The sequence below is a fragment of the Brevibacterium sp. UMB1308A genome (assembly GCF_030230605.1).
In the GTDB taxonomy this organism is placed as follows: domain Bacteria; phylum Actinomycetota; class Actinomycetes; order Actinomycetales; family Brevibacteriaceae; genus Brevibacterium.
Genome location: NZ_JASPDO010000020.1, coordinates 1 through 51,735, shown reverse-complemented (window position 1 = coordinate 51,735; position 51,735 = coordinate 1). Strand labels below are relative to the sequence as shown.

The 51,735-nt window shown below is 59.5% G+C and carries 51 protein-coding genes, 2 tRNA genes and 2 pseudogenes; 28 read left to right on the top strand and 27 right to left on the bottom strand.

From position 1 onward, the window contains the following. Both QP868_RS09195 and QP868_RS09190 read left to right on the top strand, forming a co-directional pair. Positions 1-1,392 (top strand): annotated as a pseudogene (locus QP868_RS09195) (hypothetical protein); the annotation flags it as partial. A gap of 59 nt (positions 1,393-1,451) precedes the next feature. After that, positions 1,452-2,108, top strand: a complete 657-nt coding sequence (locus QP868_RS09190; RefSeq protein ID WP_284926266.1) for a biliverdin-producing heme oxygenase — start codon at positions 1,452-1,454, stop codon at positions 2,106-2,108. A gap of 67 nt (positions 2,109-2,175) precedes the next feature. Here the strand turns inward: QP868_RS09190 and QP868_RS09185 are convergent. From QP868_RS09185 to QP868_RS09170, 4 genes are all read right to left on the bottom strand, one after another. Then, positions 2,176-2,249: transfer RNA gene (locus QP868_RS09185), tRNA-Val, on the bottom strand. A 67-nt stretch (positions 2,250-2,316) separates the two neighbouring features. Next, positions 2,317-2,706, bottom strand: a complete 390-nt coding sequence (locus QP868_RS09180) for an HIT family protein (protein WP_284926265.1) — start codon at positions 2,704-2,706, stop codon at positions 2,317-2,319. 85 nt (positions 2,707-2,791) lie between these two features. After that, complete coding sequence (locus QP868_RS09175) at positions 2,792-3,283, bottom strand: redoxin domain-containing protein (protein ID WP_284926264.1); 492 nt, start codon at positions 3,281-3,283, stop codon at positions 2,792-2,794. Beyond that, positions 3,283-3,711 (bottom strand): DUF3052 domain-containing protein, encoded by a 429-nt coding sequence (locus QP868_RS09170; protein ID WP_284926263.1) that lies wholly within the window; start codon positions 3,709-3,711, stop codon positions 3,283-3,285. Before QP868_RS09170 ends, QP868_RS09175 begins: the two co-directional genes overlap by 1 nt. Before the next feature lie 245 nt (positions 3,712-3,956). Here QP868_RS09170 and aceE point away from each other — a divergent pair, with 245 nt between their 5' ends. From aceE to QP868_RS09130, 8 genes are all read left to right on the top strand, one after another. Beyond that, positions 3,957-6,716 carry a pyruvate dehydrogenase (acetyl-transferring), homodimeric type gene (gene aceE / locus QP868_RS09165; protein WP_284926262.1) on the top strand — a complete coding sequence of 920 codons (2,760 nt, stop codon included), beginning with the start codon at positions 3,957-3,959 and terminating at the stop codon, positions 6,714-6,716. A 134-nt stretch (positions 6,717-6,850) separates the two neighbouring features. Continuing rightward, a complete protein-coding gene (locus QP868_RS09160; RefSeq protein ID WP_284926261.1) occupies positions 6,851-8,044 on the top strand; it encodes a PucR family transcriptional regulator in 1,194 nt (397 codons plus the stop codon). Positions 8,045-8,145: 101 nt separating this feature from the next. Then, positions 8,146-9,060, top strand: a complete 915-nt coding sequence (locus QP868_RS09155) for an ACP S-malonyltransferase (protein WP_284926260.1) — start codon at positions 8,146-8,148, stop codon at positions 9,058-9,060. Positions 9,061-9,080: 20 nt separating this feature from the next. Further along, positions 9,081-10,082, top strand: a complete 1,002-nt coding sequence (locus tag QP868_RS09150) for a beta-ketoacyl-ACP synthase III (RefSeq protein ID WP_284926259.1) — start codon at positions 9,081-9,083, stop codon at positions 10,080-10,082. A 163-nt stretch (positions 10,083-10,245) separates the two neighbouring features. Next, positions 10,246-10,497, top strand: a complete 252-nt coding sequence (locus QP868_RS09145; RefSeq protein WP_005884889.1) for an acyl carrier protein — start codon at positions 10,246-10,248, stop codon at positions 10,495-10,497. A gap of 68 nt (positions 10,498-10,565) precedes the next feature. Further along, positions 10,566-11,807, top strand: coding sequence for a beta-ketoacyl-[acyl-carrier-protein] synthase family protein (locus tag QP868_RS09140; protein WP_284926258.1), 1,242 nt, complete (start codon positions 10,566-10,568; stop codon positions 11,805-11,807). Positions 11,808-12,015: 208 nt separating this feature from the next. Further along, positions 12,016-12,630, top strand: coding sequence for a hypothetical protein (locus QP868_RS09135; protein WP_284926257.1), 615 nt, complete (start codon positions 12,016-12,018; stop codon positions 12,628-12,630). Further along, on the top strand, positions 12,617-13,447 hold the full coding sequence (locus QP868_RS09130) for a hypothetical protein (RefSeq protein ID WP_284926256.1): 831 nt from the start codon (positions 12,617-12,619) through the stop codon (positions 13,445-13,447). The genes QP868_RS09135 and QP868_RS09130 overlap by 14 nt, the downstream gene beginning before the upstream one ends. Before the next feature lie 23 nt (positions 13,448-13,470). On the opposite strand, the gene QP868_RS09125 is transcribed toward QP868_RS09130, so the two are convergent. The 7 genes from QP868_RS09125 to QP868_RS09095 form a co-directional block, all read right to left on the bottom strand. Next, positions 13,471-14,379: a LysR substrate-binding domain-containing protein gene (locus QP868_RS09125; RefSeq protein ID WP_284926255.1), complete on the bottom strand. Its 909-nt coding sequence runs from the start codon at positions 14,377-14,379 to the stop codon at positions 13,471-13,473. A 72-nt stretch (positions 14,380-14,451) separates the two neighbouring features. Beyond that, positions 14,452-16,026 (bottom strand): alkyl hydroperoxide reductase subunit F, encoded by a 1,575-nt coding sequence (ahpF, locus tag QP868_RS09120; protein WP_284926254.1) that lies wholly within the window; start codon positions 16,024-16,026, stop codon positions 14,452-14,454. 57 nt (positions 16,027-16,083) lie between these two features. After that, entirely contained in the window at positions 16,084-16,647 is a 564-nt protein-coding gene (gene ahpC / locus QP868_RS09115) for an alkyl hydroperoxide reductase subunit C (protein ID WP_284926253.1), read from the bottom strand. A 188-nt stretch (positions 16,648-16,835) separates the two neighbouring features. Further along, a tRNA-Leu gene (locus QP868_RS09110) sits at positions 16,836-16,923 on the bottom strand. 88 nt (positions 16,924-17,011) lie between these two features. Beyond that, a complete protein-coding gene (locus QP868_RS09105) occupies positions 17,012-17,839 on the bottom strand; it encodes a MaoC/PaaZ C-terminal domain-containing protein (protein WP_284926252.1) in 828 nt (275 codons plus the stop codon). Then, positions 17,839-19,191: a 3-oxoacyl-ACP reductase gene (locus QP868_RS09100; RefSeq protein WP_284926251.1), complete on the bottom strand. Its 1,353-nt coding sequence runs from the start codon at positions 19,189-19,191 to the stop codon at positions 17,839-17,841. The genes QP868_RS09105 and QP868_RS09100 overlap by 1 nt, the downstream gene beginning before the upstream one ends. Positions 19,192-19,200: 9 nt before the next feature. Beyond that, complete coding sequence (locus tag QP868_RS09095) at positions 19,201-20,481, bottom strand: acetyl-CoA C-acetyltransferase (RefSeq protein WP_284926250.1); 1,281 nt, start codon at positions 20,479-20,481, stop codon at positions 19,201-19,203. 60 nt (positions 20,482-20,541) lie between these two features. Between QP868_RS09095 and QP868_RS09090 the strand changes: the two genes are divergently transcribed. After that, a complete protein-coding gene (locus QP868_RS09090) occupies positions 20,542-21,141 on the top strand; it encodes a TetR/AcrR family transcriptional regulator (protein WP_284926249.1) in 600 nt (199 codons plus the stop codon). Further along, the gene (locus QP868_RS09085) at positions 21,138-23,180 is read left to right on the top strand and encodes an acyl-CoA dehydrogenase family protein (protein WP_284926248.1); all 2,043 of its coding nucleotides are present in this window, start codon (positions 21,138-21,140) and stop codon (positions 23,178-23,180) included. Before QP868_RS09090 ends, QP868_RS09085 begins: the two co-directional genes overlap by 4 nt. A gap of 7 nt (positions 23,181-23,187) precedes the next feature. On the opposite strand, the gene metX is transcribed toward QP868_RS09085, so the two are convergent. The 5 genes from metX to QP868_RS09060 all read right to left on the bottom strand — a co-directional run bounded on the left by metX (position 23,188) and on the right by QP868_RS09060 (position 30,945). Next, positions 23,188-24,255 carry a homoserine O-acetyltransferase MetX gene (metX, locus tag QP868_RS09080; RefSeq protein ID WP_284926247.1) on the bottom strand — a complete coding sequence of 356 codons (1,068 nt, stop codon included), beginning with the start codon at positions 24,253-24,255 and terminating at the stop codon, positions 23,188-23,190. Beyond that, positions 24,236-25,540, bottom strand: coding sequence for a bifunctional o-acetylhomoserine/o-acetylserine sulfhydrylase (locus tag QP868_RS09075; RefSeq protein WP_284926246.1), 1,305 nt, complete (start codon positions 25,538-25,540; stop codon positions 24,236-24,238). Before QP868_RS09075 ends, metX begins: the two co-directional genes overlap by 20 nt. A gap of 104 nt (positions 25,541-25,644) precedes the next feature. Continuing rightward, complete coding sequence (locus QP868_RS09070; RefSeq protein WP_284926245.1) at positions 25,645-28,743, bottom strand: error-prone DNA polymerase; 3,099 nt, start codon at positions 28,741-28,743, stop codon at positions 25,645-25,647. Then, entirely contained in the window at positions 28,743-30,317 is a 1,575-nt protein-coding gene (locus QP868_RS09065; protein WP_284926244.1) for a DNA polymerase Y family protein, read from the bottom strand. The genes QP868_RS09070 and QP868_RS09065 overlap by 1 nt, the downstream gene beginning before the upstream one ends. Then, entirely contained in the window at positions 30,310-30,945 is a 636-nt protein-coding gene (locus QP868_RS09060) for a hypothetical protein (protein WP_284926243.1), read from the bottom strand. Before QP868_RS09060 ends, QP868_RS09065 begins: the two co-directional genes overlap by 8 nt. A 66-nt stretch (positions 30,946-31,011) precedes the next feature. Between QP868_RS09060 and QP868_RS09055 the strand changes: the two genes are divergently transcribed. Further along, on the top strand, positions 31,012-31,479 hold the full coding sequence (locus QP868_RS09055) for a tRNA (cytidine(34)-2'-O)-methyltransferase (protein WP_284926242.1): 468 nt from the start codon (positions 31,012-31,014) through the stop codon (positions 31,477-31,479). 102 nt (positions 31,480-31,581) lie between these two features. Then, positions 31,582-32,412, top strand: coding sequence for a bifunctional hydroxymethylpyrimidine kinase/phosphomethylpyrimidine kinase (gene thiD / locus QP868_RS09050; RefSeq protein ID WP_284926241.1), 831 nt, complete (start codon positions 31,582-31,584; stop codon positions 32,410-32,412). A gap of 68 nt (positions 32,413-32,480) precedes the next feature. Here thiD and QP868_RS09045 read toward each other — a convergent pair whose 3' ends face one another. Together QP868_RS09045 and QP868_RS09040 are read right to left on the bottom strand one after the other, a co-directional pair. Beyond that, complete coding sequence (locus tag QP868_RS09045) at positions 32,481-32,738, bottom strand: type B 50S ribosomal protein L31 (RefSeq protein WP_005884373.1); 258 nt, start codon at positions 32,736-32,738, stop codon at positions 32,481-32,483. A 142-nt stretch (positions 32,739-32,880) separates the two neighbouring features. After that, a complete protein-coding gene (locus QP868_RS09040; protein WP_284926240.1) occupies positions 32,881-33,615 on the bottom strand; it encodes a phosphatase in 735 nt (244 codons plus the stop codon). 162 nt (positions 33,616-33,777) lie between these two features. On the opposite strand from QP868_RS09040, the gene QP868_RS12115 reads away from it, so the two are divergent. Together QP868_RS12115 and QP868_RS09030 are read left to right on the top strand one after the other, a co-directional pair. Further along, positions 33,778-34,293, top strand: coding sequence for a TetR/AcrR family transcriptional regulator C-terminal domain-containing protein (locus QP868_RS12115; protein WP_350309991.1), 516 nt, complete (start codon positions 33,778-33,780; stop codon positions 34,291-34,293). A gap of 23 nt (positions 34,294-34,316) precedes the next feature. Further along, the gene (locus QP868_RS09030; protein WP_204516017.1) at positions 34,317-34,466 is read left to right on the top strand and encodes a TetR family transcriptional regulator; all 150 of its coding nucleotides are present in this window, start codon (positions 34,317-34,319) and stop codon (positions 34,464-34,466) included. A gap of 1 nt (position 34,467) precedes the next feature. On the opposite strand, the gene QP868_RS09025 is transcribed toward QP868_RS09030, so the two are convergent. Next, positions 34,468-34,620, bottom strand: coding sequence for a DUF6463 family protein (locus QP868_RS09025; RefSeq protein WP_284926238.1), 153 nt, complete (start codon positions 34,618-34,620; stop codon positions 34,468-34,470). A gap of 181 nt (positions 34,621-34,801) precedes the next feature. Then, the gene (locus QP868_RS09020) at positions 34,802-35,671 is read right to left on the bottom strand and encodes a DUF998 domain-containing protein (protein ID WP_284926268.1); all 870 of its coding nucleotides are present in this window, start codon (positions 35,669-35,671) and stop codon (positions 34,802-34,804) included. 645 nt (positions 35,672-36,316) lie between these two features. On the opposite strand from QP868_RS09020, the gene QP868_RS09015 reads away from it, so the two are divergent. From QP868_RS09015 to QP868_RS08985, 7 genes are all read left to right on the top strand, one after another. Next, entirely contained in the window at positions 36,317-36,526 is a 210-nt protein-coding gene (locus tag QP868_RS09015) for a heavy-metal-associated domain-containing protein (protein WP_284926237.1), read from the top strand. Between the two features lie 70 nt (positions 36,527-36,596). Beyond that, on the top strand, positions 36,597-38,867 hold the full coding sequence (locus QP868_RS09010) for a heavy metal translocating P-type ATPase (RefSeq protein WP_284926236.1): 2,271 nt from the start codon (positions 36,597-36,599) through the stop codon (positions 38,865-38,867). Between the two features lie 49 nt (positions 38,868-38,916). Continuing rightward, entirely contained in the window at positions 38,917-39,258 is a 342-nt protein-coding gene (locus QP868_RS09005; RefSeq protein ID WP_284926235.1) for a hypothetical protein, read from the top strand. A 151-nt stretch (positions 39,259-39,409) separates the two neighbouring features. Then, positions 39,410-40,003 carry a YdhK family protein gene (locus QP868_RS09000; RefSeq protein ID WP_284926234.1) on the top strand — a complete coding sequence of 198 codons (594 nt, stop codon included), beginning with the start codon at positions 39,410-39,412 and terminating at the stop codon, positions 40,001-40,003. 89 nt (positions 40,004-40,092) lie between these two features. Beyond that, entirely contained in the window at positions 40,093-42,243 is a 2,151-nt protein-coding gene (locus QP868_RS08995; protein WP_473964643.1) for a heavy metal translocating P-type ATPase, read from the top strand. 11 nt (positions 42,244-42,254) lie between these two features. Then, positions 42,255-42,590 carry a metal-sensitive transcriptional regulator gene (locus tag QP868_RS08990; protein WP_284926233.1) on the top strand — a complete coding sequence of 112 codons (336 nt, stop codon included), beginning with the start codon at positions 42,255-42,257 and terminating at the stop codon, positions 42,588-42,590. 339 nt (positions 42,591-42,929) lie between these two features. After that, positions 42,930-43,400: a CueP family metal-binding protein gene (locus QP868_RS08985; protein WP_284926232.1), complete on the top strand. Its 471-nt coding sequence runs from the start codon at positions 42,930-42,932 to the stop codon at positions 43,398-43,400. A 158-nt stretch (positions 43,401-43,558) separates the two neighbouring features. Here the strand turns inward: QP868_RS08985 and QP868_RS08980 are convergent, their stop codons facing one another. Genes QP868_RS08980 through QP868_RS08970 form a run of 3 tightly spaced genes read right to left on the bottom strand, consistent with a single transcriptional unit; the run spans position 43,559 to position 45,989 of the window. Then, a complete protein-coding gene (locus tag QP868_RS08980) occupies positions 43,559-44,440 on the bottom strand; it encodes a TrmH family RNA methyltransferase (RefSeq protein ID WP_284926231.1) in 882 nt (293 codons plus the stop codon). Further along, positions 44,437-45,210, bottom strand: a complete 774-nt coding sequence (locus QP868_RS08975; RefSeq protein WP_284926230.1) for a sulfite exporter TauE/SafE family protein — start codon at positions 45,208-45,210, stop codon at positions 44,437-44,439. Before QP868_RS08975 ends, QP868_RS08980 begins: the two co-directional genes overlap by 4 nt. Then, positions 45,207-45,989: an ABC transporter ATP-binding protein gene (locus QP868_RS08970; protein ID WP_284926229.1), complete on the bottom strand. Its 783-nt coding sequence runs from the start codon at positions 45,987-45,989 to the stop codon at positions 45,207-45,209. The genes QP868_RS08975 and QP868_RS08970 overlap by 4 nt, the downstream gene beginning before the upstream one ends. A gap of 34 nt (positions 45,990-46,023) precedes the next feature. Here QP868_RS08970 and QP868_RS08965 point away from each other — a divergent pair, with 34 nt between their 5' ends. Further along, positions 46,024-46,773, top strand: coding sequence for a hypothetical protein (locus QP868_RS08965; protein WP_284926228.1), 750 nt, complete (start codon positions 46,024-46,026; stop codon positions 46,771-46,773). Positions 46,774-46,777: 4 nt separating this feature from the next. After that, entirely contained in the window at positions 46,778-47,551 is a 774-nt protein-coding gene (gene serB, locus QP868_RS08960; protein ID WP_284926227.1) for a phosphoserine phosphatase SerB, read from the top strand. 58 nt (positions 47,552-47,609) lie between these two features. Here the strand turns inward: serB and QP868_RS08955 are convergent, their stop codons facing one another. The 3 genes from QP868_RS08955 to fabG all read right to left on the bottom strand — a co-directional run bounded on the left by QP868_RS08955 (position 47,610) and on the right by fabG (position 49,648). Continuing rightward, positions 47,610-48,095 (bottom strand): SixA phosphatase family protein, encoded by a 486-nt coding sequence (locus tag QP868_RS08955; protein ID WP_284926226.1) that lies wholly within the window; start codon positions 48,093-48,095, stop codon positions 47,610-47,612. 68 nt (positions 48,096-48,163) lie between these two features. Then, positions 48,164-48,922 carry an enoyl-ACP reductase FabI gene (fabI, locus tag QP868_RS08950; protein ID WP_284926225.1) on the bottom strand — a complete coding sequence of 253 codons (759 nt, stop codon included), beginning with the start codon at positions 48,920-48,922 and terminating at the stop codon, positions 48,164-48,166. 21 nt (positions 48,923-48,943) lie between these two features. Next, on the bottom strand, positions 48,944-49,648 hold the full coding sequence (gene fabG / locus QP868_RS08945; protein ID WP_005882291.1) for a 3-oxoacyl-ACP reductase FabG: 705 nt from the start codon (positions 49,646-49,648) through the stop codon (positions 48,944-48,946). A gap of 130 nt (positions 49,649-49,778) precedes the next feature. Here fabG and QP868_RS08940 point away from each other — a divergent pair, with 130 nt between their 5' ends. From QP868_RS08940 to QP868_RS08930, 3 genes are read left to right on the top strand one after another with little or no spacing between them, the layout of a single operon-like run. Then, positions 49,779-50,171, top strand: coding sequence for a DUF3099 domain-containing protein (locus tag QP868_RS08940; protein WP_284926224.1), 393 nt, complete (start codon positions 49,779-49,781; stop codon positions 50,169-50,171). After that, on the top strand, positions 50,168-50,377 hold the full coding sequence (locus tag QP868_RS08935; RefSeq protein WP_284926223.1) for a hypothetical protein: 210 nt from the start codon (positions 50,168-50,170) through the stop codon (positions 50,375-50,377). The genes QP868_RS08940 and QP868_RS08935 overlap by 4 nt, the downstream gene beginning before the upstream one ends. Beyond that, positions 50,377-51,297, top strand: coding sequence for an SURF1 family cytochrome oxidase biogenesis protein (locus QP868_RS08930; RefSeq protein ID WP_284926222.1), 921 nt, complete (start codon positions 50,377-50,379; stop codon positions 51,295-51,297). The genes QP868_RS08935 and QP868_RS08930 overlap by 1 nt, the downstream gene beginning before the upstream one ends. Positions 51,298-51,420: 123 nt before the next feature. On the opposite strand, the pseudogene QP868_RS08925 reads toward QP868_RS08930, so the two are convergent. Continuing rightward, positions 51,421-51,735: pseudogene (locus QP868_RS08925) on the bottom strand (HNH endonuclease signature motif containing protein); the annotation flags it as partial.

Sequence of the window (51,735 nt, the reverse complement as noted above, 5' to 3'; positions counted from 1 at the left end):
CCCAAGAGCTGGGTGGACTTCAACGTACAGACAGGCCAGACCCAATACTGGTACACGTCTGGTGGCGCCGCGGATGCGCGCAAAAGTCCCAGCCCACTGAGTGTGTCGTTCACGGGCACGCCGATCATGCCGGAACAGCCTCCGGCAACACCGCAGCCACCGGCACCCAGCCCGAAACCTGACACCGGGGAAAACGACACGGAAAAGCCGGGCGACACCTCGGAAGAGGAGAAGACGCCATCCGAAAACCCGACGGTATCAGACGCCACCCTGTTCTGGGCGATCAACAAGGAAACCAGTGCGGGCGGGTTCGCGCCGGGCACCTGTAACTTCCTATCCGCAGGCGTGTCCCCGGACAACGGCGGGGCTGTTGTGTGGGACGCACCCGGAAAGCTGTACAAGCCAACAGACGGCAACGTGAAGATCGAAAAGCCGGATGCCTCCGGCAAGTTCCGCACGGCAACGTGGCAGAACAAGTGCGATGACCGCTACGGCGGGCGAGTCGTGGCAGCGGACAAGAATTCGCACCACGAATCGCGGCTGAACATGAGTGCTGGAAGCATCGACTTCGACGACGGCGGAATCACCGCCAGCTGGGACGGCGGTTTCACAATCGTCTTCTACTCCGGAATGACCTACTGGTCGGTCTCCGATCCGAAGCTGACCGTCACAGAGGACGGCAAGGGCAAGCTGACGGGAACCGCATCCGGCTACGGCGCGGACATGGACGACCTGTCGAAATGGGAGAAGCTGAAGTCCGAAACCATCACACTGGCCACATTCTCCGGCCTCGATGTGGACAAGGCCGTCAAGGACGGCGGATTCACCGTGACCCCGGACTACCTGGGTGTTGAATACAACGCCGGCGATGGCATCACACCGCAGGACCGAACCGAAGCCGAATGGGGTTCGTTCCCTAAGAGCTGGGTCGACTTCAACATCAAAACCGGGCAGAGCTCCTACTGGTATTCCTCCGGTGGAATTGCGGACGCCCGCAAACCCGCGCTGCCGCTGACGGTTGCCTTCGACAACAGCTTCCAGGTGCCAGCTACAGAACCGGCAAAACCCGGTGAAAGCGTAGCTGGGGCAGGCGGACCAGGTTCAACTGTGCCCGGCGGAAGAACTGTTGGCGGACCAAGCGTTGGTGGCCCCGGCGCTGTAGGGCCCGGCGGCGGGACGCAGAGCTCCAGCGCCCAGCCGGCAGACGTTGAAGACACAACAGCGTTCGCTGCAACCGCATCTGAGGCTCGCCGATCCGAAGGAATGGGCACTATCAATGCAAAAACCTGGTGGCTTGGCGGAGCAACCGCAGCCACAGGCATCGCGGCAACCGTCGGAATCGGCTGGTTGCTACGTAGAAACATCGGGCTCGATCCCAGTACCTGGACCTAAACCATCCAATGTCAAAAAGAAAGAAACCCCATAACCGAACAACACCTCGTGGAGGAAACATGACTATCACAACCCCAACCGCAGAAACCCTGTCGTTCTCACAGCGACTGCGGAAGGAAACGCAACGGGAACACAGTGAAGCCGAATCCGAAAGGTTCATTGTTGATCTCATGGCGGGAAGACTCGACCGCAATGCATACATTGCGTTGCTGGAACAGTACGCAGTGCTGTACCCCGCACTGGAATCGGCTGTGCAGGCCGCATCGGCAGGTTCAGTGCTCGCTATGTTCGACCACCCTGGGCTTGCACGCACGCAGGCAATCAACGACGACCTCGACCAGCTGCTCGGCTCCGACCGTCAGCCTCCAGTAGCTCTAGAAGCAACACGCTTCTTAGCTGAACACTTCCAGTCTGAGCTGAGCCCAGAGCAGTTACTAGCGCATCACTACCTGCGTTACCTAGGCGACCTCTCAGGCGGTCTGGCGATCGGAAGGCTGGTCAAGAGGCACTACAGCATCGAAGATGAAGCACTTAACATGTGGCGCTTCCCGGGTATCGACAAGCCGAAGCTGTTCAAGGACGACTATAGGGCCAAGCTCGATGCGGTAACGCTGAGCGGGGACCAGCAGGAGGCGGTTATCGCCGAGGCAGACCTGGGCTTCCGCCTAAACAAGGCGATTTTCCGTCAGCTCGGAGAGATGCTGCGCTTGCAGTAACGGAAAGGCCCGGAAACACAAACGGTCTCGGGACATCAAGTGAACGATGTCCCGAGACTTCACAGGGTGGGCCCAGAGGGACTCGAACCCCCGACCCTCTCGGTGTAAACGAGATGCTCTAGCCAACTGAGCTATAGGCCCCCTGGTCAGTGATAACTCACTGACCACTGAAAGATTATGGCACAGATATTTCAGAACGCAAAACTCGTTACAGCGCTTCCTTGATCTTCGACGCAGCTTCTTCACGAGCTTCTGCCGTGGTGTCGTGCTTATTGGCCAGATCAAAGTCAGAGATCTGGTTCGTTGGGAACACGTGGATGTGTACGTGTGGAACTTCAAATCCTTGCACGATCAGACCGACACGCTCACAGCCGAACGCCTTCTTCTGCGCTTGACCAAGCTTCTTCGCCACCATAAACAAGTGAGAAACCAGATCGTCATCAAGGTCAAGCCAGTGATCTACTTCTTCGCGCGGAACAACCAAAAGGTGACCGTCGGTCAGAGGCTGAATGTCCATGAACGCGACACAGCGATCATCCTCGTACACAAACGTTGCAGGGATTTCACCGTCAATGATCTTGGTAAACAGAGTGGCCAAAACATGTCCTTCCTCGTGATGTGTCTCTCACCATCATGGAGGAAGAAAACGAAGAATGCGAAGAGTGACCGCTATGCGGTGTCAGCTATGCAGAGAGCGCGTCAATCCATCGCGCCAGGCCACGCTCGGTGAAATCGCGCTTCTGGCCAGGCTGCAGAACCTGGGAGTCAACGACCTGCCCATCCATGTTCAGAGCGAAGGTTCCGCGCACTGCCATTCCAGATTGCTCATCGAACACTCCAAAGTCACGGCTCAACGCACCGTGTGGCCAGAAGTCAGACATGAGAGGCCAGCCAGATCCTGCCGTTTCCACCCAGGCTGCTTGTGTGAACTTGGAATCGCACGAAATGACCGTGCAGACGATCCCTGCTTCCTCCAAAACTGCACGCGACGCGGTAAGTTCTCCCACCTCGGCGTGACACGTGGGCGTGAACGCAAACGGAACAAACACGGCAAGCACACCACGTTGATCAACCTCAGGCGCAACGACCTCACCCACTGTCGACAGGGATACAACCGGCCCTAGATGGGTAGGGCACTCACGCGTCCAACCGGGGTGCGCGTCAGTGCTGACCATTATCCGTACGACTTTTTACCAACCAGGCGCACTGCTGACCAGTCGTCACACACGCTGACAGTTTTAGTCACGTGCATGCCAGCTGTTGGTGCCGCCGCGTTGATATCAAAGGGAGCGATGTGGCCTTCCCGTCCTGCCTTGGGAGTAAGAAGCCACACAACACCACCTTCTGCCAAAGTGGTCTGGGCGTCTACGATTGCATCGGTAAGGTCGGGATCATCTGATCGCCACCACATGACGATCGCGTCAAAGACGTCATCGACATCCTCATCGGCCATTTCTTCGCCTGTGACCTTCTCGATGGCCTCGCGCAAGGCGAAGTCAACGTCGTCGTCATAGCCGATTTCCTGAATATATGTACCCTTTTCCAATCCAAGAGGATTAGTGCGAGTACAGTCGAGCGTCCTTCCTGACGGGGTGTTACTCATACCCTCTATTCTTCCCGTAACTTCGCTCTTGGGCAAACCTAAAGTTCATTTTGAAACATCTCGATCCCGCTACTAACCGGTTGGCAACACCGAGACTGTGTTAATAACACCACACTGGACCGTTTTGTCTGTATGAACAACGCAACTGAGCGCGTATTCGGTTTAGGCTAGAAAACAGCCAGCAGATCGGCTGTCGCGGTGAATGTGTCACCGGGCCGACACCTTTTGTTCAGGAGGAAAACTAAGTGGACAGTAAGAGGCATGGACCAATTCTTAACGGTCTCCCCAGCCAGGTGCCCGACACAGATCCTCAAGAAACTCAGGAATGGGTTGAGTCACTTGACGCCCTCATTGACGAAGCAGGGCAGTCGCGTGCCCGCTATGTCATGCTCAGCTTGCTTAACCGTGCGCGCCAGAAGCGCATCGGCGTGCCCAGCCTGACGGCCACTGACTTCATTAACACGATCGGCCCAGAAGACGAACCATGGTTCCCCGGAGACGAAGAAGTCGAACGCCGGTACCGCCGCTGGTTGCGTTGGAACGCAGCCGTCATGGTTCACCGCGCACAGCGCCCAGGCATCGAAGTCGGTGGACACATCTCCACGTACGCTTCAGCTGCCACTTTGTATGAAGTGGGTCTCAACCACTTCTTCCGCGGAAAAGACCACCCAGGTGGCGGTGACCACGTCTTCTACCAGGGTCACGCCTCCCCCGGCATGTACGCACGCGCGTTCCTTGAGGGCCGTCTGAGCGCTGACCAGCTCGACGGCTTCCGACAGATGAAGTCCCACTACGTTGACGGAAAACCATTCGGACTTCCCTCATACCCGCACCCGCGCCACATGCAGGACTTCTGGGAGTTCCCAACCGTGTCCATGGGTCTGGGACCCATGAACGCAATCACGCAGGCGATGTTCGACAAGTACCTGCTCAACCGAGGAATCAAGGACACCTCTCAACAGCGCGTGTTCGCGTTCCTGGGTGACGGTGAACTTGACGAGCCGGAAAGCCGCGGAATGCTGCAGTACGCAGCATTCGAAGAACTCGACAACCTGAACTTCATCATCAACTGCAACCTGCAACGCCTCGACGGGCCGGTGCGCGGTAACGGAAAGATCATTCAGGAACTCGAAGCGTTCTTCCGAGGTGCCGGGTGGAATGTCATTAAGGTCATCTGGGGCCGTGAATGGGACGCACTGTTGGCAAAGGACCGTGACGGCGCGCTCGTTAACTTGATGAACGCAACGCCGGACGGCGACTACCAGACCTACAAGGGTGAGTCCGGTGGGTTTGTGCGCGACAACTTCTTTGGTCGTGACCCACGCACCAAGGCCATGGTCGCCGACATGACCGATGAAGAGATCTGGAACCTTAAGCGCGGTGGCCACGACTACCGCAAGGTGTATGCGGCTTACAAGGCAGCAGTTGAGCACACCGGACAGCCCACGGCGATTCTTGTGATGACGGTCAAGGGTTACTCTTTGGGACCAACGTTCGAAGCACGTAACGCAACGCACCAGATGAAGAAGATGACCGTTGAGGACCTCAAGTTGGCCCGCGATCACTTCTCAATTCCGATCTCTGATGAAGAACTGGAGAAGAACCCCAAACTTCCTCCGTACTACCACCCGGGTGAAGACGCGCCTGAAATCCAGTACATGCTGGAACGTCGACGCGAACTGGGTGGCTTCTCCCCCGAACGTCGCTCTAAGTACACGCAGATCTCTTTGCCAGACGACAAGGCCTACGCCATGGCAAAGAAGGGCTCGGGAACTCAGGCCATCGCTTCGACCATGGGCTTTGTGCGCATTCTGAAAGACATCATGCGTGACAAGGAGTTTGGCAAGCGTGTGGTTCCGATCATCCCGGACGAAGCGCGTACATTCGGAATGGACTCGTTCTTCCCAACCGCGAAGATCTACAACCCGCACGGGCAGAACTACGTTTCGGTTGACCGTGACCTGTTCCTCGCGTACAAGGAAGCGACTGACGGCCAGATCCTACACATGGGTATTAACGAAGATGGTTCGGTCGCCGCATTCAACGCGGTGGGTACCAGCTACGCCACGCACGGCGAGCCCATGATCCCGTTCTACATCTTCTACTCGATGTTCGGGTTCCAGCGTTCCGGCGACGGTTTCTGGGCAGCCGGCGACCAGCTAGCTCGCGGATTCATCCTGGGTGCAACGGCCGGTCGCACCACACTGACCGCTGAAGGTCTTCAGCACGGAGACGGACACTCACACGTACTGTCTTCAACCTACCCGTCGATCGTGTCCTACGACCCCGCATACGTGTACGAAATCGGTCACATTGTGCGCGATGGACTTAAGCGCATGTACGACCCTGAGGACGAACGCCAGGACCCAAACGTTTCGTACTACATCACCATGTACAACGAACCGATGGTTCAGCCTGCTGAACCTGAGGACCTCGACGTCGAAGGCCTCCTCAAGGGAATCTACAAGCTGTCAGATGGGCCAGAACTTGACGGGCCAAAGGTGCAGCTTCTGGCATCTGGTGTTGCAGTTCCGTGGATCGTCAAGGCCCAGGAAATGCTGGCTGAAGATTGGAACGTGTCTGCCGATGTATGGTCGGTCACTTCATGGCAGGAGCTTCGCCGTGACGGTCTGGCCTGCGATGACGAACGCCTGCTAGATCCAAGCGCTGAGCGTCGACTGCCATTCGTCACACAGAAACTCGCCGACGCCCCAGGGCCGGTCATTGCGACCTCGGACTACACCAGGACCGTGCCGGACATGATCCGCCAATACGTCCCCGGCCACTTCACCAGCCTGGGTGCTGACGACTACGCGATCTCCGACACTCGCGCAGCCGCACGTCGTCATTTCCTCATCGACGCCGAATCCGTGGTTGTCCAAGCGCTCATCAGCTTGGCTGACCTGGGTGAAATTGACGCGTCGGTGGCTGCGGAAGCGTCCAAGAAGTACAAGCTCGACGATCCACGCGCTGGATCGACCGGCGAAGCCGGAGGCGACGCCTAACACCAGCTCACGTCACCTGGGCACCGCCCCCGGGTGGCACCCCCGCCGAGGTCGCAGCGAGTCCCGCTGCGACCTCGGCGCTTTCTTGTTTCTAACCTACAAAATGTTTGTTCAAAAACATGTAGCATGTGCTCATGCTTTCCACTCAGCCTAAGTCTGGAAAACTCAACGCTGATCAATCCAGACGCGATGACACTATTGTGCGACTCCTCAAGGGCAAGGACGCTCTCACCCGACTCACGGCCGGCCGGATCGAAGCGCAATTGCCGTGGTTTCGCGGACTCTCACCGTCAGAGCGCAAGTGGGTGGTACACCTCGCGCACGCGGGTATCACCTCGTTTATTGAGTGGTACCGCAATCCCGATGCCCCGGTTGGGATCGTTTCGGAGATCTTCCATAACGCGCCACGCGAACTGATGCGCACGATTTCACTGCAACAGACCCTGCAGCTACTGCGGGTTGTTGTTGAGGTTGTTGAAGAGCACGTGGCTCAGCTGGGCAACTCATCTGACGTGGACAGCCTGCGTGAAGGTGTTTTGGTGTTTTCGCGTGAGATCGCGTTCGCCGCGGCTGATGTGTATGCCCGGGCCGCCGAGGCGCGCGGAAGTTGGGATGTCCGCCTCGAAGCGATGGTGATTGACGCGCTCATGCGTGGTGACTCGGTGGATGAGTTGGCTAGCCGTACCGCTGCGTACGGGTGGCGGTCGAAGGCGGCCGTGCATGTGATTATTGGCCGCGCGTCCACGCGCACGTTCAAAGGCGGACTCAGCGAGGTGAGGTCAGCTGCTCAGCGTGCCGGTGAGGACGCTTTGGTGGGGATTCACGACAATCGTTTGTTGATTGTGTTGGGTGGAGCCACAGATATTGATCGCGCTGTGGGCCAGTTGTTGCAATACTTTGGTCCGCAAGAAGTGGTGATCGGGCCGCAGGTGGCTTCTTTGGCCGAGGCGGGAGCGAGTGCCGCTGCCGCGTCATGGGCATTGCGTACAGCGTATGCGCGTCCTAACTCCCCGCGCCCTGTGTTTGCCTCTGATTTGTTACCTGAACGTGCCATGGCTGGTGACCAGACTGCTGTGAATGAACTGGTGAGGCGGTTCTACGAACCCTTGTCTCTGGGTTCTGGGCAGTTGCTTACGACTGCCGAAAACTATGTGGACTTTGGCGGTTCGCTTGAGGCGACAGCGAAAGCACTGGAGGTGCACCCAAACACGGTGCGGTACCGGTTGCGCAAGATTCAGGAATTGATTGGGCTTGACGCTACTCAGGCACGTGCTGGTTTTGTTCTGCGAATCGCTTTGGTGTTTGGCAGACTGACAGAGGGCATGTAATTGTCGATTCCTCACAAAAACACAGTGGTGAGGCCATAAGTCGCTAAGCTTTCACACGGTACTTTGTCCGCATATGAGACGCCGTCTCGAATGGGAGAATAATGCTCGTCATTGCATGTCCAGGCCAGGGGGCACAAAAGCCAGGCTTTTTGAACTCTTTTCTCGAATCCCCTTCATTCCGGGAGACAATCGAAGCCGCTGGTCAAGCATGTGGAATTGACTTGGTGTCGCACGGCACGCAGTCCGATGAAGAAACCATCAAGGACACCGCAGTTGCTCAGCCGCTTCTCGTTGCTTCTGCCATCGCGACGTTTAACGAACTTTTTACAGACGACTCACTCCCCCAGTTTGTTGCTGGGCACTCGGTAGGAGAGATCGGCGCAGCAGCGATTGCCGGCGTGCTGAGCGCAGAAGACGCCATGAAGTTTGTTCACGTGCGTGCACAAGGAATGGCCGATGCGTCCAATGCTCAGCCAACGGGGATGGCCGCGGTTGTTGGCGGGGTTGCAGAGGATGTTATCTCCGCGATTGAAACGGCAGGTCTTGCGCCGGCTAACGTCAACGGCGGCGGACAGATTGTTGCCGCTGGAAGCCTTGAGGCTATCGAGAAGTTCGCTGCTAACCCACCTGAGCGCGCCCGGGTCATTCCTCTGAAGGTGGCTGGCGCGTTCCACACTGAGTACATGAAGTCGGCTCAGGCCCCTTTGGCTGAAATGGCTGCAGGGCTTGAAGTGCATGACCCGAGGATTTCGATTCTGTCGAACCGTGACGGGCGCGCGGTGGCGTCTGGCCGCGAATACGTCGACGCTTTGGTGTCTCAGGTGACAAACCCCGTGCGTTGGGATCTGTGCCAGGCTACCCTGGTTGAGGCCGGTGTTACGGGGCTCATTGAGCTTGCTCCCGGTGGAACCTTGACTGGGCTTGCCAAGCGCGCCATGAAGGGCGTTGAAACTCTGGCTATTAAATCCGCTGAAGATCTTGAAGGTGCCCGCGAATTCGTGCGGACACACGCGTAACCCATACGAAAGGACACGCGATGGTCACACTTAAAACTCCGCAACCACAGCGTTTTGCACGCATTTCTGGTTTGGGCGGGTACCGGTCTGAACGCACGGTCACGAACGAGGAAATCGTCGGCCCCATCAACTCTTCTGACGAGTGGATTCAGCAGCGCACTGGGATCAAGACTCGCCACTATGCCAGCGAAGATGTCAGCGTTGTCGATATGGCTGAACAGGCTGCCATCGAAGCGATTGCAAACGCTGGACTGAAGCCGGCCGATATTGGCGCGATCGTCGTATCAACGGTGACGTTCACGGTTGCAACTCCTTCAGCGGCTGCTGAGCTCACACGTCGTCTGGGAACCGGTCCGGTACCTGCGTGGGACATCTCGGCTGCCTGTGCAGGATATTGCTATGGCATTGCGCAGGCCGACGCTTTTGTGCGTGCTGGCACTGCCGACAACGTCCTGGTAATTGGCGCTGAGAAACTCTCCGACATCATCGACCCCACAGACCGTTCCATTTCGTTCATTTTGGGCGACGGTGCCGGAGCGGTCGTGGTGAGCGCTTCGGACACACCCGGCATTTCGGAATCGGTGTGGGGATCCAAAGGTGAAAACTGGGACACCATCCGGATGACATCGTCCTTCTTGGATATGAAGAAGGACCCCTCAACCCCATGGCCTACATTGCGTCAGGATGGTCCCAGCGTGTTCCGTTGGGCGGTCTGGGATATGGCCGAGGTGGCACAAGAAGCGCTCGACCGTGCCGGCATCACGGCCGCAGACTTGGGTGCGTTTATTCCTCACCAGGCGAATATGCGCATTATTGACGAACTAGCTAAGCAGTTGAAGCTTCCGGAGCACGTCAAGATCGGGCGGGACATTGCCGATAACGGAAACACCTCCTCGGCCTCCATCCCCCTTGCCACCGAACGCTTGCTGCGCGAAAACCCGGAACTTTCCGGCAAGTTTGCCCTCCAAATCGGTTTTGGTGCGGGCCTGGTTTACGGCGCGCAGGTCATTGTGCTTCCGTGATTCGACACGGGGGCGTGAATTACGACCATGACAGTGTTCCTGTGACATAGGATTCACTACGGGACACTCGTCGATACTCGTTCCATTCGCAACACACGTTGCGTTTAATCGAATACAGCGCTCAAGGCTTTTGAGCGTGGATGAGAAAAGATAGGAATAAGAAATGGCTAACTCGGAACAGGAAGTCCTCGCCGGACTCGCTGAAATCATCAACGAAGAAACTGGTTTGGCTCCCGACGCGGTGGAACCAAGCAAGTCCTTCACCGACGACCTCGACATTGACTCGATCTCCATGATGACGATCGTTGTGAACGCTGAAAAGAAGTTCGGCGTGAAGATTCCGGACGATGACGTTAAGGAACTCGTCACCGTTCAGAACGCTGTTGACTACATCGTTAAGGCTCAGCAGGCCTAATGCTTTCCGCGGGGTAGCCCGGATTGACGGCGCTACCCCGCTTTCCCTTTTATCGACGAGGACTCTTCATGACTAACTCTGTTGTCGTCACCGGAATTGGTGCCGTCACTCCCCTAGGCTCGACCGCCCAGGAAACCTGGGACGCAGCCTTAGCAGGGACATCGGGCGCAAAGACCCTTGACAACGACTGGGCCGAAAAGTATGGCATTCCGGTCAATTTTGCTGCCACTGTCGATTCTGACGTGGTGACTGAGAAACTGTCTCGCGTCGAAGCCAAGCGCCTTGACCCTGCAAGCCAGCTTGCCTTGATTGCGGCCCGTGAGGCGTGGGCTGATGCCCAGTCCCCCGAAGTAGACCCCGAACGTCTGGCTGTGTCATGGGCTACCGGAATTGGTGGCGTGTGGACGCTTCTGAACGCGTGGGACACGTTGCGTGAAGAAGGTTCACGCCGTGTCATGCCTTTGACTGTGCCCATGCTGATGCCTAACGGCCCTGCGGCAGCTCTTGGCATGGAGTTCAAGGCGCGTGCTGGGGTTCAGACCTTAGTTTCCGCGTGTGCTTCGTCTACTGAATCTTTGGGCCACGCTGTTGATTTGATTCGTGATGGCCGCGCTGATGTCATCATCGCTGGTGGCGCTGAATCTGCAGTACACCCCATTACGTTGTCTGCTTTTTCTTCTATGCGGGCGTTGTCGAAGCGCAATGACTCACCAGAAACCGCGTCACGTCCATACGATGTGAATCGCGATGGCTTTGTGATGGGTGAAGGTTCTGGCGCGTTGGTGCTCGAAAGCCGTGAGCGTGCGGAAGCGCGCGGTGCCCGGATTTACGCCGAGGTGGCAGGCTGGGGTCTGTCGAACGACGCTTATCACATTACTGCGGGTGAACCTGAGGGTGCTGGTTCGATTCGTGCGATGCGCACTGCTTTGGAAACCGCAGGTGCTACTGCGGCTGAGGTGAAGCACATTAACGCGCACGCCACCTCAACTCCTGTAGGTGATGTGCCTGAATCGGTTGCGATTAACAAGCTTCTGGGCGATCACACGTCTGATGCACTGGTGTCAGCGACTAAGTCGATGACTGGTCACTTGCTTGGTGGTGCTGGTGCGGTTGAGTCGATCTTTACGGCTCTTGCGGTGCATCACCGAGTGGCGCCTCCGACTATCAACATTGAGGAAGTTGACCCGGAGATTAACCTGAACATTGTGCGTGACACTCCAGGTGATCTTCCTAAGGATGACTTCGTGGCGCTGTCCAACTCGTTCGGGTTTGGCGGTCACAACGCGGTAGTCGCGTTTAAGACTGTGTGATGTATTGCAGTAGCTACTGCTCGTAGCCATGTTTATGGTTTTGTTGCTAGGGGTTCTCGTTACGTTGGTAGCGAGGGCCCCTAGTTGTTTTGTGGGTGGCAGAGCTTTTTGAGTTATCCACAGATTTGGTTGGGGTCTTCCGGTTTGCTTTGTAGCGGAATAAACTTGTAGGCATTCTTAGAACTGGTCGCACGAAGGAGTGCACACCATGACCGTGAATGTTCATAGACGCTTGTTTGCCTTATGTGCTGTTGGCGCGCTGGTACTTACCGGGTGCGCGCAAGAGTTACCTCAAACAGAAGCAGCGCCACAGCCCAGTGAGCATGAGCAGTCCCCCACGCCCACCTCGGAACCAATCCCCAAATTTGAGGTCCCCGAATACACAACAGACCTGGACCTCACCGCAGAAGAAATGCTTGCAGCAGAAGAAGCGCTCATCGGTTTGCAGCGGTACATCTTCGTGTCAGAACAAGTCATGAAGTCCGGCGGTGAGGACACGCTCAACATTGACGTAGTTTCAGTGGGCGACGCCAAAGAAGGGCTAGAAGAGACTGCGGACGACTTCCGCAACGACCAAACGGTTCTCTTTGGAAAACTTGTTACCCAAGACCTCCATATTCACGAGATGGACCTCGGACAAACGGAGAAGAAAGAAACCGCAATAAGCGCATGCCTGCCGAAAGAAACATGGGGCATACGCAAAGCTAACGAAGATGAGTCAGAAGCTGACTACGAGGATCCGTACCAAATGATATGGACGCTTCAAAAGCACGGTTCCACATGGAAGGTTTCTTTACAGGAGCTTTACAGTGAACACTGCTGATGTGCGGCTTTTGACGGGTTTAGTTGTTTTTGTTTTGTTAAGTGCCTTGGCGGTCACCTCTGCTGATAGCGTCCATGCATCGTCAGACAAATGCAAATGGCGACTTAACGGAAACGTCAGTTGTGGTGTTTCTCGCACTATCCCTGGTAACAACTCTGGACCCAGCAATTCGAGGTCTGATTCTGGTAAGCGTTCGGGTAATGGCAAGAACGGTTCCTCGGGTAAAGGAAACGGGGACACCTGTACCAAGAGCCTGCCGGGCGCTATTTGTGGAAGGGTCGACCTACCAGCCACCTCGGGACCTGCGGACGCTCCGCCACCGCCACCTCCTCCGTCGCCGACGTTCATGGAAACCCAATTCAAGAAGTACTCGATTCCCCCGTCGGTGATTAACTCTCTGCCCGGTGATTCGTGGGGTATCGCGCACCGGAAAACAGCATTCTGGGCTGACTCGTCAATCCAATACATAAACGACACGATCCTGGGCTACCCGATCACTGTGAAAGCCATCCCACGCAAGTACCACTGGAATTTTGGCGACGGGAACACGCTGCACACTCAACACCCAGGAAACAAACCTACTGACATCAACAAGGCCCGTATCTACAACGTGTACACAGCACCGGGAAACGTCACCGTGAAACTGGCAACCACTTACAGCGGCATGTACAAGATCGGTGACAGCCCATGGATCACCATCCCCGGCACCACGGACATACAATCCTCAAACGCCGATTTACGCATCTACCGGTTCCACAAATATCTCGTCAACAAATCCTGCAAAGAAGACCCCACCGGCCCCGACTGCACATCATGAATGCTCAGAGCCATAGCTCCGGCCTACAACAACGTGACAATATCCGCTACGGAGTTGCGAACGACCTCGGCGAGCTGAGGGAAAACCTCCCTATATACACTCCCTGAGCGCCACGCCAACATCACATCGCGGTGGGGTGCCGGGTCTGCGAACTCCTTAAGCACCAGCCCCGGATTAGGCGTTACCGGTGGCGTAACAGCAAGCTTGGGCATCAACGTGTGCCCAGCTCCAGAAACCACCATGTGACGCAACGTTTCAAGACTGGTCGCACGGTAGTTCACCTGCTCAGACGCCTTGCTCGTCTTACACACTTGCAAAGCTTGGTCACGGAGACAGTGCCCCTCAGAAAGCAAAAGTAGCTCTTCGCCTTCTAAGTCACTTACCAACAACTTGTCATCGCTCGACATCTCCGGATCATGTGCAGGCCCAGCGAACAGAAAATCTTCGCGAAACAGCGGAAGCACATCAATTCCTGAACGAACGACCGGAGTACCAACGATGATCGCGTCGAGCTCCCCACGGTCAAGCATGTCCTCGAGAGTCTGAGTCTTTTCCTCGATCACCAACACACTCAACGACGGAAACGACTTCTTCAACGCTGGCATCGCGTGGGGAAGCAGGTACGGGTTCAAGGTCGGAAAACAGCCCACCCGAATCTCACCTGAACGCGGATCAGAGGCGTGCCGGGCGATACTACGCATCTCAGCGACCTGCTCGACCACCTTGCGGGCACGAGCAACCACCTCATGACCTACACGTGTCAGCTGCACGTTCCGGCCACTTCGCTCAATGAGTGGCGTGCCTAGTTCGTCTTCTAGCTTCTTCAACTGCGTAGACAAAGTAGGCTGGCTCACTTCACACGACTGAGCGGCCTGCCCAAAATGGCGAAACTCGTCCAGCGCTATCAAATACTCAAAATCTCGCAGATTCATCAAACACCCCAAAGGTTAAACGGGGTTCAATCTGACGACTGCCAAACTGAACCCCGTTCTCTTAGTCCTGTGTTACTCCTGTGGAGCTGACTGCCTAATCAAGTAGTCAAACGCTGCCAACGCGGCTGTCGCACCAGCACCCAGCGAGGTCACGATCTGCTTGTAAGGAGCAGTTGTCGCGTCACCCGCAGCAAAGATACCTGGTACCGAGGTGGCTCCATTGGCTTGGACTTCGATCTCACCACGACCGTTCATGTCGACCGCACCCTTGACCCATTCGGTGTTGGGCAACAAGCCGATCTGAACGAAGATTCCATTGACATCCAGCTCGTGCAGTTCACCGGTGTTGCGGTCTTCGTACTTGAGCCCTGTCACGTTCTTGCCATCGCCCAGAACTTCCTTCGAAGCGGCGGACAAGATGATGTCAACATTGTCCATGGACTTCAGCTTGCGCTGGAGAACCTCGTCGGCCTTGAGGTCGTCCATAAACTCCATCACCGTAACGTGGCCAACGATTCCAGCGAGGTCAATAGCAGCCTCAATACCGGAGTTACCGCCACCCACAACAGCGATGTTCTTACCCTTGAAGAACGGACCGTCACAGTGCGGGCAGAACGTCACGCCCTTGTTGCGGTACTCGTGGTCACCTGGCACGCCAAGCTCACGCCAACGCGCACCGGTAGCTACTACGACCGTCTTCGACTTGAGTTCACTACCACCGGTGAGAACTACCGTGTGGAGGTCACCTTCAGTCTCAGCGGGCACAAGCTTCTCGGCCTTGATGGGACGGATCACGTCGATGTCGTACTGGTCCATGTGCTCAACGAATTGAGCTGCCAGCTTAGGACCTTCCGTGTACGGGTATGAGATGAAGTTCTCAATACCCACGGTGTCCAGAATCTGACCACCGATCCTGTCGGCGACCATACCTGTCCGCAACCCCTTACGGGCAGCGTAGATGGATGCTGCAACAGCTGCGGAACCTCCACCGACAACCAAGACGTCGAACGGGTCTTTATCCTTGACCGATTCTGCCAGTCGCTCAGATGCCGAGTCGTCCAGGCGGTCCACGAAGTCGGCAATCTCCATGCGGCCCGATCCCCACTCTTCACCGTTGAGGTAGATGGTGGGCACGGCCTGAATGTTCTTCTCGTTCACTTCGTCTTGGAACGTCGAACCTTCAACGGCAACGTGCTGAATACGTGGATTGAGCACGGCCATCGTGTTCAGGGCCTGCACAACAGTAGGGCAGTTCTGACAGGTCAGGGACATGTACGTGACAAACTTCAGGTCCTTGTCCAAGCCCTTGACTGCCACGATGGTCTCTTCAGATTCCTTCACGGGGTTGCCGCCAACCTGTGCCAACGCCAAAACCAGTGAACTGAACTCGTGCCCAAGTGGCAATCCTGCAAAGCGGATCGAGATGTCAGCGCCTGGGCGTTCGATCGCAAACGACGGACGGCGTTCGTCGTAGTCGTCACGGCGTTCGTGTGTCACACGATCCGACAGTTCTGCGATCTGGTCGAGCAGTTCAGCCATTTCGGCCGATTTCTTGCTGTCGTCCAGTGACGAGGCAAGTACAACGTCCTCGGTAACCTTTTCAGTCAGGATCGTCTTAAGCTGATTTTTCAAATTGGCGTCAAGCACGGTTGGCCCCCTCTTTTACCTAAACCTGGAAATCTGTGTGTCGTTTTTGTGGCGAGATTAGATCTTGCCCACGAGGTCAATACCAGGAACCAGGGTTTCCTGCTCTTCTTCCCACTTAGCTGGGCAAACCTCGCCTGGGTGCTTGCGCACGTACTGAGCAGCCTTAACCTTGCGCAGTAGCTCAGATGCGTTACGACCCACACCTTCTGGAGTGATTTCGAGGTACTGGATGATGCCGTCTGGGTCAATGAGGAAGGTACCGCGGTCTGCGAGTCCCTGACCTTCACGCATGTTGTCGAAGTTGCGCGTGATCTGACCTGATGGGTCACCGATCATTGCGTACTGAATCTTGCCGATCGTCTCCGACGATTCGTGCCATGCCTTGTGAACGAAGTGGGTGTCAGTGGACACCGAGTAAATGTCTACTCCGAGCTTCTGGAACTCGTCGTAGTTGTCAGCCATGTCACCCAGTTCGGTTGGGCACACGAACGTGAAGTCTGCTGGGTAGAAGAAGAAGATGGACCACTTACCTTCGAGGTCCTTTTCGCTAAGTTCAACGAACTCACCGTTGCGGAATGCGGTTGCCTCGAACGGAAGAATCTGAGTGTTAAGAACGGACATACTGTTCTCCTTTGGCTTTGTGATTGTCACCGGATCTCCGGCGTTGACTCAACCATACAATAGCCCCCGTCAATTAGCAAATCTCCAGTCAATAGATATTGCCTATGCCTTGCACTAGGGATCCGCCACACTCAGGTGAATAAAAAAAATTTCGGGGCCCCACCGAAGTGAGACCCCGAAAACTTTTGTGCGCGGAGGGGGACTTGAACCCCCACGCCCGATAAATTGGGCACTAGCACCTCAAGCTAGCGCGTCTACCTATTCCGCCACCCGCGCGGGCAACGAAAGATACTGTACACGGTTCACGCACTGTTATACAACTCGACGCCAACATGTCATGAATGACGTGCGTCACACAGCCACATCAGGCCTCTCGCACCAGGCTCACCAGGTGTGGCGCACCGTCCTTCGGCCGCACCACACCAACCCGAACACCATCGGCCCTGTCAACGACTACATTCGCACGCCCAGGCAAGAGAATCGGCTTCGCAAACTGCACGTCCCACACGAACGCCTCAGCACTCACGCCAGACTGCGCAAACGCCTTACTAGCCGTGTACATTCCGTGCGCAATCGTCCGGGGGAACCCGAACGCCTTCGCAATCAGGCTGTTCAAGTGAATGACGTTGTAGTCACCTGACACGCGCGCGTACCGCTCCCCCAGCCCCGCTGGGAACGTCCACGTAGCAACCGCACTTCCCTCCGGCAGATCCAGGCGGCGGGCAGGCGCTGGTTCTGTCGCCTCGGGAAGATTGGTCTTTTTCGCAAAGTACGTGGACACGTCCTCAAACACAGCCTTGCCGTCAACGGAACCGTGAACAATCACGTCCAGTTCGCTTCCAGCGTCCCGCGCCCGAGGTCGGCTCACCGAAATCTGCAACGTCACCTCCGCGTCCATGGGAACTTTGGCGTGTTGTGTGAATCGGTTGTACACGTGCACCATCCCCAAGACCGGCACTGGGAAATCTGGAGCGGTCATGAGCTCCAGACTGGGGCCAAAGCCCAGCGTGTGCAGATATGGCGCGGGCACGTCGTTGTTGACGGGCAGTTCAGTTACCGTGTTGAAACGCGCGACTGCATCAGGGTTGATGGTCACTGTTCGCGTGAGTGTCCGCTGAGGCACGGGGCCGGGCTTTGGCTTCTTGACTGCGCCCAGTACGGCACGGCCATAAACGTTGAGTGTCGAACCCATTACGCACCTACCATGTTCTGTCCGCACACGCGTAGCGTCTGACCATTCACGCCGGTTGCTGCGGGTGAGGCCAAAAACGCGATCGCTTCTGCGACGTCCTCGGGCAATCCACCTTGCTGCAGGCTCGACAAGCGTCGCGCCACCTGGCGGGTCAGCGTGGGCATTTTGGCGGTCATGTCGGTTTCGATGAATCCGGGTGCTACCGCGTTGATGGAACCGCCCAGTTGAGCGAACTTTTCCTGGGAGGCGGCAACCATGCCGATCACGCCAGCTTTCGACGCCGCATAGTTAGTCTGCCCACGGTTACCCGCAATGCCCGAGGTGGATGCCAGGGAAACGACGTGCGGCTGGCTTCCCCACGCCCCAAGTTCGGTGAGTTTTTCGTTCATCCGCAGCTGCGACTCGATGTTGACTGCGATCACCGAGTTCCACCGGCTGGCGTCCATGTTGGCCAGCAGCTTGTCTCGCGTGATTCCCGCGTTGTGAATGAGGATGTCGATGGGCTTGCCCACTGCCTGCGCGATTTTGGCCGCCGCGTCTTCTGCGGTGATGTCCAGGTGGATCGCTTTTCCGGAAACCGAGTTCATCGTTGCAGCCAGCGCTTGTCCCGCTTGTGGCACGTCGACGCCATACACGTATGCGCCGTCGCGGTGAAGGGTGCGCGCAATTGCAGCTCCGATCCCCCGCGCTGCTCCTGTCACTACCGCGACTTTGCCTGCAAGCGGTCCGTTTTCGCGCACACCGTCAAACTCGCTCGATGTCACTGCCTGTCCCCGGTCATCTCCTACCGTGAGCAGCTGACCTGACACATAGGCTGATTTTGCGGACAGTAGGAACCACAGCGCTCCGGTCACGGATGCCGCATTCACGTCCACACCTGAACCCAGCACAATTCCGTTGGCGGTGCCTCCGTATCGCATTTCGTGCGCGATTGAACGCACAATCCCGGTGACACCGTTACGAGCCGCATCTACTGACGGCTGTTCACCTTCAGGCGCACGCGATAGAACAACCACACGTGCACAGCGGGCGGTCTGCTTAAGCGCTGGTGAGATTTGGAGAACCGTGTCGCAGAGGTCTTCGGGGCTCTGCGCGTCGATGAAGCTTGCGATGATTCCCTGGTATTTAAAGCTGGGGTCCGCTGAACGGTGCACAGAGAAGCCGTTCTCAAGGAGCAGCTCAGCAACCGTGTCAGCCCCGGAGTCCCCGTGCACCAGAACAGGATCCTTGGTGAACCCAGAACCGCCAGCTACGTTGAATCGGCGTAACGGGACGGGCTGCGGAAGTCCGAGCTTTTTCACGACCGGTGCGAGTGCACCGTTTGCAAGATTGAGGTAGGTGTCTTTAACCATGTGCAACTCCTAGTCTGCTTCCACGATTGCGGCAACGCCCTGTCCACCTGCAGCACAGATGGAGATGAGGGCGCGCTTCTGTCCGGTTTCTTTCAGGTGCTTTGCGGTTTGTGCCACGATTCGGCCACCAGTTGCGGCGAATGGGTGGCCGGCTGCCAAGGACGATCCGTTGGGGTTGAGTTTCGCGCGGTCAACGGTTCCAAGAGGCGCGTCAAGTCCCAGCTTCTGCGTGCAGAACTCTTCGCTTTCCCATGCCGCGAGGTGGCACAGGACGGTGGATGCGAACGCTTCGTGAATCTCAAATACGTCGATGTCTTCAAAGGTCAGCCCGTTGCGAGCAAGTAGGCGTGGCACTGCGTATGCAGGAGCCATCAGAAGTCCCTCTTCACCTTCAACGAAGTCAACTGCGGCAGCCTCGGCGTCAACCAGGTATGCCAGCGGTTCGATACCTAGTTCAGACGCGAACTCTTCGCTTCCCAAAAGTACGGTGGATGCCCCGTCGGTGAGAGGTGTGGAGTTTCCTGCGGTCATCGTGGCTTCTGTTTCCAGGTTGCGCCCGAAAACGGGGTTGAGTTTTGCCAGGCTTTCCATGGTGGAGTCGGCGCGCAGGTTGGTGTCGCGGGTGACACCCAAGTATGGGGTTACGAGGTCGTCGAAGAATCCGCGGTCCCACGCCGCAGCCATGTTGGTGTGTGACGCCAGAGCCAGCTCGTCCTGAGCTTCTCGCGTAATACCCCAGTGCGCGGTCGTGCGCGCTTGGTGTTCACCCATGCTCAGGCCGGTGCGCGCCTCGGCCGTGCTTGGTGCCACTGGTGCGAGGTCTTGCGGGCGAATCCGTGCAATGGCCTGCAGTTTCTGTGGGATTGTGCGGGCGCGGGACAGCGCGAGGAGGTTCTCGCGCAGTCCTTCGCTGACGACAATGGGCGCGTCCGAGGTGGTGTCGGTTCCTCCTGCAATCCCCGACTCGATCTGTCCCAGGCGGATCTTCTGGGAAATGCTCACGCAGGCTTCGAGACCTGTTGCGCACGCCTGCCCCAGGTCGAACGCTGGGGTCGTAGGGCTCAGTGCGGATCCCAGGACGGACTCGCGTGTGAGGTTGATGTCTTTTGAGTGCTTGAGAACGGCTCCACCGGCTACTTCTCCGAGGCGTTTGCCGGCCAGTCCGAACCGTGCGACCAGTCCGTCGAGCGCACTGGTGAGCATGTCTTGATTCGATGCGTGAGCGTACTGCTTGTTTGAGCGGGCAAAGGGGATGCGGTTTCCACCAAGAATTGCTGCGCGACGGTTCACGTTACCTCCTAGAAGCGCGAAAATTATCTGTAACTGACAGTACCTGATACTGTCAGTTACATGAAATCTGTCACACAGGACGGACGTGCTCTGCGGTGGGACGCACACCGAAGAGAACGACGCCGTGAACTGCTTCGAATGGTGCGCCACTCCGTTGCCGATTTGGGACCGGACGCTTCAATGGACCAAATCTGTGAGGCCACGGGCACGTCAAAGACTGTTTTGTACAGATATTTTGGGGACCGAGCCGGCCTCGTTGACGACATGGGCAAATGGGCGATGAAGGTCATTACCCAGCAACTCGATCGGGCCGCCACACCCGACATGAGCCCGCGAGAAGCCCTCACTCACATGATCACTGCGTTCGTGGACCTCGCATCAAGCAGGCCACATGTCTACCGCTTTTGTGACCGTGGTGTCACCAATCAGACGGGCCAGCAAACCTTTTTTAACTCAATCGCCCAGTTGCTCTGCGCGCGGATGAACTTTACCCAGCCAGAGCAATACATGTGGGCCCGAGGTGCGCTGGGCTTTGTGCGCGCGTGTACCGACGAATGGCTCACCAACCCTACTGACCCACACACCTTTGCGGCTCATTTGAGTACGTGGCTCTGGAAGAGCGCCCCTGCGACCAACGATGTTGAAGGAAAACAATCATGAATGCTAAAGCTCCGCTGTCTGTCGACGTTGATTACTTGCGCCGGTTCCTTGAGGGCGATCGCGCGTCAGTACGAGAAAAGGGTCGCGAATTTGCCGGTCACTCAGCTCTTCGGCTCAAGCCCGAATGGAGCCTTGAACGTAAACGCCAAGCAACCCTTGAAGGCGTGGTCGCACTTGCCAACGCAGGATTCACCACACTTTCGATGCCAAAGCACTTGGGAGGCCCCGAAGACTACGCCTCTTATGTAGCTGGATTTGAAGAACTGGTTTTGGCAGAACCAAGCATTCAGATCAAGGCCGGCGTGCAATACGGGCTTTTCAGCGGGGCTATTCACCACCTCGGGAACAAAGAACAACACGAACGCTGGCTCAAAGATGCCCTTGAAGGAAAACTCTTGGGCAGCTTCGCAATGACAGAAATTGGACACGGGTCCGACGTTGCCAACGTGGACACGACCGCCACGTACGACCCAGCGAAACAAGAGTTTGTGATCCACACTCCACACCGGCAAGCGGTCAAGGAGTACATCGGAAACGCGGCAGCTCACGCGCAGGCCGCCGTTGTGTTCGCCCGCCTCATCACCTCCGGCATCGACTACGGGGTCCACGCTTTCTTCGTTCCCGTGCGCTCTGAGGAAGGACGGCCGTTGCCGGGCGTCACGATCGAAGACGACGGTTACAAGGGAGGCTTGGCCGGCGTCGACAACGGACGTTTTGGGTTCGACCAGGTACGGATACCCCGCGAAAATCTCCTCGACCGCTACGGCCACGTGGCTGAAGACGGCGAATACTCTTCGCCGATTCACTCCCCCGGTAAACGTTTCTTCACAATGTTGGGAACCCTAGTGATGGGTCGCGTGTCTCTTGACGGGGCCTCGACAGTCGCGTCCAAACTGGCACTCGATATTGCTCTGCGGTACGCCGTGCACCGCAAGCAGTTCGAAGGCGGGGTGCCTGGAGAAAGCGTGCACCTCATGGACTACGGTGAGCACCAGCGCAGACTCATGCCACTGGTCGCAAAAGCGTGGGCAAACTCCGTGGCGCACGAAAACCTTCTCGACACGTTCGACGAAGTATTCAGTAGTGAAGCACCACCGGAAGCCACCAGGCAGCTGTTGGAGAGTCAGGCCGCCGGGTTCAAAGCAGTATCCACATGGGATGCCTTGGACACTATTCAGGAGTGCCGTGAAGCCTGCGGTGGGGCCGGTTTCATGTGGGACAACCGCCTAGTGGGACTGCGCCACGACCTCGACGTCTACGTCACCTTTGAAGGCGACAACACAGTTCTGCTCCAGCTTGTTGGCAAGCGCCTTTTGCAAGACTACTCACGCGAGCTCAAAGACATCGACTTCGGTGGTGCCGCCAGGTATCTCTCCCACCAAGCCGCTGAGCACTCGCTCTACCGTTCGGGTATTGCCAGCATGGGTCGCACCATCAGCGATCTGTTCACGCCCGCACTTGCTTCTAAACGCATCAGGTCCGGACAGCTACAAGAAGCGCTTCTTTCCAGCAGGGTCGACTCGATGCTTTCCGACCTCGCCCAGAAGCTGCGCCCAGCGGCCAAAATGGATCGCCAGGCTGCAGCGGATCTCTTTAACACCCACCAGCATCAGCTCATCCAGACCGCAGAAGCATACATCCACCTGCTGAAGTGGAAGGCTCTCACTGCGCGGCTACGTGCCATTGACACAACGGAGCACCCGGATGAAGCGAAGATGCTGCGACGCATCCGTGACCTGTACGGCCTGACCCTCATCCACGAACACATTGGGTGGCACGTGATGTACGGTCGCTTGTCCATGGCCCGGGCACGCATGGTCGAGCCCACGATTGGCCGACTGTGCCGCAAGCTCGCACAAAACGCTCAGGACCTTGCGGACATGTTCGGTTTCACCAGTGAGCACCGGCGTACCCAGATTTCTGAGGGCCAGGAGGCAGCGCGTCAGAATGAAGCGACGGCTCATGCACGCCAAGCACGTTCACGCACCGACTACCCCATCGATGAGCGCATCATCCGGGCCAAGAAAAAGAAGTCCTAGAACCTGCTTAGCCCAATACTGAGCGCAGGATCTTACTCACTTCTGCGGATTCTGTAAGGAACCCGTCGTGGCCTGCGTCGGTTTCGACCTCCGTGTACGAGTGGGCCCCGGCGAGCCCAGCCAGCTCTTTGACCTGGCTGGGCGGATAGAGCCGGTCAGAGGACAGCGACACCACATGGAGGCCGGGAACGGTCAGCTGGGAACGACCTCGGCGAACATCATGGTCCCTGAGCGCACGGGTGAGCACGCAGTACGACTGGGCATCAAACCTGCCAACGAGCTTTCCAGCCTGGTAGTCCAAGTAGCTTTGCACCTGGTAGTAGCCGGGCACGGACGGTTGGTGTTCACGCCCAAACCTGCCGTCGAGTTCATCACCGCTGCGGTATGTCAGGTGGGCAATCTGGCGCGCGAGTCCCAGACCGTACACAGGTTTCACGCTGTGGTGAGCGTAGTTGCCTCCGTGGTAGTTGGGGTCCAGCTGGATGGCCTGCAACTGCGTGTGTGCCCACGCAATGTTGTCAGCCGATGAGTACGCCGGGGCGGCCAACACCACGGTTCGTTCAACCCGGTGGGGTTGGGTGGCTGCGAACTCCGTGGCCCTCGCCCCACCCAGGGACCCGCCTACAACCGCGTAGAACCGCTCAATTCCCAACGCATCAGCAACCAGCGCTTCTGCTCGCACCATGTCGCGGATGCTGACCTGTGGAAACGCCGCACCCAGTTCAATGTCGTCGACAGATGTGCTGGGCCCGGTGGAGCCGTTGCATCCACCGAGCACGTTGGTGCACACGACAAAGAACTCGCGGGTGTCGATCGCTTTGCCAGGCCCAACCACGTCTTCCCACCAGCCAGGCGTGTCAGAAGCACCTGCTGTGACGTGCGAGTCACCCGTGAGCGCGTGCTCAATGAGAATCGCGTTGGTGGCTTCAGCGTTGAGCGTCCCGAACGTTTCAAACGCGATGTGGGCATCGGGGATCACGTCACCGTTTTCTGTGATGAAATCCCCAATGCAACATGTGCGCACGGTTCCGTCGGCCCCGTGTGTGAGCGGGCTCTTAACCGCGTGCGGCCGCAAAGCCCTTCTCCAAGTCCGCGATAATGTCGTCCACACCTTCAAGTCCTACGCTCAAGCGGACCAGTGCTGGGTTCACACCCGACTTCGCTTGTGCTTCTTCACTCAGCTGAGAGTGTGTGGTGGATGCTGGGTGGATGACCAAGGAACGAGCATCGCCGATGTTTGCGACGTGCGAGTGCAGTTCCAGTGCATCGACAAATTTCACAGCAGCGTCGTATCCGCCGGCGATATCGAAGGACAGCACGGCTCCGGCTCCCTTGGGCAGAAGCTGTTTGGTCAGTGCGTTGTATGGGCTGGATTCCAGTCCTGCGTAGTTGACGCGTGTAACCTGGTCGTGGTTTTCCAGGAACGTTGCTATCTTCTGGGCGTTTTCCACGTGGCGTTCTATGCGAAGGCTCAAGGTTTCGAGTCCCTGTGCGATCAGGAACGCGTTGAACGGCGACGCCGATGGTCCCAGGTCGCGAAGAAGCTGCACGCGGACCTTAATTCCGTAGGACACGTTGGCACCGAAGTCGCTGTCTGGTCCTAAGTCTCGAGCGTAGACCAGTCCGTTATAGGAGGCATCCGGTTCGTTGAAGCCAGGGAACTTCTCAGGGTCTGCGCTGTAGTCAAAGTTTCCAGAGTCGACGATGACACCTGCGATCGAGGTGCCGTGTCCGCCCAGGAACTTGGTTGCTGAGTGCAGCACAACATCGGCGCCGTGCTCAATAGGACGCAGCAAGTAAGGCGTTGCCAGCGTGTTGTCGACGATCAGTGGAACACCAGCATCGTGGGCGGCTTTACTGAGCTCAGGGAGGTTGAGCACTGCGGACTGCGGGTTGGTCAGGGTTTCACCAAAGAACGCTTTGGTGTTGGGACGGACAGCTTCTTTCCACTCGTCGATGTTGTCTGGGTTTTCCACAAAGGTGGTATCGATTCCCAGCTTGCGCAGGGTGATGTCGAGGAGGTTGTAGGTTCCTCCGTACAGTGAGGGGCTTGCGACGATGTGGTCGCCAGCACCTGCGATGTTGACGATTGCAAGGAATGCAGCTGCCTGCCCCGAAGAGGTCAAGACAGCGCCCACTCCCCCTTCAAGGGCCGCAATGCGTTCTTCAACTGCTTGCACTGTTGGGTTAGCGAGGCGCGTGTAGACGGGCCCTAGATCTTTGAGCGCGAAACGGTCGGCTGCCAGTTGCGCGTCGTCGAACACGAAGGATGTGGTCTGGTAGATGGGAAGTGCGCGTGCACCGGTGTCGCTGTCTGGGGTCTGTCCTTCGTGGATCTGGAGGGTTTCAAAGGCGGTCATGGTTACTCCTAACGTTGTTGGTTGCATGCAACGCTAGACGGGCGCCGAGGTTGTTCCGCCTGTGCGTGTCAAAGACGTGTCACGTGGCGTCTTATTTGGTCATATCACCGGAAATTGCGCGCTGACGTTGGGATTTGCACGTCGAGTGCGGTGATTTTTTGGGCGTAGAGGCTCACCACTTCACCTGCCCGTTGCACGGTTCCTGTCACGGTGACGGTGGAGCGGGTGTAGGACACCGGTGCGAAACGTTTCATGAGTCCCGGTGAGCACACGACGTTGAGCATTCCGAATTCGTCTTCGATGTTAAAAAACGTCACGCCGGTTGTGGTTTTGGGGCGTTGCCGGTGCGTCACAATTCCGGCGACCGTGATCCGGGCTCCGGCCTGCGCGTTCATGGCGTCTCGTGTCGAGGCCAGGCCACGCGCGTTAAGCGCCGCGCGCAAGTGTTCGGTTGGGTACCCGTTCACGGTCATCCCGGTGGAAAACAGTTCGGCAAGTGTGGTGTCGAATTCGGTCATGAGGGGAAGCGCGGGAGCTTCCATGACCGCCGAGGTGCCCGGCAGTGTGTCTGGCCCTGCACCTGCAAGCGAACCGGCGATCCACAGCGCTTGCCTGCGGTCAACACCGAAACTTTCATATGCGCCTGCCGTGGCGAGGGCTTCCAACGCGTCGGAGGGAATCCCCGTCTTACACGCGAGGTCTTCGATCGAGGTGTACGGCCGGGTGCGGTGCGCAACCACCTGGGTTGCCACCTCGGCGCTGATCCCCTTGACCGAGGTGAGCCCCAGCCGGATGGCGAACCCGCCTACGGACTGGGGGTCGGGTTCGAGGTCTGAGTGTTCGTGGGAGAGGTTAATGTCGACTGCGCGGATGTTCACGCCGTGCCGCCGCGCATCGGTGATGAGCGACTGGGGTGAGTAGAACCCCATGGGTTGGCTACGCAGAAGAGCCGCGGTGAACGCCGCGTGGTGTCGGTATTTAAACCAGGCAGATTCGTACACCAGGTTCGCAAAGCTCAGGGCGTGGGATTCGGGGAACCCGTAGTCGGCGAAGGCGGCAATCTTGCCAAAGATTTCACGCGCCACAGTGGGCTCAACTCCGCGGGCTGAGCACCCTTGGTAGAACCGTTCTTCAAGCGCCGCCATGGTGCGGGCAGAACGGCGTGCACCCATAGCGCGTCTGAGTTCATCAGCGTCGGCGCCAGAAAACCCAGCGACGTCGATCGCGATCTGCATGAGCTGTTCTTGAAACAGGGGCACGCCCAGGGTTTTACCCAGGGAGTTCTTCAGCGCCGGGTGAGCGTAGGTGACGGGTTCAACGCCTTGCCTGCGTCGCAGGTACGGGTGGACGGATTCTCCTTGAATGGGTCCGGGCCTAATCAGGGCAATTTCGACGACCAGATCGTAGAAGTTGCGGGGTCGCATGCGTGGCAGGGTCGACAGCTGGGCACGCGATTCGACTTGGAACACACCTACTGCGTCGGCTCGGCACAACATGTCGTACACGCCGTCTTCTTGCGGGATGTTCCCGCGGTCAACCGCGTGCCCCGTGTGTTTTTTGACCAGTTCGTTCATGTGGCGAAGCGCTTCCAGCATGCCCAGCCCCAGAAGGTCGAACTTTACGAGGTTCATGGCAGCGGAGTCGTCTTTGTCCCACTGGATGACGGTGCGGCCTTCCATGGCGGCAGGCTCAATGGGGACAAGGTCGTAAATGGGGCGGTCGGCAAGAATCATGCCCCCGGAGTGGATCCCGAGGTGGCGCGGCGAATCGTGCAAGTCCCTTGCCGCCTCCAGAACGGGGGCGGGTACGTCAGGCGGTTCGTCAGTGTCTGGGGACAGAGCTCCGCGGTGGGTAGTTTTTGCGAATGCGTCCTGCTGGCCGGGACTGTACCCAAAAGCCGAGGCGGCGTCCCGGACCGCAGATTTTGAGCGGTATGTGATGACATTGGCGACTTGCGCTGCCCGCGTCCGCCCATATGTGCGGTACACGTATTGGATCACTTCTTCGCGCCTGCCCGATTCGATGTCGATGTCGATATCCGGATAACCAGCCCTTTGCGGGCTTAAAAACCGGTCGAAGAGAAGTTGGAACTTCACCGCGTCGACTGCGGTGATACCCAGAACAAAACACACTGCTGAGTTCGCAGCCGACCCGCGCCCTTGGCAATAGATGCCGTTGGTGTGGCAAAACCGGGCAATGTCTTCCACGATGAGGAAATACCCGGCGAATCCCATCGAAGTAATCGTGGCCAGTTCGCTGTCGATTTGTTCCCATGCGCGCGGGTGTTCCGAACGCTCACCGTACCGGCGCCGAGCCCCCGCGTATACGAGCTCACGTAGGTGTTCATCCGCGTCCCGCCCCGGCGGAACCGGCGCTTGTGGGAGCCCCACTTGGGCAGCCGACAGCTCAAATGCGCACTCTTGCCCAATCCGGTGGGCCGTTTCCACCGGACCGGCCCCAAAACGCTCCCGCATGTCATGAGGCGTACGAACATACGCGGTGGCATCTGCTGGTAACCAGCCGGCCAGTTCGTCTAGGGAGGCGTGTGACCTGATGGCAGCGCGCACGTGCGCCCCACGGTGTCCCGATCTGTACGCATAATGAACCGCGTTCGTGGCCACGGTGGGAAGGCTCGCACGCCCGGCTAGGTGGGTGAGGTGCTCAATCCGCGCATCGTCAGTGGGGTGGCCAAAACGGGTCAGTTCAACGACAACCCGGTCTGGGAACAGTTCGGTGAGGCCACGGAGTGCGTTCACGCCTCCGTCTGGGTCGCCGAGGTGGGGAATGAGTGGCCCTTTGCGGCACCCTGTGAGGATGTACCAGTCGGGGTCGATGGCGGCGAGTTCTTCGAGGTGGAGAACCGGCCGATTTTTCTCGCCTCGCTCATACCCCTGTGAGATTGCCCGTGACAGCTGCCGGTAGCCGTCAACGCTACGGGCAAGCACCAGAAGGTGGGTGGCTTGCGGGTCTTTTTGCCCCGGGATTTTGTGGGCCAGCCCCAGGGACAGTTCTGCCCCAAAAACAGTGGGCATTCCCACGCGCTGGGCTTCTTGGGCAAAACGCACGGCACCGTACAGGCCGTTGTGGTCGGTCAGAGCTAGGGCTGACAGCCCCGCTGCATGTGCCGCGTGGACGAGTTCTTCCGGGTCGGAAGCCCCGTCGAGGAAAGAAAAGTTCGAATGTGCGTGAAGTTCGGCGTACATTACGCGTACCTTCCCACGATGGCCCATTGCCCGGCTTCTTTGCACAGCACATACGCTTCGCCGGTTTCAGTCACAATTTGGCACCGCACGTGGTACTGGTGTTCGCCCCACCACTGTGTGTCCACGGGCCAGGCGGAAGAAAAATTGGTGACAGCCTGCGTGCCCTCCCGGGTGCGGAGAATTCGCGGGGTACTGTCCAGCCCGGCGGGTCTGGCAACAACCTGCTCACCGTATTCGTTGAGAAGGTCTACTGGCGTGTTTTCTACCAGGGTGGGCCGAGGTGGTGGCAGGGCTCCGGGCCATGGCGCCTGGGGGTCGCGGGTGGGTTCAGTGCTGTGCCTCCAGGGGGTCCACAGGTTCGTTTCTTCGGGTGATCGCCCTCCCTGCAGGCCTGGTGTACTCACCGCTTCGATCCCGAAGAGTCCTTGGATGCGTTCAAGCGCGGCACTGACGTCGTCGGTGTGTGGAGCAAAAAGGTTCGACTGTGCGCGTAAGGGGGCGACGAGTTCTTGTGCGTAGAACTCGATGCGGTGCACGCCGTCGCCATTGTCATCGCTGACATCACTGGTATCCCGGACATCGCTGTCTTCTGCGTGCGGGGCTTTTTCTGTGCGTGACCCTTGCCATCCGGCGGCCTGCCAGCGTACACGGTCGGCCAGTGCGGTTTCGGTGAGCGTGTCTAAGTGCCATGTGCGCTCATATGTGTGACTGGACGCGTGCAACACGATGCGCACGTGTGTGCAGACCAGACCGGACTCCCGGATATGGTCCACAAAGTCTGTGGCCAGTTCGCGTGCTTTAAATGAAATGACGTCGAGCCTACCTGTGGGTGGCTCCAGGGATCCGCTGACAGTGAAGTCACGGGCGCGCACATGCTCTTGGGGAAGCTCATAAGTGTGCCCGGAGGCAAGAAGCCAGGCACGTGCTCCTGTTTCTCCAAACCGGGTGTAGACCTGGGTGCGTGGCAGGGTAGCTAACTGGCCCAGCCGGTCGATTCCTAACCGGTGCAAAAGAACGGTGAGCGGAGTGAACTGGGTGTCCACGAGTCGTAACCGGTCGACACTCAACGGCGCTAAAAACTTCCCCGTGGCCCCAGGTTCGACGCGGGTTTGCGAGTCCGCTGCTAAAAGGGCGGCGAACGGGGTATCGGCAATTCCGGTAAAAACTTCCCATCCGGTTGCATCGATGAGTTCTGTCAGCAGGTCGTGTACAGCATGTTCTTCGTTTTCATATGTGCGTTCAAGGGACGAAACAGGGATCGTGACAGTTCCGGGGTGAAACAGGCTGAAGCGTGCTACCAGCTTGTCCAGAACAGTCACGGCGGTAGCAAATTCTTGGTGGTCACGGTCCAGGTCGAACGGGTACACGTGCGCGTGCGGACACCGTAGTTGCGCGCTCCGCGTGTTCATTCCACGTACAACACCGTGTTTTCTGGCATGCGCGTTAGCCGCATATACAACGCCTGCCCGCACAACTATGACGGGTTCGCTCACGTTGATGTCTTCTCGGAGTGTCACCGCAAGCGCTGGCCAGTCAGGGACCGTGAGAACCAGAGTACGCGCACCCTCAGACAAGGCGAATCACCTGCGATGACGCGCGTTCCGCGCCAGGGAGTTCGATGCGCATACCGCCCGCGGCTGGGTTTGCCACGTGTACCGAATAACCGGTGAGGTGGCCAGAACCGTGGTCGATTCCTTCCCACTGTGGCTCAGAAACAGTGAGTTTCTCCCCTGCGTGGGGAAAGTCGCGCAGAACAATCAGTGACATGTTCTTTTCGCGCACTTTACTGTGAAGGCGGGAACGCTGCCCCGGGCTCATCTGCACCGGCTGTGTAATGACGATGGCGAACGTGTCGATCAGAATCGACAGGGCCTGCACAGTGTCACCCGGTTCAACGGCAACATTCACATAGTGGTCCAGCGCAATGTTGAAGTCACTCAGAGCGGCAACTGCGGGAACGCCCACCCCTAAACTGGCGCACCAGTGGCGTTCCTGTGTTGCTTGCGACACGACTGCCAACGCGACCGAAAACCCGTGCGTCCCCACAATCTGCGTGATGTCGCCTCGCCGTAAACCACCTCGGGAAAATACCGAAGGCAGCGCACCGTGCACGGGGAACACTGGCCGTGACGTAGCCAGGTCCCCCGCGGTACGCACGCCCGGGAGGCTGCGGAGCTTATGGAAATCACGCAGAGCAGACACACAAACAGTATCGAACATATGTTCGATGTATGCAAGGTTTGTCAGCAACAGGATTAGGATTGCACCATGCCCATTCAGATCGTGTTTCACACCCCAGAAATTCCCGGCAACACCGGAAACGCCATCCGTTTAGCGGCCGTAACAGGTGCGCACCTACACCTTGTTGAGCCCTTGGGATTTGACCTCAGTGACGCAAAACTCCGCCGAGCGGGGCTGGACTATCACGATCTGGCGCATGTCACCGTTCACCCCACAATCGAGCACCTGTGGGAGGAACTCGGGCACAAGCGCGTCATCGCGTTTACCACGCACACCACTCAGACTTTCGACACCGTGGAGTACACCTCCGACGACGTTCTACTGTTCGGAAAAGAGTCCACAGGGTTGCCCGCCGAGGTGGCAGAAGACCCGCACGTGGACCTGGCTGTCCGCATTCCCATGTTGGAAGGCAGACGAAGCTTGAACCTGGCGAATTCAGCATCCATTGCCACCTACGAAGCATGGCGACAGTTGGGGTATCCAGGCGGAAAATAGCCCGCTGGTAGCTCATTACACAACCGGCCACACAGAACCGGCCGCTCATATAGAATCTGCACGTTCACGTAATCGTTCACACGTTCACTCACAGGAGGACCCATGACACACCGCGCGCTCACATTTGCCGGTCTCGATGTTTCCGGAGGAGCAGGACTCTCCGCAGACCTCAAAATGTTCGAAGAGTACGGAGTTTTTGGCTCCACTGTCGAGACCTGCATCGTGACGTTCAACCCTGACAAGGACTTCGTTCACGAAATCGAGTTCGTCGACGAAGACATCGTTGCGCGCCAGCTCACCTCGGTCCTGGGCGTTCACTCCTTCGACGTCATCAAGTCCGGCATGCTGGGATCCGTCGACAACGCACTGGTCCTAGCCGACCACATCGAAAAGGCACACATCCCGTACGTGTTTGACCCGGTCCTGGTATGTAAGGGCGCAGGCACCATGGTGGACCTCAAAGACCTGTTCTTAGAAAAACTCGTGCCGCACGCCACCGTGATCACCCCCAACCTCGAAGAAGCGGCCACCCTGGTGGGAGCGGAGTCCTTGAACAGTGTCGACGACATGGTCGAAGCAGCGCGCACACTGCACAGCAAGGGCGCACAGAACGTGATCGTCAAGGGTGGCGCTCGCCTCGACGGACCCACCGCGGTCGACGTCATCTTCGACGGAACCACTGTCACCGAACTGTCGACCACCAAGGTCAACAACCACCTGGTCAACGGGGCCGGTTGCTCGTTCGCGTCCTCGATTGCCGCCGGGCTGGCAACCGGACTGGACCTGGTAGTCGCGGCGACCTCGGCGAAGGAAAAAATTGCGCACGGCATTGCCGCCTCAATTGAGAACGCGACCGGCGTGCGCTCTTTGCTCCACTGCGCATGGCGCACCCAACCCACGGACAGCATCACCGTGGAAGCGCGCACACTGTAAGCGCGCAACACACAATAATGGCCGGCACATGAACGTGCCGGCCATTATTGCTAAACGTGTTAAACGTGTTACTTGCGCTTTCCGAAGCCCTTGTAACGGTCCTTGAACTTCTCAACGCGTCCAGCGGAGTCAAGGATGCGCTGCTTACCGGTGTAGAACGGGTGCGAAGCCGAAGAAATTTCAACGTCGACCAGTGGGTAGGTGTTACCGTCTTCCCATTCGATGGTCTTTTCGGTCTTCACAGTCGAGCGCGTGAAGAACTTGGTTCCAGAAGCCAGGTCGTTGAACACAACCGGGCGGTATTCCGGGTGAATATCTTTTTTCATGGTGATCCTTTGAATCTCGAGAGCCCTGATGCAACCGGGTTGCCCGCCAGTGCTCAAATTCTTATGGCTGGCGCGTAAAACGCCAGCAACCAACTATACCCGAATGTGCGCTCAGTTCCACATTGAACAAGCACGTGGTGCGTTATTTTCGGCACACGTAATCGATGAGTGGTTCGTACAGGTGTGGTGGAATGTTGTCATCCAGGGGCACACACACCTCGACCTGTTCTTGAGCCTGGGCCACAAACAGTGCCGGGTCGTTACAGTCGGCAAACCCCACGGTGCGGATGCCGACGCTTCCTGTTGCACCGGCCCACCCGTGATCGGCAACCACCAGATCAGGGGTTTCTACGTGTTCCAGCACCGCCTGAGCGGGTTCAGCCAGGTGGGTGTGCGGGAGTCCCCCGTGCTGGTGCCACACCCACACGCCCAGCACTGTGCGCGCATCTCCCCCGATCTCCACGGGTACAAAGTCAGTCTGCTCAACCGTGCGCGCACCCAGGCTCACAGCCCATTCCCTCATGCGCACGTGCACCGGCAGCAACCCGCTGGGGTGACCGGTCGCGAACAGGATGCGACCACCTCGGGAGGCGACGTCCTGGATGGCGGAGCGCATGAGGTCTAATTGTTCGATGCACCGCTGGGTGGAAATGGTGTCCACGCCTTCTGTGAAGTCTGGGTCGGCGTCGATCCCGCAAGCGTTCACCATGAGCTGAAACACCGAGTCATAGTCCCAGTCGCAGGTCAGCTTCACACCAAAATCAAACTGACGCTCCCCTGCGAGAAAACGGTGGATGTGAAGGAGGTTAATTTCTCGAGGTGTCGCCACCTTCCCTGTGATGGCGGCCTGTTCGAGTTGCTGGGCGAGTTGTTCCACGTTTCAGTCCTTATTTTGGGAGAGAGCGAAGCAGGTGACGGCAGCTGCGGCTGCGACGTTGAGGGAGTCGACGCCGTCGCCGAGCAGATCAGGCGGACGGAGGCCTCCGGCGATCTCTCCGGTGACCTGCTCGTCTTGGCATGCGGCCAGTTGAAGCTGGTGATGACCCCGGAGCTGGTGCGTCTGCGGCGCACGGTGATCGCCGAAGCCGAACGGTCCCCCGAACTGGCCGAGGCATTCTACCAGCGCGGGCCCGGGCGCCAGATCGCGGTGCGGCGCGAGCTCAGGATTCTTGCCGACCGCCATGAACAGGGACAAATAGACTTCCATCTCCGCCCACCGCTCCGGACTCAGCGGCAGGAACTCGCAGGCAACGGCCCCGACTCCGCGGCGATCAGTCACAGGGAGCAACGGCTCAACGCGCCGGCGCACCCTCTCGAGCACCAGCTCCAGGGCGAACACCAGCAGCTCATCCTGGGTCGCGAAGACATGACGCAGGGAACTGACCGTCGGGTCGGCCTCTGCGGCAACGTTGCGCACCGAGACCCGGCCAACACCGTCCCTCAGCAGGACCCGCCAGGCAGCATCGCCCAGTTCCTCACGGCGACGGGCATGATCAGTCAGCTTCGGCATGCCACCACCGTAACGGTACGATCGTGTCACCACAATCCGAAGTGAGAATCAAGGGACGAGGCGTTAGATTGTTCGCTCCAGCAGGCCTCGACGCGGTCCCAGTCCGTGACATCACGACGCAGGCTAGCGTTTCACCGAGCCTCGCCATCGGGCACTACGGCTCGAAGGACGGAGTGCACGCCGCAGTCGACGGTGAGGACGACTGCGGAGCGGTTTAGTCTAGATCATGAACCAGAACGCTATGGTTAGGTCGACCTTGTCAGGAACCGGGCCGACGAGCTCGTTGCGAATGATGTCGGCGAAGTCGCCACGATGCTGAATCGCTCCCGCCCCAGCGTGGGCAAAAGCGACGTTCTGCAACCACCTGCCCAACGATCGAAGATTCGGGCAAGTCGGAATCGGACAGCCGCAAATTCGACCGAGCACAGCCAAGCTGCCGGGCACGCTACTGACGGGCCTTCTCGATCATCTCCGTCATCTTGCGGTCGCGCTCGGTCTCTGGAGGCATTGCTTCGAGAAGCGCTCGAGCTTCTGCCGGTACTCCGGGTTCATCTCATCGGCTCCGACCGCAGCCGGGTCGAGCTTCCGCGTAGTCTCGGCGATGGGGGTGTCCACGAAGCCTGCGCTGGAAGACTGGCCGCTGACGGCGATCCTCGACCTGTTCGTCCACCGTGCCGCCACCGCGCTGAATGACGGTTTCGCCCGCGACCTCGTCCGTCAGCTCGCCGGAGCCCTCATCCACAAGATGCTGCTTTGGGGCGACCGGTCGACAAGCACCAACCCGAAAGCCTACGTCGAAGCGGTACTCGAGGGCATCGGATTCCCCTGCCGATCCGGCCAACAGAAGTAATCGCGGCCGCAGCTCTCCATGAGCGGGCACGCCGAACACATCCCGTTCATCGTGTTCGGGTCGTCGGCGATTTAGCAGGGCCCGTGGCCTGCCCGCGATGTCCGCGGCGAGGAACGCTGCGAACCCGACCAATGGCACCACCAGCGCCACGATGATGAGTCGCCGGAAGTGCCCGCGTCCAGCGGCCACGGCGAGCAGGCCCATGGCCAGCCACTGCGTGACGGCCTGGCCCAGTGCGGCGAAGTCATGCACGCCAGGATGCGTGTCCCACGGTGCCAAACCGACGATCGACACCGACAGTCCGGTCAGTGCGATCACGCTCGTCCCGGTACGACCCGAGCGGCTGTCCCACCAGCCGTGCAGCAACAGCGCACCGATCACGATCAACACACCGGAGACGACCATACCGGCGTTGAACAACTGGTGCCAGGGAGAGCACACCTCGCGCACCTGCTGGCCCTGCTCGGAGAACCCTCCACAGACGGTGACTCCGAGATCGCTGATGGCGTTGTCCCTCACCGAGTACCCCTGGGGCCACCGCAGCGCGACCAGCAGCTGCACCGGAAGCAGCACGGCGCTGGCCAACTAGGCCACGGCTCCGGCGCGGTATCGGTTCACGACATCCTCCTTCAATTACCATACGTGCGTATGGGAAGCATGCCGAGTGCTTCAAACGACCACAACCCCGCCCGCGTGGCCCGAGGAGCACAGCCGGTGATGGACGCTGTCGTGCGCGTGCTGGTCCGCGGCGGACGGAACGGGAAGGGCCGGAATGCTCTCGGCCGTAGATGCGGAGACACAGGTAGAGTCGCCGCCGTTCATGGCGTCTGCACACCCGCCGGAACCGTGCACCGCGCGCTGCGCCCCGGACGCGCTCGACATGGAGGCGGTAGTCGTCGTTCCGGCCGACTGCGAGGATGCATGAGCCGACGACGCCATGGAAGTCGTCGACGCTGCCGACCCGCCGATAAGCGCGTGCATGCCGAGGAGACCCATGATCAGCAGTGCAGTGAGTACGACGAGCTGCAGCCAGTGCTGGCCGCGACAGGGTTCAGGAGTCGCGCTCTTCACAGCCACAGCATACCCCGGTGGCGTATCACCTCGAAACGTTGGGTCCATTCAAGAGCGAGCCCGACTCACCTTGCAGAAATACCCTATATGGGTATATGGTTCACAAGCTGATACCCACCGGGGTACCCAAGTAGAGAGGATTATCCGATGACTGCCAACGAGTACCAAGTAACGGGCATGACTTGCGGGCATTGCGAGGCGTCAGTCCGCGAGGAGGTCGGCGAGATCGCCGGTGTCACCGGCATCGAGGTCAGCGCCGAGACGGGAAGGCTCGTGGTCACCGCCTCCGGCGAGATCGACGACGCGAAGGTCCTGGCCGCCGTCGAGGAGGCCGGCTACTCGGCCGTGCGCACCTGATGAAGGCCCCGGCCAGACTCGCGGCCCACGGCACTGCATGGCCGCGGCAGAGCAGAGAGAAGGAAGTGACATGAGCACACCAGCGCCACTGAGTGCGGGCAGCGACATCGAGCTGGAGGTCGGTGGGATGACCTGCGCCTCCTGCGCGAACAGGATCGAGCGCAAGCTCAACAAGCTCGACGGCGTCACCGCGAGCGTCAACTACGCCACCGAAAAGGCCAAGGTCACCGTGCCCGCCGGCTATGACCCGGCCCTTCTGGTCGCGGAGGTCGAAAAGACCGGCTACACCGCCGCCCTACCCCGGCCCGAAGCTGCGACGACGGACTCCGAAGGCAACGATCAGGACCCAGCCGATGACCCCGAACTGACCTCGCTGAAGCAGAGGCTGATCGGGTCGATCGTGCTCACCGTCCCGGTAATCGCGATGGCCATGATTCCGGTCCTGCAGTTCACCTACTGGCAGTGGGCCTCGCTGGCTCTGGCCGCGCCGGTAGTCGTCTGGGCGGGCTGGCCGTTCCACAAGGCCGCATGGACCAACCTCAAGCACGGCACGGCCACGATGGACACGCTCGTCTCGATGGGCACGAGCGCGGCGTTCCTGTGGTCGCTATATGCATTGTTCTTCGGCCATGCCGGCATGCCGGGGATGAAGCATCCCTTCGAGTTCACCATCGCGCCGTCTGACGGCGCGGGCAACATCTACCTCGAGGCCGCCGCGGGTGTGACGATGTTCATCCTCGCCGGTCGCTACTTCGAGAAGCGCTCCAAGCGCCAGGCCGGTGCCGCGCTGCGCGCTCTGCTCGACCTCGGGGCGAAAGAGGTCTCCGTCCTGCGGGACGGCGTCGAGACCAAGATCCCGACCTCCGAGCTGGCCGTGGGCGACGAGTTCGTCGTCCGCCCGGGCGAGAAGATCGCCACCGACGGCGCGGTCGTCTCCGGCACCTCGGCCGTGGATGCCTCCATGCTCACCGGCGAGTCCGTTCCCGTCGAGGTCGTCGCCGGCGACGCGGTGACTGGGGCCACGGTCAACGCCAGCGGGCGTCTTGTCGTGCGGGCGACCCGGGTCGGGTCGGACACCCAGCTGGCGCAGATGGCGAAGCTGGTCGAGGATGCCCAGTCCGGCAAGGCCGCCGTCCAGCGCCTGGCCGACCGCATCTCCGGCATCTTCGTGCCGATCGTCATCGCCATCGCCCTCGTCACGCTCGGCGCATGGCTGATCTTCGGACCCGGCGTCTCCGCCGCCTTCACCGCAGCGGTTGCGGTCCTCGTCATCGCCTGCCCCTGCGCCCTCGGCCTGGCCACCCCGACAGCGCTACTGGTCGGGACCGGTCGCGGCGCGCAGATGGGCGTCCTCATCAAGGGCCCCGAAGTCCTCGAATCCACACGCAAGGTCGACACCGTCGTCCTCGACAAGACCGGCACCGTCACCACCGGCAAGATGACCTTGGTCGACGCAATCACCGAGCCGGGCATTGACCGCACCGAGCTGCTTCGCCTGGCTGGCGCTTTGGAGGACGCCTCCGAACACCCGATCGCCCAGGCCATCGCGAAGGCCGCGGCCGTGGAGGGCGGGCAGCTGCCGACACCGGAGGATTTCGCCAACATCGAAGGCAAGGGCGTCCAGGGCGTCGTCGACGGTCGCGTGGTGCTCGTCGGCCGAGAGTCCCTGCTGGCCGATTGGTCCCAGCAGCTCTCCTCCGATGTCGCAGCCGCCAAGGCCGAGGCCGAGGACGAGGGCAAGACCGTCGTCGCCGTCGGCTGGGACGGACGGGCCCGCGGGATCCTCGTCGTCGCCGACGCCGTCAAGCCCACCAGCGCCGAGGCGATCCAAGGACTGAAGGACCTGGGACTCACTCCGGTCCTGCTCACCGGCGACAACGAGGCCGTGGCCCGCCGGATCGCCGCCGAGGTCGGCATCGAGAAGGTCATCGCCGAGGTCCTGCCCAAGGACAAGGTCGACGTCGTCACCGGCCTCCAGAACGAGGGCAAGGTCGTCGCGATGGTCGGCGACGGCGTCAACGACGCCCCGGCGCTGGCGCAGGCCGATCTCGGCCTGGCGATGGGCACCGGCACCGACGTGGCCATCGAGGCCTCCGACATCACCCTCGTGCGCGGGGACCTGCGAGCCGCGGTCGACGCGATCCGCCTGTCCCGCAAGACCCTCGGCACGATCAAGACGAACCTGTTCTGGGCCTTCGCCTACAACGTCGCGGCGATCCCGATCGCGGCGCTGGGCATGCTCAACCCCATGCTCGCAGGCGCGGCGATGGCGTTCTCCAGCGTGTTCGTCGTCGGCAACAGCCTCCGCCTGCGCGGGTTCCGCAGCGTCGCCAAGCAGTGACACCGCAGAACCAACCATCATCCGAACACACGAAAGGTATGCACCGAGAATGAGCAACGAAGACCAGGCACCCACCAGCTGCTGCAGTACGTCCCCCGCAGTCGAGGCATCCGTCGCCGAGGAAGCTGTCAGCGCTGGTTCCAGCTGCTGCGGCACGGCCGGCACAGAGAACCCCGCCGCCGATTCCGGCCATCGCGAAAACCTTTTGGTCGAAGGCAGCGACGGCATGACCACTTGCCCCGTCATGGTCGGCAATCCGGTCAACAAACAGGACGCCGAAGAAAAGGGCCTCTTCCGTGACTACGACGGGCAGCGCTACTGGCTCTGCTGCCCCGGCTGCGGACCGACCTTCGACTCCAACCCCGCCAAGTACGCCGCCAACATGGCCTGATCCTTCGACGGCCCGGGCCTGCAGCATCACTGCTACTGCCCCGGGTCGACCGGATCGTAACTAAACGATTCCACGCCCGCCGATCGACATTTGACCTATACCCCATAGGGGTATATGGTTGATCGGGTCAGACTGATGAATTGGAGATTTCATGCGTAAGCGCCTTATCACCACCGTCGCCGCGGGAGTGCTCGGCGGAGCACTCGTGCTCACCGGCTGCAGTACTGGCGGAGACCAGGACCAGGCGACGCCATCGTCGACCAGTCAGCACGAGGGCCACGGAAGCGGTGGCAGCAGCGACGGCGGCGGGATGGAGCATCCGATGGACGGCGGCCCCGCCCCAGAGGGCATCGAGAAGGCTTCCTCGCCGAAGTACCCGGTCGGCACAAAGGTCACGCTCACCGCAGACCACATGGAGAGCATGCACGGGGCGAAGGCCACCATCGTCGGGGCCTACGACACCTACACCTACGCGGTGGACTTCACGCCCACCACCGGCGGGGATCCGATCAAGGACCACAAGTGGGTCGTGCAGCAGGAGATCATGGACGCCGGCGCCCAGCGCCTGCCTGACGGCACTGAGGTCGCCCTGGAGGCCGAGCACATGGAGGGCATGCAGGGCGCGAAGGCCACCATCGCCTCCTCCACCGACGAGACCGTCTACATGGTCGACTACGAGTCCGACGGTATGACCATGACGAACCACAAGTGGGTCGTCGAGAGCGAGATCAAGCCGGCCTCCTGAGCCGGCCGCTGGGGGCCCTGAAGGGTCCGCGGCGAGACACGACCCGATCGAAGGAAAAACCGGGGAAGAACGAAGGGAAGCGAAGAGCAGTGACGGACCCGACCACGCATCACCATCACCATGACCACGACGGCGTCGCGACCACCGAGTCCGGCCATGTTGACGACTCGCATGCCGAGCACGAAGGCCACGCCGTGAAACACGGTGCCCACGCCGGGCACGGCGATCACGGCAGTGGTCATAGTGGTCATGCGGGCCATGGCGACCACGTCAGCCAGTTCCGTCGACTGTTCTGGATCAACCTCGTCATCGCCATCCCGGTGGTCGCGTTCTCCCCCATGTTCGCCATGCTCCTGGGCTACTCGGTGCCCAGCTGGGCGGGCTGGGTCGCCGCGGTGCTCGGCACCGTCATGTACGCCTGGGGCGGCACACCGTTCCTCACCGGTGCCGTCAACGAGCTGAAGAGCCGCAAGCCCGGCATGATGCTGCTGATCGCGCTCGGGATCACCGTGGCGTTCCTCGCCTCCTGGGCCGCCACCGTGGGGCTCGTCCACCACGAGCTCGAGTTCTGGTGGGAGCTGGCGCTGCTGATCGTGATCATGCTGCTCGGCCACTGGATCGAGATGCGGTCCCTGGCCCAGACAACCTCGGCGCTGGACTCCCTTGCCGCGTTGCTGCCCGACGAAGCGGAGCGCGTCGAGGGCGACGAAACCGTCAAGGTCGACCCGGCCGAGCTGCGCGTCGGCGACGTCGTCATCGTCCGCCCCGGAGGCAGCGTCCCCGCCGACGGCACCGTCATCGACGGCCGCGCTGACATGGACGAGTCGATGATCACCGGCGAGTCGCGCCCCGTCGCCCGCGGCGAGGGCGATGCGGTCACCGCCGGCACTGTGGCCACTGACTCCGGTTTGCGGGTGGAGATCACCGCCACCGGCGACGACACGGCACTGGCCGGCATCAACAGGCTCGTCGCCGAGGCCCAGGGGTCTTCGTCCCGCGCCCAGCGCATCGCCGACAAGGCGGCTGCCTTGCTGTTCTGGTTCGCCCTCGGGGCCGCTCTGATCACTGCCGTCGCCTGGACCCTCTTCGGGCTGCCCAACGATGCCGTCATCCGCACCATCACCGTGCTCGTCATCGCCTGCCCGCACGCGCTCGGTCTGGCGATCCCGCTGGTCGTGTCCATCGCCACCGAGCGCGCCGCCCGCGGCGGCGTCCTGGTCAAGGACCGCCTCGCACTGGAGTCCATGCGCCAGGTCGACGCAGTGCTCTTCGACAAGACCGGCACCCTGACCAAGGGCGAGCCCACCGTCACCGGCGTCGAGCCGATCGCAGGCCTGTGCGCCGACCAGGTACTCGCCCTAGCCGCTGCCGCCGAGGCCGACAGCGAGCACCCGCTCGCCCAGGCCATCGTCGCTGCCGCCAAAGACAAGAGCCTGACCGTCGAACCAGCCAGTGGATTCTCGTCCTCGCCGGCAGTGGGGGTCACCGCGACCGTGGCCGGCCAGGAGATCCGCGTCGGAGGCCCCCGACTGCTCGAGGAGACCGGGCAGCACGAGATCGACGCCGCCGAGGAGTGGCGAGCCGCGGGCGCGATCATCCTGCACGTCCTACGCGACAACACTGTGATCGGCGGGCTCAAGCTTGCCGACGAGGTCCGCCCCGAGTCCCGCGACGCCGTCGACGCGCTGCACCGGCTCGGCGTCGAGGTCGTCATGATCACCGGCGACGCCCAGGCCGTCGCCGACGAGGTCGGCCGGCAGCTCGGCATCGACCGCGTCTTCGCCGGCGTCCGCCCCGAGGACAAGTCCGCCAAGGTCGCCCAGCTCCAGCACGAGGGAAAGAAGGTCGCCATGGTTGGTGACGGCGTCAATGACGCTCCGGCGCTGGCGCAGTCCGACATCGGCATCGCCATCGGCGCGGGCACCGACGTCGCCATCGCCTCAGCAGGGGTCATCCTCGCCAGTTCCGACCCGCGCAGCGTGCTCTCGGTTATCCAACTCTCCCGTGCCGCATACCGTAAAATGAAGCAGAACCTGTGGTGGGCTGCCGGGTACAACCTGCTCTCTGTGCCGCTCGCGGCCGGTGTGCTCGCACCCGTCGGCTTTGTCATGCCGATGTCGGTTGGCGCGATCCTGATGTCAATCTCCACCGTCGTCGTCGCCCTCAACGCCCAGTTGCTGCGTCGCATCGACCTCACCCCAGATGAAAGCACTCGTTCCGTCCTGGAACGTCAGAAATGAAGGACACATTCATGACCACCGACAAGGCCACCAATGACACCGGCGGCGACACCGAGACCCACCAGCACGGCTACATCAGCGACAAGGCCCGCTACCGCAGCCGCATGAAGCGCATCGAAGGCCAGGCGCGCGGCATCGCGAAGATGATCGATGACGAGAAGTACTGCATCGACATCCTCACTCAGGTCTCCGCGCTCACCCGGGCACTGCAGGGGGTCGCGACTGGCCTGCTCGATGACCACCTCAAGCACTGCGTGCTCGACGCCGCCAAGCAAGGCGATGAGGACGCGGCCATCGCCAAGATCCAGGAAGCCTCCGATGCCATCAACCGACTCGTGCGCTCCTGACACCATCTGATTTCGGTTGACACCAGACGCCTCCCAGGCTGTTGCACCCCAGACCAAGACTATGCTTTCGACGTCTCCGGGCTGGCGTGGGTTGCCCCTCGTCTGGCCCTAGGCCCCCGACGAAATCGGGCCGCCTGAGGTCGAATCGGTCGATATGAACATTTTCACCTGAGAAAAGAGTTGGCCATGCCCCTTGCCATTGTTACTCCGATCCACCCCTCCAGGAGCCGCCTGAGACTCTGCGCGACCATAACAGCGCTGGCGACCAGCGCCGTCCTCCTGCTCAGCGGCTGTGCTGATGCGGAACCGTCCGTCGACGCAGGGTCCGATCACTCATTGGTGGCCGAGCACGATCTGGACGGCCTGAATGCACGGGACGTCATCAAGCGCCTCGACACAGCGAAGGTGTCAGATCGCTCGTCTGAACTCATTGCTTCGATTGAACCCGAACAGTTGGTCCTGACCGACGGTCAGAACAAGCAGACCACTCTGCCGATGCCAAAGGACGAATTTTACGTCTCTATCGCTCCCTATCGCGGGCAGACTCACGAATGCTACTTCCACAGCCTCACAACTTGTCGCGGCGAGCTCGCCAATACTGACGTCGACGTTACCGTGGTCGAGGCGACGTCTGGGAGGACCATCCTCGATGAAACGCTGAGGACTTACGACAACGGATTCGTGGGGATCTGGCTGCCACGCGGAATTGACGCGTCGCTCACAGTCTCAGCCGAAGGCCGCACCGCAAAGCAGGATATATCGACCCGCGCAGATGACCCCACTTGCTTGACCGGATTTCAATTGACTTGATGCTCGGACTCCAAGCTCACCACCAGAGTGCCGGCTTCAGTACAGTCGGTCGGCAGCAGTGCATCAGGGCAAAGGCCCTAGTGGCGCAGGTCACACTCGCCACCACGATATTCGCGCCGGTGAAAACGGACTGACTCGACCACCTCTGGACAGTGACGCTACCTCTTGTGGCGCAACCTCGTCGCATAGAGCGCGAGTGCCGAGGCCGCCGCGACGTTTAACGAGTCAACTCCGCCCATCATCGGGATCGTGACTCTTCTGTCGAGCCGCTGCTCAGTCGCTTGAGTCAGCCCAGGACCCTCGGAGCCGAAGACGAGAGCGAGCTTCTCATAATCTTCAGCGACCAGCTCGTCCAAAGTGATCGCGCCCTCGCCTAGAGTCATGCCCGCAACGACGAACCCTGCATCCTGGAGGGTGTCGATGCTCTCTGGCCAAGGATCGATTCTTGTCCACAGCACTTGGAAGACCGTACCCATCGACACTCGGATCGCTCGCCGGTACAAGGGGTCGGCGCAACGGGGCGTCACCAGGACGGCATCTGCACCAAGGGCGGCTACGGACCGGAAGATTGCGCCCACATTGGTGTGGTCCACTAGATCCTCGATGATAACAACGACCGAGGTGTCCCTCACCACCTCGGCGACGTTGGGAAGGTGCGGTCGCTGGGTACTTGCCAGGGCACCTCGGTGGAGGCGAAAGCCTGCAACTTTTTCTAGATCAGCTTCGCTTCCCACGTAGATGGGGACGTCGTGGTGGGCGATCACTGGGGCGAGCGGTTCGAGCCAGTGGGCGTTGAGGAAGAACGAGCGGAACTTCATGCCGGCGTCGTGGGCGCGTTGAATGATCTTGGAAGATTCGGAGATGAACAGCCCGTTTTCTGGTTCGAGCTTCTTGCGCAGTTCCACGTCGGTCAGGTGCGTGTAGTCCTCAGGCGGGGGCACATGTGCTAGGTGTTGCACGCGGGCGGGGTCGATGCCGTGCTCTGTGCACAGCGCTTCAATGTCTGCGGGGCTCAGGTCCGCTTTCTTGGGTGTGTTCATGCGTGGATTCCCAAGATGCGCACAAACGCCACGATGCCCAGAATGACAATCACCGCACGCAGCACGGTGGGGTTGAGTTTGCGACCTATGCGGGCGCCCACGTAACCACCTATAAGCGAACCGGCCGCAATGAGCACCACGGCCATCCACGAAATCTTGTTGAATCCAATAATCGTGTAGGCGGTTGCTGACACGATGTTCACAAAAAGCACCAGAACGTTTTTGTACCCGTTGATCTTTTGAAGTGGCTCATCGAGGACAATCCCTAGAAGACCGATGAGAATGATGCCCTGGGCTGCCGCGAAGTATCCGCCGTAGATGGCGGTGAAGAACAGGACGCAGTACACGGCGACTGTGCTGTTTGTCAGGGCCGTGGCGTCGCGGGCGTTCAGATACTTCTGCAGGCGTGGCTGCACCACCACCATGACGAGAGCGATCACGATGAGCACCGGAACAATCAGTTCAAAGGACTTAGCTGGCAGAACCACCAGTAGCGTTGCGCCAACGAGCGAACCTGCCATCGAAGCGGGTATCCAGCGTTTAAGCCGGTCGCCGGAGCCGCGGAGATCTTCACGGTATCCGAAAGACGATGCGATGTTTCCTGGGATGAGCCCAAGCGCGTTACTCATGGTCGCCGCTTGAGGTGGCACGCCAAAGGCCACAAGCGCGGGAAAGGTAATCAGAGTTCCAGAGCCCACCACCGCATTGATGGTGCCAGCGGCCAGCCCCGCTAAGAAGATCAGCGCGCTGGTGAGAAGATCAAATGTCACTGTGCTTGAGCGTGGAAGCGTCCACCTACTGTGGTGAGTTTGATGTCAGAGCCGAATGTTTCAGACAGGTTTTCTGATGTCAGGGTCTCCTCCAAAGGACCAGCTGCTGTCACTTTTCCTTCACGTAGCAGTAGAGCATGAGTGGTGCCTTTTGGAATCTCTTCTACGTGGTGAGTGACCATGAGGGTGGTGGGGGCGTATTTCCCACCGAGGATTTCAGAAAGAGCCTGAAGCAGATCTTCACGTCCGCCCAAGTCGAGTCCTGATGCTGGTTCGTCAAGGAGCAGAATTTCCGGGTCGGTCATGAGTGACCGGGCAATCTGTACTCGTTTGCGTTCACCTTCTGACAGGGAACCAAATGTGCGGTCCTTAAAGTCGCCGATGCCAAAGGCGTTGAGAAGGTCGTGGGCCCGTTCTTCGTCGATCTGGTCGTACTCTTCTGTCCAGCGACCAACGACACCATAGGCGGCTGTCATCACGGTGTCGAAGGCGCTTTCGCTACGTGGTAGGCGGTCAGCAAGCGCCGACGAGGCGTAACCGATGCGCGGGCGGAGCTCAAATACGTCGACTCGGCCAAGCTGTTCGCCCAGTATTTTGACGGTTCCGCTGGTTGGGTGCATGCGCCCGGCGGCGATTTCCAACAGGGTGGTTTTGCCTGCACCGTTTGGGCCCAAAATCACCCAGTGCTGCCCTTCAGATACTGAGAGGCTCAGTCCGTCCAGCAGGTGGTGGGCACCACGGCGAACAACAACATCTTCTAAGCTCAGCACTTCGCTCATATGTTAAACACTACCCCACGGGTAATCTGTGCGTGTGCACAATCAGCGAGTTTTCCACACTGTTCATGTCTCCACCGCCCTTAACGCGTGTGTTGAGCGGATCTTACCGCCCGATTCGGTTGTCACAATCTTTCAGGACGCCGGGTATGAGGTTCCGTTTATTAACGATGATGCGGTGCTTGGCGAGTCACGTACTGGACTGTTGCTGTGGGCTGCTGCAGCTAGGGAGTTTGGTTTTGATCGGTTTCGTACGGTCTTGGTTCACCCGGCGCTTGCGTTGACGGTTCCGCAGGTGTCCAGGGAGTACAGTCGCGTGGTCGCGCAGGCGCCCGCTGTGATTGTCGCCGAGGTGGCTGGTGAGTCCCGTGCCGTGCTGGTGGTTCACGCGGAGGGCAATGTTGATGTGTTTCCGTGTGCGCACGTTCCGTTTGCTCCTTTAGGGATGCGTTCTGTACCCGAGGCGGTGCGTCATTTACGCGATCTGGTGATGCATGGTTTGTCTCTTGTTGAGAGTGGGATTGCTGATGAGTTCCGGAATCTTCCGTGGAGAGACTGGCAAGAGGAGTTTGCTGGTGAGCACCGGCGGGCAGGGTCGTTTTTCGTGGATTCCACGGTTGAAGCTGCATGTTTTTCCGCTGTTGATATTCACTGTGCATTGCGCCCGATCCTGGCACCGCTTGCTGTTGAGCCGCAGGAGTTGGGGTCGCTTTTGGCGCAGCTCCATGGGGCGGCTCACGATGTGGTGACCACGACCACGCGGGAAAGTGCCGCACCGATACGATGAAGCTATGCAACGGGTATGTATTTTCGACTCTGGCCAGGTGCGTCACGACGTTTTTGACACCGATGACCTTCCATCGGTTCTGGCCGATTTGCGCTCCGAGAATGACGATGTTCAGGTCTTGCCTCCGGAGGTGAGTCTCGCACCTCCTGAGCTCGTGGTCATGGATGTGGACTCCACGTTGATCAATGAGGAAGTGATCGATCTTCTGGCAGCTCACGCAGGTGTTGAGGACCAGGTTGCAGCGATTACGGAGCGGGCCATGGCTGGCGAGTTGGACTTCGAAGAGTCCTTGCGCGAACGTGTGGCTTTACTCAGGGGGATCCCGGTAAGTGCCCTGGCCGAGGTCGCTGACCAGGTGACGCTCACCCCTGGAGTACCCGAGTGGGTGGAGGCCTTGCACGAGGTGGATTGCCACGTGGCTGTTGTGTCCGGTGGCTTCATTGAGATTGTTCAGCCGCTTGCGGACAGCGTTGGTATCGATGACGCGTTTGCGAACCAATTGGAATCCGCGGGCGGGGTTCTCACTGGGAAGGTGACTGGACCGGTAGTTGACCGAGCGTTTAAGTCCCAGACGCTTGCGGAGTTGGCGGGGCGTGTGGGGGCTACGCGTACTCTGGCGATTGGCGATGGTGCTAACGACCTCGACATGGTTGAACTGGCAAGTTGCGGGATCGCTTTTTGTGCAAAACCGGCTTTGGCTGAGAAGGCCGACTTGGTTATTCGTCACCGGAACATGCGCCAACTGGTCGAGATTTTCTGCACGCCTTATATCCGCTGAGGACCTGCTTAGGGTCTGTTAGAGGCCTGGGTGAGGTGTGCGTGAGTTCCGTGGCCTTTTAGTTTCCGAAGTAGCGCACAGTTGGTTCCGGGAATGAGTCGACGTCCCAACTGGGTAGCTGGAAAACTGCCACGGACGACGGTTTGAACTTCTTGAGGTTGACACCGCCCACGCGTTCGACTGTTTCCCACACGATTGGGTTGTGGCCAACGATGTATGCGCCAGGCACGTCTTCGGGGATCGCGTTGATGGTGTCTAACCAGGTTTGGACGGTGGCGTCGTATAGAGCAGGTTCGAATTGCAGTTCTACGGCGTTGAAATCTGGGCGTCCGCGGTAGGCGTCGTTGAGCGCGTCAACAACTGCTTGCCCAGTCTGGGTTGTGCGTTTTGCCGGCGACGACACAAGGTGGGTCAGCGGGAACTGTGACAGAAAGCGGCCGGCGAGGGCCGCCTCGGCCTCCCCTTCTTCAGTGAGATGACGGTCAAAGTCCGGCATAGGGTCATGGGTTGCGTGTGCGTGACGAGCTAAAACAAGAGTGGGCATACCTACCAGTGTAGATATGCCCACTCAAAAGTGCAGGTGCTTATGCGTTGATGCTTAAGCGCTGGTGCTTATGCGCCTGTGGAGTGCAGACCTCCGTCGACGTGCACCATTTCGCCGGTGGTCGCGGGGAACCAGTCGGAGAGAAGAGCGACGATTGCTTTTCCAGCTGGTTCGGTGTCGGTCTGGTCCCATCCGAGTGGTGCGCGGTCGCCCCAGACATCTTCGAAAGCCTCGAAGCCGGGGATGGACTTGGCTGCCGTGGTCTTGAGTGGACCGGCAGACACCAGGTTGACGCGGATCTTGTCTGGGCCCATGTACTTGGCCAGGTAGCGTGAAGTGGATTCCATGGCTGCCTTTGCAACACCCATCCAGTCGTATGCTGGCCATGCGACGGTCGCGTCGAATGTGAGGCCCACGATTCCGGCGCCGGGGTTGAGCACGCTCTTGGCTGCGACCGCGATCGATTTGAGCGAGTAGGCGGACACGTGGATTGCGGTGGACACCGATTCGAACGGGGTGTCGAGGAACACGCCGCCTAGAGCGTCCTTTGGTGCGAACGCGATTGCGTGCACGATTCCGTCGATGGTTCCGCCCAGGCGTTCAGGCAGTGCCGCCAGGTCCTCTTCACTGGTCGCGTCGAGTTCAATAACCGGGGCTGGTTTGGGCAGGCGTTCGGCGATGATCGTAGTGATCTTCATCTGACGGCCGAAGCTGGACAGAATAACTTCTGCGCCCTGCTCCTGGGCGAGACGTGCGGCAGCGAACGCGATTGATGATTCTGTGAGCACACCGGTAACGAGGATGCGCTTTCCTTCAAGAATTCCCATGTTGACCTTTCTGCTTTTTCTTTAGTGTCCCATTCCCAAACCGCCGTCAACGGGAATGACAGCACCGGAAATATAGCTTGCGTCATCGGAAGCAACCCAGCTGACAACTTTGGCTACTTCTTGAGGTTCAGCAAAACGCTTGGCGGGTACGGCTTGCAAGTATTCTTTTTGTTTGGCTTCAGGGAGTTCGTCGGTCATGTCGGTGCGGATGAAGCCGGGGGCTACCACGTTGGCAGTGATTCCGCGTGATCCCACTTCGCGGGTGATGGAGCGGGCCAGACCCACCAGGCCGGCCTTTGACGACGAGTAGTTTGCTTGCCCTGCAACGCCGTACAGCCCGGATACTGACGAGATCAGAATGATGCGTCCCCACTTGGCGCGGATCAGGTTGGTGATGCCCCGGCGGACTGTGCGGTACACACCAGTGAGGTTGGTGTTGATGACGTCTTCAAACTCTTCGTCGCTCATGCGCATGAGCAGGTTGTCGCGGGTGATTCCGGCGTTTGCGACGATGATTTCAACTGGTCCCAGTTCGTTTTCTACCGTGGTGTAGGCCGCGTCGAGTGAGGCGGAATCGGTGACGTCAGCGGCAACGGCTAGCGCGCCTTCTGGGGCGTCTCCGTTGCGTGAGGTGACAGCGACGCGGTCGCCTTGCGCGATGAATTGTTCGGCGATTGTGCGTCCGATCCCGCGGTTACCGCCGGTGACGAGTACTGTACGTGGCACTGAGGCTCCTGGACATAGATGAGATTGCGGACAGTTTCTTTCCTAACCTATCAACGATTGGTCTCCCCTCGGAGCTTTTCTACAGTTCCGGGAGTAGACTTGCGTATCGAGCTGAACGCAGGAGGTGTGAGTGAGCAAGGAACAGACTGTTCGTGTCACCGATGCTCAGCACTCCCACGAAGCCGAGTCGAACGGGCGTATGCGTCAGTACATGGTGCTTATGGCGATCCGTTTGACGTGCTTTTTCGTTGCGGCGCTTACGTCTGGGTGGGTGCGCTGGACTGCTGCTGCGGGGGCGATTGTTCTTCCGTGGATTGCGGTGACCATTGCCAACACGGTGCGACGTCATTTCTATACAGATACGGATGAAATTGCTGGTGCTCCGACACCGCAGGCTTTGGATGATGAGCCTGCCGAGGATGTGGAGGATGAAGAGCCTGACGTTGTTATTGGCGAGGTTGTGGGGGTTCTGGAGAGTCCGCGGGAGTCACAGCGTAGCCGGGACGAGGAGTCTGACGCGTGAGCGAACTTGTGTGTTCAGCTAAGGCGTGTCGGGCAGTTGCGGTGCACGCTTTGTTGTGGAATAACCCGTCGATTCATACGGCTGCGCGGAACAAGGTGTGGTTGGCGTGTGATGAGCACCGTGATTTTTTGAGTGAGTTTCTTTCGTTGCGTGGGTTCTTGCGGTCCGTGGTTTCGGTGGACGAAATTCCGGAGGGCGCGGGCTGATGTTGCGCAACTATTCGTTTGTGGCGTCGTCTGCATGGATTCGGTATATCGTGCTGGCGCTTGTTGCGGCGACCCTGTGTGCGTTTCTTGCGATGTGGCAGAACGACCGGCGGCAGCAGCGTGACGCGGAGATTGCCACTATTGAGTCCAACTACAACGCGCCTCCGGTGGATTTTGCCGAGGAGGTGGAGGGCACCTCGGCGGAGTTACGGCCTGAGGACGAGTGGACCAAGGTTGAGGTGCGGGGCCGGTATGAGCCGCAGCTGACGGTGTTGGCGCGTAATCGTACGGTTGATAATCAGCCTGGGTTTTATGTGATTGTGCCGTTTACCACGTCTTCGGGGGGCCAGGTTTTGGTGAACCGGGGGTGGGTGCCCACTCCGTCGACTGGGACAGCGAGTCCGGATCATGTGCCGCAGCCTCCTTCTGGTGAGACGACGGTGACGGGTTGGTTGCGTCCTACCGAGGATGGTAGTAGGGACAACAATCCGGATGGCATTATTCGTGCGATTGATACGGAGCGAGTGCCGGGGTTGAGTGATCCGTATGCGCACGTGTTTGTGCAGATGGGGGCCGAGGATCCGGCTGGCGATGAGGGGTTGTCTCCTTTGCCTGCGCCGTCACTGGATCCCGGATCGCATTTGTCGTATACGTTTCAGTGGATCACGTTTGGGGTCATGATCCTCATTGCGATTGTGTTCACGATCGTGCGTGAGAAGAAGACGCGTGAGTCGTCTCAGGATAAGCCGACGACGTATGTGGTTGTGGATAAGGATGCGCTGAAGCACGGGTCTGCGTCTGGGACTCGGTATGGGACGAGTTTGCACCGCACGCGTGACAGCGCGACCAGGCGCGCACGCCGTCCGGTGAGGGACGAAGAGGCCGAGGACGCCGAGCTGAACCAGCAGGGACTCCAGTAGGGGCTCTGGGGTCTGGGACCTGGACCAGCGCGGGTAGCGCGCGCCACCCTGTTTAGAACGGTTCTGGTTTGAGCGGTTCTGGTCAAAGCTCCCGATCAGACCAGCCACCATCGGGTTGACTTGCTAAAACGGCGGTGGTTCTTCGCTGGGCTCCCAGGGGCGGGTGTCGCCGTTGAACACTTCCGCTGCGATTGCGTACTCGTCTGCGATCTCCTGGGGATACTCGCCGGCCCACCCTGGACTTTGAGCAGCCCCGGGTTCAGGACGGTGGGCGGTTTCGTGTTCTGTTGCTAGGTACTGGTTGATGGTGTGGCTGATGTCTTGGTCGCCGGTGTCGAAGTACTCAAGCAGCCGTTCGTACTGGAGTTGGTTAATACGTGATTCTGGTGGGTAGACCAGCATGGCACCAATCCTTGGCAGCACCCACGCTAGGGAACC

Coding starts and splice junctions, on each gene's coding strand:
- QP868_RS09190 (WP_284926266.1), top strand. CDS start 1,452: ATGACTATCACAACCCCAACCGCAGAAACCCTGTCGTTCTCACAGCGA.
- QP868_RS09175 (WP_284926264.1), bottom strand. CDS start 3,283: ATGGTCAGCACTGACGCGCACCCCGGTTGGACGCGTGAGTGCCCTACC.
- QP868_RS09170 (WP_284926263.1), bottom strand. CDS start 3,711: ATGAGTAACACCCCGTCAGGAAGGACGCTCGACTGTACTCGCACTAAT.
- QP868_RS09160 (WP_284926261.1), top strand. CDS start 6,851: ATGCTTTCCACTCAGCCTAAGTCTGGAAAACTCAACGCTGATCAATCC.
- QP868_RS09155 (WP_284926260.1), top strand. CDS start 8,146: ATGCTCGTCATTGCATGTCCAGGCCAGGGGGCACAAAAGCCAGGCTTT.
- QP868_RS09150 (WP_284926259.1), top strand. CDS start 9,081: ATGGTCACACTTAAAACTCCGCAACCACAGCGTTTTGCACGCATTTCT.
- QP868_RS09145 (WP_005884889.1), top strand. CDS start 10,246: ATGGCTAACTCGGAACAGGAAGTCCTCGCCGGACTCGCTGAAATCATC.
- QP868_RS09140 (WP_284926258.1), top strand. CDS start 10,566: ATGACTAACTCTGTTGTCGTCACCGGAATTGGTGCCGTCACTCCCCTA.
- QP868_RS09135 (WP_284926257.1), top strand. CDS start 12,016: ATGACCGTGAATGTTCATAGACGCTTGTTTGCCTTATGTGCTGTTGGC.
- QP868_RS09125 (WP_284926255.1), bottom strand. CDS start 14,379: ATGAATCTGCGAGATTTTGAGTATTTGATAGCGCTGGACGAGTTTCGC.
- ahpC (WP_284926253.1), bottom strand. CDS start 16,647: ATGTCCGTTCTTAACACTCAGATTCTTCCGTTCGAGGCAACCGCATTC.
- QP868_RS09105 (WP_284926252.1), bottom strand. CDS start 17,839: ATGGGTTCGACACTCAACGTTTATGGCCGTGCCGTACTGGGCGCAGTC.
- QP868_RS09100 (WP_284926251.1), bottom strand. CDS start 19,191: ATGGTTAAAGACACCTACCTCAATCTTGCAAACGGTGCACTCGCACCG.
- QP868_RS09090 (WP_284926249.1), top strand. CDS start 20,542: ATGAAATCTGTCACACAGGACGGACGTGCTCTGCGGTGGGACGCACAC.
- QP868_RS09085 (WP_284926248.1), top strand. CDS start 21,138: ATGAATGCTAAAGCTCCGCTGTCTGTCGACGTTGATTACTTGCGCCGG.
- QP868_RS09075 (WP_284926246.1), bottom strand. CDS start 25,540: ATGACCGCCTTTGAAACCCTCCAGATCCACGAAGGACAGACCCCAGAC.
- QP868_RS09070 (WP_284926245.1), bottom strand. CDS start 28,743: ATGTACGCCGAACTTCACGCACATTCGAACTTTTCTTTCCTCGACGGG.
- QP868_RS09055 (WP_284926242.1), top strand. CDS start 31,012: ATGCCCATTCAGATCGTGTTTCACACCCCAGAAATTCCCGGCAACACC.
- thiD (WP_284926241.1), top strand. CDS start 31,582: ATGACACACCGCGCGCTCACATTTGCCGGTCTCGATGTTTCCGGAGGA.
- QP868_RS09045 (WP_005884373.1), bottom strand. CDS start 32,738: ATGAAAAAAGATATTCACCCGGAATACCGCCCGGTTGTGTTCAACGAC.
- QP868_RS12115 (WP_350309991.1), top strand. CDS start 33,778: ATGACCCCGGAGCTGGTGCGTCTGCGGCGCACGGTGATCGCCGAAGCC.
- QP868_RS09015 (WP_284926237.1), top strand. CDS start 36,317: ATGACTGCCAACGAGTACCAAGTAACGGGCATGACTTGCGGGCATTGC.
- QP868_RS09010 (WP_284926236.1), top strand. CDS start 36,597: ATGAGCACACCAGCGCCACTGAGTGCGGGCAGCGACATCGAGCTGGAG.
- QP868_RS09005 (WP_284926235.1), top strand. CDS start 38,917: ATGAGCAACGAAGACCAGGCACCCACCAGCTGCTGCAGTACGTCCCCC.
- QP868_RS09000 (WP_284926234.1), top strand. CDS start 39,410: ATGCGTAAGCGCCTTATCACCACCGTCGCCGCGGGAGTGCTCGGCGGA.
- QP868_RS08990 (WP_284926233.1), top strand. CDS start 42,255: ATGACCACCGACAAGGCCACCAATGACACCGGCGGCGACACCGAGACC.
- QP868_RS08980 (WP_284926231.1), bottom strand. CDS start 44,440: ATGAACACACCCAAGAAAGCGGACCTGAGCCCCGCAGACATTGAAGCG.
- QP868_RS08970 (WP_284926229.1), bottom strand. CDS start 45,989: ATGAGCGAAGTGCTGAGCTTAGAAGATGTTGTTGTTCGCCGTGGTGCC.
- serB (WP_284926227.1), top strand. CDS start 46,778: ATGCAACGGGTATGTATTTTCGACTCTGGCCAGGTGCGTCACGACGTT.
- QP868_RS08955 (WP_284926226.1), bottom strand. CDS start 48,095: ATGCCCACTCTTGTTTTAGCTCGTCACGCACACGCAACCCATGACCCT.
- fabI (WP_284926225.1), bottom strand. CDS start 48,922: ATGGGAATTCTTGAAGGAAAGCGCATCCTCGTTACCGGTGTGCTCACA.
- QP868_RS08930 (WP_284926222.1), top strand. CDS start 50,377: ATGTTGCGCAACTATTCGTTTGTGGCGTCGTCTGCATGGATTCGGTAT.